65 protein-coding genes are annotated in these 56,931 nt (G+C 40.6%); 41 read left to right on the top strand and 24 right to left on the bottom strand.

Translation table 11 applies throughout. From position 1 onward, the window contains the following. Window positions 1-29: 29 nt before the first annotated feature. Complete coding sequence (locus ACWIUD_RS11015; RefSeq protein WP_454149059.1) at window positions 30-158, bottom strand: hypothetical protein; 129 nt, start codon at window positions 156-158, stop codon at window positions 30-32. Window positions 159-273: 115 nt separating this feature from the next. Beyond that, window positions 274-522 carry a helix-turn-helix domain-containing protein gene (locus ACWIUD_RS11010; protein WP_454149057.1) on the bottom strand — a complete coding sequence of 83 codons (249 nt, stop codon included), beginning with the start codon at window positions 520-522 and terminating at the stop codon, window positions 274-276. 142 nt (window positions 523-664) lie between these two features. Between ACWIUD_RS11010 and ACWIUD_RS11005 the strand changes: the two genes are divergently transcribed. The 8 genes from ACWIUD_RS11005 to ACWIUD_RS10970 all read left to right on the top strand — a co-directional run bounded on the left by ACWIUD_RS11005 (window position 665) and on the right by ACWIUD_RS10970 (window position 8,501). Continuing rightward, complete coding sequence (locus ACWIUD_RS11005) at window positions 665-856, top strand: hypothetical protein (protein WP_454149055.1); 192 nt, start codon at window positions 665-667, stop codon at window positions 854-856. Between the two features lie 139 nt (window positions 857-995). Beyond that, window positions 996-2,879 carry a molecular chaperone HtpG gene (gene htpG, locus ACWIUD_RS11000; protein ID WP_454149053.1) on the top strand — a complete coding sequence of 628 codons (1,884 nt, stop codon included), beginning with the start codon at window positions 996-998 and terminating at the stop codon, window positions 2,877-2,879. 251 nt (window positions 2,880-3,130) lie between these two features. Then, window positions 3,131-3,346 carry a tautomerase family protein gene (locus ACWIUD_RS10995; protein WP_454149051.1) on the top strand — a complete coding sequence of 72 codons (216 nt, stop codon included), beginning with the start codon at window positions 3,131-3,133 and terminating at the stop codon, window positions 3,344-3,346. A gap of 8 nt (window positions 3,347-3,354) precedes the next feature. After that, window positions 3,355-4,392: a hypothetical protein gene (locus ACWIUD_RS10990; protein ID WP_454149049.1), complete on the top strand. Its 1,038-nt coding sequence runs from the start codon at window positions 3,355-3,357 to the stop codon at window positions 4,390-4,392. 74 nt (window positions 4,393-4,466) lie between these two features. Next, entirely contained in the window at window positions 4,467-5,690 is a 1,224-nt protein-coding gene (locus ACWIUD_RS10985; protein ID WP_454149047.1) for a sulfatase-like hydrolase/transferase, read from the top strand. A gap of 67 nt (window positions 5,691-5,757) precedes the next feature. Beyond that, window positions 5,758-7,185 (top strand): type I glutamate--ammonia ligase, encoded by a 1,428-nt coding sequence (gene glnA, locus ACWIUD_RS10980; protein WP_454149065.1) that lies wholly within the window; start codon window positions 5,758-5,760, stop codon window positions 7,183-7,185. Further along, a complete protein-coding gene (locus ACWIUD_RS10975) occupies window positions 7,186-7,314 on the top strand; it encodes a hypothetical protein (protein ID WP_454149045.1) in 129 nt (42 codons plus the stop codon). It begins immediately after the preceding gene. 197 nt (window positions 7,315-7,511) lie between these two features. Continuing rightward, window positions 7,512-8,501, top strand: coding sequence for a glycosyltransferase family 2 protein (locus ACWIUD_RS10970; protein WP_454149063.1), 990 nt, complete (start codon window positions 7,512-7,514; stop codon window positions 8,499-8,501). A gap of 267 nt (window positions 8,502-8,768) precedes the next feature. Here ACWIUD_RS10970 and ACWIUD_RS10965 read toward each other — a convergent pair whose 3' ends face one another. The 3 genes from ACWIUD_RS10965 to ACWIUD_RS10955 all read right to left on the bottom strand — a co-directional run bounded on the left by ACWIUD_RS10965 (window position 8,769) and on the right by ACWIUD_RS10955 (window position 11,489). Further along, window positions 8,769-10,259 carry a DUF2779 domain-containing protein gene (locus ACWIUD_RS10965; RefSeq protein ID WP_454149043.1) on the bottom strand — a complete coding sequence of 497 codons (1,491 nt, stop codon included), beginning with the start codon at window positions 10,257-10,259 and terminating at the stop codon, window positions 8,769-8,771. 77 nt (window positions 10,260-10,336) lie between these two features. Next, window positions 10,337-10,864 (bottom strand): hypothetical protein, encoded by a 528-nt coding sequence (locus ACWIUD_RS10960; RefSeq protein ID WP_454149041.1) that lies wholly within the window; start codon window positions 10,862-10,864, stop codon window positions 10,337-10,339. Between the two features lie 169 nt (window positions 10,865-11,033). Beyond that, a complete protein-coding gene (locus ACWIUD_RS10955; RefSeq protein WP_454136108.1) occupies window positions 11,034-11,489 on the bottom strand; it encodes an acyl-CoA thioesterase in 456 nt (151 codons plus the stop codon). Window positions 11,490-11,633: 144 nt separating this feature from the next. Between ACWIUD_RS10955 and galE the strand changes: the two genes are divergently transcribed. Together galE and ACWIUD_RS10945 are read left to right on the top strand one after the other, a co-directional pair. Further along, entirely contained in the window at window positions 11,634-12,659 is a 1,026-nt protein-coding gene (galE, locus tag ACWIUD_RS10950; protein WP_454149039.1) for a UDP-glucose 4-epimerase GalE, read from the top strand. Window position 12,660: 1 nt separating this feature from the next. Beyond that, window positions 12,661-13,716, top strand: a complete 1,056-nt coding sequence (locus tag ACWIUD_RS10945) for a glycosyltransferase family 4 protein (protein ID WP_454149037.1) — start codon at window positions 12,661-12,663, stop codon at window positions 13,714-13,716. On the opposite strand, the gene ACWIUD_RS10940 is transcribed toward ACWIUD_RS10945, so the two are convergent. After that, window positions 13,700-14,044 (bottom strand): hypothetical protein, encoded by a 345-nt coding sequence (locus tag ACWIUD_RS10940; protein ID WP_454149035.1) that lies wholly within the window; start codon window positions 14,042-14,044, stop codon window positions 13,700-13,702. The genes ACWIUD_RS10945 and ACWIUD_RS10940 overlap by 17 nt on opposite strands. On the opposite strand from ACWIUD_RS10940, the gene ACWIUD_RS10935 reads away from it, so the two are divergent. Continuing rightward, window positions 14,025-14,219, top strand: a complete 195-nt coding sequence (locus ACWIUD_RS10935) for a hypothetical protein (RefSeq protein WP_454149033.1) — start codon at window positions 14,025-14,027, stop codon at window positions 14,217-14,219. The genes ACWIUD_RS10940 and ACWIUD_RS10935 overlap by 20 nt on opposite strands. Window positions 14,220-14,538: 319 nt before the next feature. Here the strand turns inward: ACWIUD_RS10935 and ACWIUD_RS10930 are convergent, their stop codons facing one another. After that, window positions 14,539-14,874 (bottom strand): hypothetical protein, encoded by a 336-nt coding sequence (locus ACWIUD_RS10930; protein ID WP_454149031.1) that lies wholly within the window; start codon window positions 14,872-14,874, stop codon window positions 14,539-14,541. A gap of 89 nt (window positions 14,875-14,963) precedes the next feature. Between ACWIUD_RS10930 and ACWIUD_RS10925 the strand changes: the two genes are divergently transcribed. Next, complete coding sequence (locus ACWIUD_RS10925; protein ID WP_454149029.1) at window positions 14,964-15,086, top strand: hypothetical protein; 123 nt, start codon at window positions 14,964-14,966, stop codon at window positions 15,084-15,086. A 10-nt stretch (window positions 15,087-15,096) separates the two neighbouring features. On the opposite strand, the gene ACWIUD_RS10920 is transcribed toward ACWIUD_RS10925, so the two are convergent. Continuing rightward, window positions 15,097-15,243, bottom strand: coding sequence for a hypothetical protein (locus tag ACWIUD_RS10920; RefSeq protein WP_454149027.1), 147 nt, complete (start codon window positions 15,241-15,243; stop codon window positions 15,097-15,099). A 77-nt stretch (window positions 15,244-15,320) separates the two neighbouring features. Between ACWIUD_RS10920 and ACWIUD_RS10915 the strand changes: the two genes are divergently transcribed. From ACWIUD_RS10915 to ACWIUD_RS10875, 9 genes are all read left to right on the top strand, one after another. Then, a complete protein-coding gene (locus ACWIUD_RS10915; RefSeq protein WP_454149025.1) occupies window positions 15,321-15,629 on the top strand; it encodes a rhodanese-like domain-containing protein in 309 nt (102 codons plus the stop codon). Window positions 15,630-15,656: 27 nt separating this feature from the next. Then, entirely contained in the window at window positions 15,657-16,550 is an 894-nt protein-coding gene (locus ACWIUD_RS10910; protein WP_454149023.1) for an AzlC family ABC transporter permease, read from the top strand. 8 nt (window positions 16,551-16,558) lie between these two features. After that, entirely contained in the window at window positions 16,559-16,879 is a 321-nt protein-coding gene (locus tag ACWIUD_RS10905) for a branched-chain amino acid transporter permease (RefSeq protein WP_454149021.1), read from the top strand. Then, entirely contained in the window at window positions 16,876-17,568 is a 693-nt protein-coding gene (locus ACWIUD_RS10900) for a nicotinate-nicotinamide nucleotide adenylyltransferase (protein ID WP_454149019.1), read from the top strand. Before ACWIUD_RS10905 ends, ACWIUD_RS10900 begins: the two co-directional genes overlap by 4 nt. Window positions 17,569-17,591: 23 nt before the next feature. Continuing rightward, window positions 17,592-17,960, top strand: a complete 369-nt coding sequence (gene rsfS, locus ACWIUD_RS10895; protein WP_454149017.1) for a ribosome silencing factor — start codon at window positions 17,592-17,594, stop codon at window positions 17,958-17,960. Then, window positions 17,957-19,489, top strand: coding sequence for an LTA synthase family protein (locus tag ACWIUD_RS10890; RefSeq protein WP_454149015.1), 1,533 nt, complete (start codon window positions 17,957-17,959; stop codon window positions 19,487-19,489). Before rsfS ends, ACWIUD_RS10890 begins: the two co-directional genes overlap by 4 nt. Before the next feature lie 239 nt (window positions 19,490-19,728). Continuing rightward, on the top strand, window positions 19,729-20,340 hold the full coding sequence (locus tag ACWIUD_RS10885) for a hypothetical protein (RefSeq protein WP_454149013.1): 612 nt from the start codon (window positions 19,729-19,731) through the stop codon (window positions 20,338-20,340). Between the two features lie 11 nt (window positions 20,341-20,351). Further along, complete coding sequence (locus ACWIUD_RS10880; protein ID WP_454149011.1) at window positions 20,352-21,032, top strand: hypothetical protein; 681 nt, start codon at window positions 20,352-20,354, stop codon at window positions 21,030-21,032. Window positions 21,033-21,054: 22 nt separating this feature from the next. After that, window positions 21,055-22,140, top strand: coding sequence for a hypothetical protein (locus ACWIUD_RS10875; RefSeq protein WP_454149009.1), 1,086 nt, complete (start codon window positions 21,055-21,057; stop codon window positions 22,138-22,140). A gap of 384 nt (window positions 22,141-22,524) precedes the next feature. Here ACWIUD_RS10875 and ACWIUD_RS10870 read toward each other — a convergent pair whose 3' ends face one another. The 8 genes from ACWIUD_RS10870 to ACWIUD_RS10835 form a co-directional block, all read right to left on the bottom strand. Further along, window positions 22,525-23,811, bottom strand: coding sequence for a hypothetical protein (locus ACWIUD_RS10870; protein ID WP_454149007.1), 1,287 nt, complete (start codon window positions 23,809-23,811; stop codon window positions 22,525-22,527). Window positions 23,812-24,046: 235 nt separating this feature from the next. Beyond that, window positions 24,047-25,921, bottom strand: coding sequence for an ATP-binding cassette domain-containing protein (locus ACWIUD_RS10865; RefSeq protein WP_454149005.1), 1,875 nt, complete (start codon window positions 25,919-25,921; stop codon window positions 24,047-24,049). A 228-nt stretch (window positions 25,922-26,149) separates the two neighbouring features. Further along, complete coding sequence (locus tag ACWIUD_RS10860) at window positions 26,150-26,338, bottom strand: hypothetical protein (protein WP_454149003.1); 189 nt, start codon at window positions 26,336-26,338, stop codon at window positions 26,150-26,152. A gap of 30 nt (window positions 26,339-26,368) precedes the next feature. Further along, window positions 26,369-27,562: a bifunctional glutamate N-acetyltransferase/amino-acid acetyltransferase ArgJ gene (gene argJ / locus ACWIUD_RS10855; protein ID WP_454149001.1), complete on the bottom strand. Its 1,194-nt coding sequence runs from the start codon at window positions 27,560-27,562 to the stop codon at window positions 26,369-26,371. Next, window positions 27,555-28,679 (bottom strand): potassium channel family protein, encoded by a 1,125-nt coding sequence (locus ACWIUD_RS10850; RefSeq protein ID WP_454148999.1) that lies wholly within the window; start codon window positions 28,677-28,679, stop codon window positions 27,555-27,557. The genes argJ and ACWIUD_RS10850 overlap by 8 nt, the downstream gene beginning before the upstream one ends. Window positions 28,680-28,713: 34 nt before the next feature. Then, window positions 28,714-28,902, bottom strand: coding sequence for a 50S ribosomal protein L28 (gene rpmB / locus ACWIUD_RS10845; protein ID WP_454136133.1), 189 nt, complete (start codon window positions 28,900-28,902; stop codon window positions 28,714-28,716). A gap of 70 nt (window positions 28,903-28,972) precedes the next feature. Continuing rightward, entirely contained in the window at window positions 28,973-29,638 is a 666-nt protein-coding gene (locus tag ACWIUD_RS10840) for a 16S rRNA (uracil(1498)-N(3))-methyltransferase (RefSeq protein WP_454148997.1), read from the bottom strand. Beyond that, window positions 29,639-30,034, bottom strand: a complete 396-nt coding sequence (locus ACWIUD_RS10835; RefSeq protein WP_454148995.1) for a hypothetical protein — start codon at window positions 30,032-30,034, stop codon at window positions 29,639-29,641. A 91-nt stretch (window positions 30,035-30,125) separates the two neighbouring features. Here ACWIUD_RS10835 and hemH point away from each other — a divergent pair, with 91 nt between their 5' ends. The 7 genes from hemH (at window position 30,126) to ACWIUD_RS10800 (ending at window position 41,218) form a co-directional block, all read left to right on the top strand. Then, on the top strand, window positions 30,126-31,151 hold the full coding sequence (gene hemH, locus ACWIUD_RS10830; protein WP_454148993.1) for a ferrochelatase: 1,026 nt from the start codon (window positions 30,126-30,128) through the stop codon (window positions 31,149-31,151). Beyond that, a complete protein-coding gene (locus ACWIUD_RS10825; RefSeq protein WP_454148991.1) occupies window positions 31,135-32,499 on the top strand; it encodes a thioredoxin fold domain-containing protein in 1,365 nt (454 codons plus the stop codon). The genes hemH and ACWIUD_RS10825 overlap by 17 nt, the downstream gene beginning before the upstream one ends. Further along, complete coding sequence (gene ccsA, locus ACWIUD_RS10820) at window positions 32,496-35,441, top strand: cytochrome c biogenesis protein CcsA (RefSeq protein WP_454148989.1); 2,946 nt, start codon at window positions 32,496-32,498, stop codon at window positions 35,439-35,441. The genes ACWIUD_RS10825 and ccsA overlap by 4 nt, the downstream gene beginning before the upstream one ends. Before the next feature lie 21 nt (window positions 35,442-35,462). Next, the gene (locus tag ACWIUD_RS10815) at window positions 35,463-37,628 is read left to right on the top strand and encodes a hypothetical protein (protein WP_454148987.1); all 2,166 of its coding nucleotides are present in this window, start codon (window positions 35,463-35,465) and stop codon (window positions 37,626-37,628) included. Between the two features lie 314 nt (window positions 37,629-37,942). Then, window positions 37,943-38,833: a 16S rRNA (cytosine(1402)-N(4))-methyltransferase RsmH gene (gene rsmH, locus ACWIUD_RS10810; RefSeq protein ID WP_454149061.1), complete on the top strand. Its 891-nt coding sequence runs from the start codon at window positions 37,943-37,945 to the stop codon at window positions 38,831-38,833. Further along, window positions 38,820-39,482: a hypothetical protein gene (locus ACWIUD_RS10805; RefSeq protein ID WP_454148985.1), complete on the top strand. Its 663-nt coding sequence runs from the start codon at window positions 38,820-38,822 to the stop codon at window positions 39,480-39,482. Before rsmH ends, ACWIUD_RS10805 begins: the two co-directional genes overlap by 14 nt. Before the next feature lie 47 nt (window positions 39,483-39,529). Next, window positions 39,530-41,218, top strand: coding sequence for a hypothetical protein (locus ACWIUD_RS10800; protein WP_454148983.1), 1,689 nt, complete (start codon window positions 39,530-39,532; stop codon window positions 41,216-41,218). Here the strand turns inward: ACWIUD_RS10800 and nhaA are convergent, their stop codons facing one another. Continuing rightward, entirely contained in the window at window positions 41,219-42,811 is a 1,593-nt protein-coding gene (nhaA, locus tag ACWIUD_RS10795; RefSeq protein ID WP_454148981.1) for a Na+/H+ antiporter NhaA, read from the bottom strand. Window positions 42,812-42,971: 160 nt separating this feature from the next. On the opposite strand from nhaA, the gene ACWIUD_RS10790 reads away from it, so the two are divergent. Genes ACWIUD_RS10790 through cysK form a run of 3 tightly spaced genes read left to right on the top strand, consistent with a single transcriptional unit; the run spans window position 42,972 to window position 44,634 of the window. Beyond that, window positions 42,972-43,466 carry a flavodoxin gene (locus ACWIUD_RS10790; protein ID WP_454148979.1) on the top strand — a complete coding sequence of 165 codons (495 nt, stop codon included), beginning with the start codon at window positions 42,972-42,974 and terminating at the stop codon, window positions 43,464-43,466. A 9-nt stretch (window positions 43,467-43,475) separates the two neighbouring features. Continuing rightward, window positions 43,476-43,664 carry a hypothetical protein gene (locus tag ACWIUD_RS10785; protein ID WP_454148977.1) on the top strand — a complete coding sequence of 63 codons (189 nt, stop codon included), beginning with the start codon at window positions 43,476-43,478 and terminating at the stop codon, window positions 43,662-43,664. Between the two features lie 49 nt (window positions 43,665-43,713). Then, the gene (cysK, locus tag ACWIUD_RS10780; protein ID WP_454136834.1) at window positions 43,714-44,634 is read left to right on the top strand and encodes a cysteine synthase A; all 921 of its coding nucleotides are present in this window, start codon (window positions 43,714-43,716) and stop codon (window positions 44,632-44,634) included. Window positions 44,635-44,731: 97 nt separating this feature from the next. Here cysK and ACWIUD_RS10775 read toward each other — a convergent pair whose 3' ends face one another. The 3 genes from ACWIUD_RS10775 to ACWIUD_RS10765 are packed head-to-tail and all read right to left on the bottom strand — an operon-like array spanning window position 44,732 to window position 46,187. Continuing rightward, window positions 44,732-44,977 (bottom strand): hypothetical protein, encoded by a 246-nt coding sequence (locus ACWIUD_RS10775; protein WP_454148976.1) that lies wholly within the window; start codon window positions 44,975-44,977, stop codon window positions 44,732-44,734. Between the two features lie 58 nt (window positions 44,978-45,035). Continuing rightward, window positions 45,036-45,602: a type II secretion system protein gene (locus tag ACWIUD_RS10770; protein ID WP_454136836.1), complete on the bottom strand. Its 567-nt coding sequence runs from the start codon at window positions 45,600-45,602 to the stop codon at window positions 45,036-45,038. A gap of 9 nt (window positions 45,603-45,611) precedes the next feature. Further along, window positions 45,612-46,187, bottom strand: a complete 576-nt coding sequence (locus ACWIUD_RS10765) for a type II secretion system protein (RefSeq protein WP_454136837.1) — start codon at window positions 46,185-46,187, stop codon at window positions 45,612-45,614. A gap of 140 nt (window positions 46,188-46,327) precedes the next feature. On the opposite strand from ACWIUD_RS10765, the gene ACWIUD_RS10760 reads away from it, so the two are divergent. The 3 genes from ACWIUD_RS10760 (at window position 46,328) to ACWIUD_RS10750 (ending at window position 47,755) form a co-directional block, all read left to right on the top strand. Further along, a complete protein-coding gene (locus ACWIUD_RS10760) occupies window positions 46,328-47,278 on the top strand; it encodes a radical SAM protein (RefSeq protein ID WP_454148974.1) in 951 nt (316 codons plus the stop codon). A gap of 125 nt (window positions 47,279-47,403) precedes the next feature. Continuing rightward, complete coding sequence (locus tag ACWIUD_RS10755; RefSeq protein ID WP_454148972.1) at window positions 47,404-47,592, top strand: hypothetical protein; 189 nt, start codon at window positions 47,404-47,406, stop codon at window positions 47,590-47,592. Then, window positions 47,582-47,755 (top strand): hypothetical protein, encoded by a 174-nt coding sequence (locus tag ACWIUD_RS10750; protein WP_454148970.1) that lies wholly within the window; start codon window positions 47,582-47,584, stop codon window positions 47,753-47,755. Before ACWIUD_RS10755 ends, ACWIUD_RS10750 begins: the two co-directional genes overlap by 11 nt. A gap of 2 nt (window positions 47,756-47,757) precedes the next feature. Here ACWIUD_RS10750 and ACWIUD_RS10745 read toward each other — a convergent pair whose 3' ends face one another. Together ACWIUD_RS10745 and ACWIUD_RS10740 are read right to left on the bottom strand one after the other, a co-directional pair. Then, complete coding sequence (locus ACWIUD_RS10745) at window positions 47,758-48,354, bottom strand: UPF0323 family lipoprotein (RefSeq protein WP_454148968.1); 597 nt, start codon at window positions 48,352-48,354, stop codon at window positions 47,758-47,760. A 16-nt stretch (window positions 48,355-48,370) separates the two neighbouring features. Further along, entirely contained in the window at window positions 48,371-48,703 is a 333-nt protein-coding gene (locus tag ACWIUD_RS10740) for a histidine triad nucleotide-binding protein (RefSeq protein ID WP_454148966.1), read from the bottom strand. Window positions 48,704-48,835: 132 nt separating this feature from the next. On the opposite strand from ACWIUD_RS10740, the gene ACWIUD_RS10735 reads away from it, so the two are divergent. From ACWIUD_RS10735 to ACWIUD_RS10705, 7 genes are read left to right on the top strand one after another with little or no spacing between them, the layout of a single operon-like run. Next, window positions 48,836-49,978, top strand: a complete 1,143-nt coding sequence (locus ACWIUD_RS10735; protein WP_454148964.1) for a hydrogenase small subunit — start codon at window positions 48,836-48,838, stop codon at window positions 49,976-49,978. Window positions 49,979-49,989: 11 nt separating this feature from the next. Next, window positions 49,990-51,717: a nickel-dependent hydrogenase large subunit gene (locus ACWIUD_RS10730; protein WP_454148963.1), complete on the top strand. Its 1,728-nt coding sequence runs from the start codon at window positions 49,990-49,992 to the stop codon at window positions 51,715-51,717. A gap of 12 nt (window positions 51,718-51,729) precedes the next feature. Further along, window positions 51,730-52,662: a Ni/Fe-hydrogenase, b-type cytochrome subunit gene (cybH, locus tag ACWIUD_RS10725; RefSeq protein WP_454148961.1), complete on the top strand. Its 933-nt coding sequence runs from the start codon at window positions 51,730-51,732 to the stop codon at window positions 52,660-52,662. A gap of 20 nt (window positions 52,663-52,682) precedes the next feature. After that, window positions 52,683-53,222 carry a HyaD/HybD family hydrogenase maturation endopeptidase gene (locus ACWIUD_RS10720; protein WP_454148959.1) on the top strand — a complete coding sequence of 180 codons (540 nt, stop codon included), beginning with the start codon at window positions 52,683-52,685 and terminating at the stop codon, window positions 53,220-53,222. A gap of 1 nt (window position 53,223) precedes the next feature. Continuing rightward, complete coding sequence (locus tag ACWIUD_RS10715; RefSeq protein ID WP_454148957.1) at window positions 53,224-54,906, top strand: hypothetical protein; 1,683 nt, start codon at window positions 53,224-53,226, stop codon at window positions 54,904-54,906. A 12-nt stretch (window positions 54,907-54,918) separates the two neighbouring features. Next, window positions 54,919-55,461: a hypothetical protein gene (locus ACWIUD_RS10710; RefSeq protein ID WP_454148955.1), complete on the top strand. Its 543-nt coding sequence runs from the start codon at window positions 54,919-54,921 to the stop codon at window positions 55,459-55,461. Then, window positions 55,458-56,555, top strand: coding sequence for an EAL domain-containing protein (locus ACWIUD_RS10705; RefSeq protein WP_454148953.1), 1,098 nt, complete (start codon window positions 55,458-55,460; stop codon window positions 56,553-56,555). The genes ACWIUD_RS10710 and ACWIUD_RS10705 overlap by 4 nt, the downstream gene beginning before the upstream one ends. Here the strand turns inward: ACWIUD_RS10705 and ACWIUD_RS10700 are convergent. Together ACWIUD_RS10700 and ACWIUD_RS10695 are read right to left on the bottom strand one after the other, a co-directional pair. Then, window positions 56,527-56,784 (bottom strand): hypothetical protein, encoded by a 258-nt coding sequence (locus ACWIUD_RS10700; protein WP_454148951.1) that lies wholly within the window; start codon window positions 56,782-56,784, stop codon window positions 56,527-56,529. The genes ACWIUD_RS10705 and ACWIUD_RS10700 overlap by 29 nt on opposite strands. Then, a partial coding sequence (locus ACWIUD_RS10695) for a hypothetical protein (RefSeq protein ID WP_454148949.1) occupies window positions 56,696-56,931 on the bottom strand: 236 nt, incomplete at its 5' end. The genes ACWIUD_RS10695 and ACWIUD_RS10700, both read right to left, overlap by 89 nt.

Here is a 56,931-nt window from a genome sequence, read left to right as displayed (position 1 = left end):
CGTGTGAGATTCTGCGCATTTTGCAGAATCTAATTTATGGATTGCCACGATTTGCCTTTGGCAAGTCTCGCAATGACGGGATTTTTTAAGATTCTGCGATTCGCAGAATCTAAATGAAAAATTGCCAAAATCGCAGAATCTAAATTAGAATTACCCACCCCCTTAATCCCCCTCCGCAAGGGAGGGGGAACAAAAAGCAGATTCTGCGAATCGCACGAAAAACGCAGAATCTACCCTAAATCTCGCAGAATCTTCGCACAAATCTAGCGCAAATCATACCCCATCTAAAATCCCAAGTTCTTCGATTTTGGCGCGAATCGCTTCGTATTGGCGCAGTTTTATGTAGTTTTGCAAGTAGCTTTTTACCCAATATGGCACATTTTTGCTTGAACCCCAATTATTCACGCTTTGCTGACTTATGCCAATCATTTCGGCGAACTCTTTTTTGCTCAAATTTGCCCGTGCTAACAATATTTTTAACTCTTTTGCGCCTAGCGTTTCCATTGAAAAGCATATCAGCAAAAAATATTCCTAATTTAACGAAAATTATACTCTTTTGATTATATTTTAAGAAAATAATATAATCTTTTTAGTATATTTTAAGAAAAAATTAAGATTAAAACAATATAATTGCGTTTTTAATTTTATTTCACAAAGGGAAACTATGCAAAGGACAGATTCAAAGGCAAATGCGAAGGCGCAATCCAAATCCACAAACAAAAAAGACGAATTTTCAAAGCTGAAAATTTTGGCGTTGGAGCTAAAAAATATGCAGCTTCAACTGCTAAAAGATTTAAACAAAGGCGATTCATACAAAGCGAATCTTAACGCACGGGCAGCAAATATGGAATGTTAGGGATAAATTAAGGCGATTTGACTTAAATAAATTTATATTGCTAAACGCAAGTAAGTTTATAAGATTGCTATCAACTTTTTGATTTTTTATCAAAACTATGCTATATTTGCTAAATATTTTTTAAAATTAAGGAGCAAATATGAGCAAAAAACATTCATTTCAAACGGAAATCACGCAGTTATTGGACTTAATGATAAACTCTTTGTATTCAAACAAAGAGATTTTTTTACGCGAACTCATCAGCAACGCCTCTGACGCGCTTGATAAGCTAAACTACTTGACGCTTAGCGATGAGAAGTTTAAAAACATTGAGTTTAAACCCCAAATTACGATAAATTTCGATGAAAAAAAGGGCGTTTTGAGCGTTGAGGACAATGGCATAGGAATGAGTGAAAAAGAGCTAGTCGAAAATCTAGGCACGATTGCAAAAAGCGGGACAAAGAGCTTTTTAAACGCATTAAGTGGCGACAAAAAGAAAGATTCGGCACTCATCGGGCAGTTTGGCGTGGGATTTTATTCAAGTTTTATGGTGGCTTCCAAAGTCATCGTAACCTCCAAAAAGGCTTCAAATAAGGCAAAAGACGACAAAGCATTCGCTTGGATTAGCGATGGCAAGGGCGAATACGAAATCGGCGAGTGTTTAAAGGACGCATTTGGCACAAAAATCGAGCTTTATTTAAAAGATGATTGCAAAGAGTTCGCAAATCGATGGCGAATCGAAAACCTAGTCAAAAAATACTCCGACCACATCGCATTTCCTATCATTTTGAATTACGAATCAACCGAAACAATCGCAGAATCTAACACAGATTCTGCGAATGATTCAAACAAAGATTCTGCAAAAAAAGAAAAAATCGTGCAAAAATCTGAGCAAATCAACAAAGCAAAGGCACTTTGGAAAATCCCCAAAGCAGAGCTAAAAGAGGCTGATTATGTGGAGTTTTATCAAAATTTAAGCCACGATAACACCGCACCACTAGCCCACATTCACACCAAAGTTGAGGGCAATTTGGAATATACGACACTCTTTTTTATCCCCGCACGCGCGCCTTTTGACCTATTTCGCGTGGATTATAAAAGTGGCGTGAAACTCTATGTAAAGCGCGTTTTTATCACGGACAACGACAAAGAATTGCTCCCGCAATACTTGCGATTTGTGCGTGGAATCATCGACAGCGAGGACTTGCCACTAAATGTGAGCCGTGAGATTTTGCAACAAAACAAAATTTTGGCAAATATCAAAAGCGCGAGTGTGAAAAAGATTTTGGGCGAAATTGAAAAACTATCAAAAGACACCGAAAAATACAAGATTTTTCACAAAGAGTTTGGAAAACTGCTAAAAGAGGGGCTTTATAGCGATTTTGAAAACAAAGAAAAATTGCTAAATCTCTGCCGATTCACCACCACAAAGGGCGATTTTGTCGCACTAGCGGACTACAAAGCAAATGCCAAAAATGACAACATTTATTATCTAATGGGCGCGGATTTGGAGCTACTAAAAAGTTCTCCATTGCTTGAAAAATACAAAAAAGATGATATTGAAGTTCTGCTTTTAAGCGATGAGATTGATAGCTTTGTGATGCCAAGTGTAGGCGAATTTGAGGGATTGCAGTTTAAAAATATCGCAAATGAAACTAACGATGAGATTGATGAATCCACAAAAGCAGAATGGACGAGTTTTTTGGAGGAAGCCAAAAAGATTTTGGGTGAAAAAGTCGCCGAAGTTAAACTCTCAAATCGCCTTGATAAATCCCCTGTGTGCGTCATTTCAAAGGAATCAAATCCAATGATGGAAAATCTAATGCGCCAAATGGGACAGGAATACAAAGAGGAAGCACCAAACTTTGAGATTAACCCACAGCACGAGATTATCGCTAAATTAAAGGCGTTAGATTCTGAGCAAAAACGCGCGGATTTGATTCACCTGCTCTTTGATAGCGCGAAACTGCTTGAAAAAGGCAGTATAGAGGACGCGAATCTATTTAGCGAACGACTAAATAAGCTAATTATTTCTAGTATTTAGAGATAAATTTTTAAGCGATTCTGCGTGTGTAAGAAGCGTGGAATGTAGATTCTGCGAATTTGTGACATCTAAAAATCGCAGAATCTAAATAAAATCACAAAATCTAATAAAAATCGCAGAATCTGCGCTAGATTCTGCACTTTTGGGTAATTTTCGCGGAATCTAGCGAGAAATTTGGCAAATTTGGCAAGTTAGATTCTGCAAAATTATGCTAAAATTTCGCGTTTAAAATCTCAAACAAAGGACGCAAAATGCCACTTGTAACGATAAAATTAGCAAAGCCAGAATTGCCCAAAGCGCAAAAAGAGCAACTAATCGCCGACATTACCGAGCTACTCTCCACAAAATACGGCAAGGCAAAAGAGCGAATCGTAGTCTGCCTTGAATCAATCGAGCCTAGCGACATAGGATTTGGCGGAGTTAGCGTAGAGCAAATCAAAAAGCAAAGCACAAAAGCGAAAAAGTAGGATTTTAAATGAAAATCACAAGGGCGGATTTTTCTAATTTTTGTATTTTTACCAAAACTATAAAAATTGCGTTTGTCGCGTTAAGTGCGCTTTTTGTCGTGCTTTTAGCGATAAATTTTGCGCTAATAATTTATGCCAAAGATAATGCAAAAACTTCGCAAATTACGCTAGATGATTATGGAAGGGCAAAAATCGAGTTTGGAAAATGGGATTTTTTGCTTCGCTCAGGCAGTCTTTCAAAAGTTGAGTTAATTAGCGTTGCGTGGGAAAATGCAATAAATTCAAATGCCATAAAAATTACTTCCAATGCAAAGCGATTTATAAATTTTGAAAGCGCAAAGATGCCACCAAAAGGGGCGTATTTGGGAGAGGCAACCTATAAAATGAATTTTTCGCCATTGCTAAAAAATATTGTTATTTATTATTTTGCGATTTTGGGTGCGGTGCTTGGGATTTATCTCTTAATGTGCGTTATTTATAAATGCAAAATTAAGAGCGATTTTACGCGCTATCGCCAAATCTCGCATTATGCGATTTTGTCAATCGCCTTTTTGATTTGCGTTTTTGTGCCCTATCAACTTTGTAGCACGGATATTTCGCAGTTTGATTCTGCGTCTTTGAGGGCGGTGTTAAGTGCTCTTTTTGGCGTGTTTGTGCTTTGCAGTTTTGCGGCGATTTATTTAATTAGTTTTATTCCAAAGCAGTTTTTAAACGCTGTGGCGTTTGTTTTAAGTGTAATTTTATTTAGTGGAATTGTGCATAGTTTTATTTTGGTGGGCGATTATGGCGCGATGGATAGATTTTTCTTACAGATTCCACCTGCAAATAATGGAGCGCAAATCTTTGAATTTATCGCTGTTGTGCTGTTTGGAAGCGCAGTAATTGCGTTATTGCTGAAACATTTAAAGCGCCCAATGCAAATAATTTTTGCCACACTTTTGGTGGTAAGTGCGATAAATGCGGTGTGGATTTTAGATTCTGCAAATCACACTAAAATCGCAGAATCTAGCGTAGATTCTGCGATTCCCCCCCCCCCAATTTGCTAATCGCAGAATCTAACTCGCTTACAAAATCTCCTCTTTTTTCCTATTCCAAAACTCAAAAAAATATCGTAATTTTTATGTTAGATATGTTTAGCGGGTCGCATACGCCTTATATTTTGGAGAGATTTCCGCATTTTAAAATCGCGCTAGATGGTTTCACGCTTTTCCCAAACTCCATTTCCGGCGCAAATGCTACGATTTATGCGATGCCTTCAATCATTGGTGGAGAGCATTACACTATCTATAATATGAATGCGCGGGGCGAAAATCACGCATTAGCCGAAGCGCAAGCGTATAAAGATATTGGTTTGGCATTTGCAAATGCTTTGTATGAGCCTAGTTTCCTAATGTATGGAATTGCAAAGAGAGATTTGCTAATCGCAGAATCTAAACTATTTTGGTTTGATAACTATGAGCCTTTTAGGCAATATTTTTTAAGCAAACATCCGCATTTAGAGCGTTTGCTAGATGATGCGAAGCATTATGATTTAGTAAAAATGTTAAGTTTTGGGGTGTTTAAATTCGCCCCAAAGATTTTTCGCAAAAATATTTATAATGATGGCTTGTGGCTACAACAACAAGGCAAGATAGATAAAAATTCGGTCATTACACACATTGCGCCATTTTACGCAAATACTCACATAGTAAATGCAAATGCAAACAAAGCGACTTTTAAATTTATCCACAGCAATATGACACACGCGCCTTTTGGCATTTATTTTAACGGCACGGAATGCGAGTATTTGCAAAATAACACCATTTGGGAAAATACAAATCCACACATCCATTCAATGAAAAAGGGACGCTATTCTTACCAGCATTTTGATACTGAGATTTGTGCGTTGCAATATTTGACATATTATATTGAAATACTAAAAAAACTTAATATTTATGATAACACACAAATTTTTATTGTAAGCGACCACGCTGGGGATGATAGCTTTAATATGCCTAGATTGGTGCCAAGAGCAATTGGTGCTGATACGCTGTTTTTGTTTAAAGATTTTAACGCAAAAGGTGCGCTAAAAATTGATAATCGTTTGGTGGCAAATTATGACATTGCTAGTATTTTTTGCGCGAATTTACCAAATGGATGTCCAAAAGTTAGCAAAAATATTTTGCAACATTATCCTAAAAATCGAAAGATAATTCACGCGCGACCAGGCGATGATTTTAATATCCACAAGCCAAATCTTTGGTTTATACAAAGGGCGTATAAAGTCAGCAAAAGTATTTATGGCGCGGAAAATTGGGCGGATGTTAGCGATTTGGAAAATGGAATTGTCAATGCAAAAAAATAGCATTTAAAGCATTTTTGTGTAAAATACAAAACTTTATTTTAAAAACTAGGAGCGATTTGAAATGGATATGAATAGAGTTAGCGCGATTAGCGAGTTTTTTAAGTTTTGCAAGGACAACGAAGCTGAGTTTGTGGGCTTTCGATTTACCGACATTAAAGGCACTTGGCGACAAATCACTTTTAGCATTAGCGAAGTAAATGATGAGAGTTTCAAGGGAATCCCTTGTGATGCGAGTTCTGTGGCGGCGTGGCAGCCCATCGACAAATCCGATATGCTTCTTATCCCCGACCCCGTGCGATATTTTTTAGACCCATTTAGCGCGGATACCACGGTCATCGTGTTTTGCGATATTTGGGATATTTACAAAAACGAGCCTTATGAAAAATGTCCGCGAAGCATTGTCAAAAAGGCAATGGAGTTTGTGAAAAAGGAAAATATCGGCGATGTGGTGTATTTTGGACCTGAAAATGAATTTTTTATGTTTGATAGCATAAAAATCAAAGATTCAATCAACTGCCAATACTACGAGATTGACACCGAAGAGGGCGAGTGGAATCGCAATAGAGAGTTTGATGGGAGCGTAAATATCGGGCATAGAAGCGGGACAAAGGGCGGATATTTTGCGCTGCCACCGATTGATTCGAGCAACGACATTCGCGCCGAAATGGTAAAAGTGCTAAATCAAGTCGGCATAGAAGCATACTTGCAACACCACGAAGTAGGACAGGCTCAGTGCGAAATCGGCGTGAAATTTGGCGATATGCTGGAAGCCGCCGACAATGTCCAAAAGCTAAAATATGTCGTAAAAATGGTAGCGCACCTAAATGGCAAAACCGCAACTTTTATGCCAAAGCCCCTATTTGGCGACAATGGAAGTGGAATGCATGTGCATATTAGCATTTGGAAAGGCAAGAAAAATCTCTTTGCAGGGGACAAGTATCAAGGTTTAAGCGACTTTTCGCTTTATTTTTTAGGCGGAGTTTTAAAGCACGCACGAAGCATTGCCGCTTTTACAAATGCTAGCACAAACTCATACAAACGCCTAATACCGGGCTTTGAAGCACCCAGCATTTTAGCCTACTCTGCGCAAAATCGTAGCGCAAGTGTTCGAATCCCATACAATAGTGGCGAAAAAAGTAAGCGCGTGGAGTTTCGCTTCCCAGATAGCTCTAGCAATCCGTATTTGGCGTTTGCCGCGCTACTAATGGGCGGAATTGATGGAGTGAAAAATAAGATTCACCCCGGAGAGCCTATGGATGTGAATTTATTTAAGCTAACCCTTGATGAAATCCGCGACAAAGGCATTATCCAGCTGCCACACACTTTGCGAAGTGCGATTGAGGAAATGCTAGCTGATAGGGAGTTTTATAAGCAAGGTGGCGTGTTTAGCGAGGAATTTTTGCAAACTTATAAGGCGTATAAGTTTAAGGCGGAGATTTGGCCGTGGGAGGCGAGACCGCATCCGTTTGAGTTTGTGAGCACATATTCGTGCTAGTTGAGTGCAATTTGTATTTTACAAATTATGCAAAATCTCCCCCTCCCAAATGTGCGCGGGGGATTAAGGGGGCGGGTTAAATTAGATTCTGCGTTTTTTGTGCGGGATTCTGCGAATCGCAGAATCTAATAAATAAAAGACAAAATTCGCAGAATCTAGCGCAAAAATCAAATAAAATTCGCAGAATCTGCGCTAGATTCTGCGATTCGTGCTACAATTACAATTTTATTTTAGATAAAAGGACACATTTTGAATTCTACTTATAATCCCCCCCCCGAAGCAAAAATCAGCGAGAAACCTACGAAAATCCCGCAGGGACGCTATTTATCATTATCCCCATTTATAATGTTGCGCCGTATTTAGGGGAGTGCCTAGACTCGATTGCCGCGCAGACTTATGGCAATTTTAGGGCGATTATGGTGGATGATTGTAGTAGCGATGATTCAGCGAAAATCGCCACGCAATACACGAAAGATGAGCGATTTATCTTGCTTCAAAAGCAATGCAATGAAGGTCTAGGGATGGCGCGAAACACGGGATTAGATTATGTTTTTACTTCGCTAAATCCGCAAGGTAGCGATTATATCGGGTTTGTCGATAGCGATGATGTCGTGGCGTGCGACTATTACGCGAATCTAATCTTTTGTTTAGAAGCGCACAAGGGCATTTCGGTGGCAAAGAGTTTTAATGTGATTCGCTTTAATGATAGCGATTACAAAAAGTCGATTTTTGCCTACCGCGCGAGAAAATCAAAGGGTGGCATCACCGCAAAAGGTAGCAAAATCGCTTCGTGGTTAATGCTCTGTCGTGCGGAGTTTTTAAGGGATTTGCGCTACTCAAATGCCCGCTTGGGCGAGGATATCACCTTTGGCAATATCATCAATGCACTCTCAAATAAAGTCGCTTACACTCGCACAGCACGATATTTCTACCGCCAAAGAGAGGGTTCGCTAATGAAACTTTGGCGGTATTCAAATGATGAGCAGTTGCGTAATTTTGCGTATATGCTAGGCGAGTTTGCGCGACTGAAATTGCTTGAAGCAAATGAGATAAAGACGGATTTGGTGGAGAATGTGGGCGATGAGTATTTTGGTAGGTTGCAAAATATCGTGCGGGGGTATAATTTTAGCGAGGCGATTTATAAGCGCAATCCAAATTTACGGACAATCGCAGAATCTAGCGATTACGCGGAGTTTCGCGCAAAACTAAAAGTGCCTTTTGGGAGGAAAATCCGCCAATATTTTCGCATTGATATACGGATTCGCAGAATCTTCGTGAAATTATTTGGCAAAACGATAATTGATAAGCGGTGGTGAGATTTTTGCGGTGAATTCTACGGAAATTTGCTTTTAGATTCTGCGAATCAGCAAAAATGCCAAATCTTACGCTAGATTCTGTGTTTTTGGCGTGATTTGTAGAATCTAGCAATGACGAATTTTTTTCGTGTGAGATTCTGCGTTTCTCGTAAAAATCGCAGAATCTCGCACAAAATTTGCAGAATCTAATGCAAAAAAGTGCAAAAAAGCACGCATTTCGCAGAATCTGCCAAAGATTTTTGCATTTAGATTCGCATTTGATTTAGCTCACAAACCCACTATTTCTTTTAGCTTCTCTACCACCTTTACCATCGCCAAAGTGTCTAATTCGCAGTATTTTAAAAGTGCGTTGCGATAGGATTCGCGTGTGGATTCGTCCATAAATTTTAGGCGCGGAAACGCCTCATTTGCCTCGCCTCCATTGTGAATCAAATCCAAATCTTTATACGCATTTGCCATCTCTGGCACAAGCGCGGGAAGCACCGCCTTTATCGAATAGCTCCCATTCATCGCGTAGTGATAGTAGGATTTTTGCGCAAATGGCGTCATCAAATCCGCCACATTTGCCACAAAGCCCTCCAAAACCTCCGCATATTGCGGAAAAATCAACCCCAAATTTTTCATCACGCCTTTTTCAAAACTCGCATTATACGCCAAAATAAACGCACCTTGCGGGATATTTTGCACTAGCGACTTTGCCAAAGCACCACGCGGGTCGCCATTTGCGTCCGCCAAAAACTCCCTATGCTCCAAGCGCGAATCGCCATAATCGATATGCAGTGAGTATTGAAACGGCACTTGCATATACGGACGCTCACCATCAAAGCTAGGCACGGCTTCCGTGAAACTCTCAAAATCCAAATGATAGATAGGATAGCGCAGTGTGGCTAAAAATGCGCAAATCGCGTCCTTGTCGATATGAATCTTGCGCTCCAAAGCGCACTCAATCTGCAATCTCTGCTTGTCGTTAAATGCGCCAAAATCCCTAATGTCGCCAAAATCCACAATGCCACTATGATAGAGCGCGAATTTTTTGCGCGAATCTAATCGCGAAATGTCAAAAACGCTATTTTCTTTTGGGATTGCGCCAAAGCACACGCCCTTAAAATCGCACGAATATGGATTATCGCAATGCGAATCGATGGCGATTTGTGGCGGATTTGCGCTTGTTAGGATTTGCTCAAATCGCGTGAGATTTTGCTCCACTTCGCTTTGCTTGGCAATTACGGATTTTAGGCAGTCGATTTTGCAAAAGAGTTTTTCTAACTCCAAATCCCCGCTCCGCTCGTAATCCCTATTTATATGCACCAAATTCGCGCCTACGACTTCAAACTCACGCACCGCATTTGACAACACAAAGTATTGAATCGCCAAATCATCGATATGCACGGGCTTTACGCCTGTGCTACTTTTGACTTCGTTGATGATTAGTCCGCGCTCTGTGATTTGCAAAATGTCTATCATCACCAAAATGCCATTGTGCGCGAAAGTCGCCTCTGCGATTGATTTTGCGCCATTTTTGATGAGCGAATCTGTCTGCGCGATTTTTTGTGCGAAATCACTTGAATCAAAGTCGATTTTATCCTTGCAGTCAAATAGTTTTAGCGCAAGTGCGCCCACTTCAACGCCACTGCCAAACCTTGCTAATTGCGAATCGCTCAGGCTATCTTGCAATTCGCGCTTATATTTATAAAGCCACAGCGACTTTTCACACTGAACGCCGCGCAAATATTGCGATTTGGAGAGATTTAGATTCATAACAAACTCCCATTTAAAAAAATGGAATTATAATGAGATTTTTTTGAAATTAAGTCTTTTAAAATCGCACAAAATGCCTAAATTTTATCGCCATAAAAATACGCACCAAACCAAAAATTGCGACATTCGGTAACTTTACAACTTTTAGCCGTATTTGGTTTATCTAAATGCGCGTATTTTTCTCGCACCTCATTGCCAATCTCGCTATTTTCGCTAAAATCAAAATTTAAATTTTTAGCATTTTTTATGATGATAGTCTGCCCCATAAATTCGCCCCTAACTTCGCTACCTTGCTCATAAATAAACCCTATGTGTAAGTAGTCTTTGCCACTTGAATCTATGCAAAGATAATGCAAAACTTCGCCATTATGTCCTTTGATTTTGGGATTTATTGGGATTTTGGTGCTATCGGCGTTAAATGCAAAATCCTCGCCCGTCTTTACTTTTTTGTGAATTGCTTTTAAAATCGGTTTGCCATTAAAACAGGCTTGGCATTTTTGATTTTCGTAAAATCCACTTACGCTATGTATCCACGCCCATTTTGCGTTTTGCAAATATTCGCCCTGTCCTTCGATTCGCAATAAAAATTTTGGTGAATCTTGCATTTTTTAATCCTTGATTTTTAAAATAAAGCGAAATTATAATTTTTCGCCACTTAAATAATCTTTAATAAATATTCGCAGAATCTACTTTATTTATTTCATAGATTCTGCGTTTTTAAATGCGAGATTCTGCGTTTCAAACAAATCGCAGAATCTCCCACTTTTATTTCCTTTATTTCCCCATTCTTGCCTTTTTGCGCTTTTCTGCTGCCTCCCATCGCCTTTTTTGCTCATCTGTCTCTGGCACAAGTTTCTCAATCTCAAAAGGCGCGCCATCGGGGTCAAGTGCTACCATCGTAAAATAGCTCGTGTTTGTGTGCGTGGCGGTGCGATTTTTAATATCCTCTGCGACGACTTTTATGCCGACTTCCATCGAACTTTTGCCCGTGTAATTGACATTTGCAAGAAATGTAACCAAATTGCCGATTGGGATTGGGTGCTTGAAGCTGATATTATCCACATACACGGTTACCACATCCACGCCACAATAGCGCGTGGCACACGCATACGCCACTTGGTCAAGCATCCTCATAAGATGTCCGCCGTGCACCACACCGCTAAAATTTGAGAGCTCAGGCGTCATCAAAATCGTCATACTAAGCGACTTTCTATCAAATACATTTTCCATTTTTATCCTTTGTGATTTAAAAATCTAAAAATATATCTTTTGTGCCTTTAAGATTTGCTAAAATCGCATTTTTTAATGCGGAAATTTGCAAATTTGTAAAGATTTTTTACTATAATTGCACTTTTATTTTGGCAAAGGGAGTTTATGAAACACATTTTATTCACGGGAGCGGCGGGTTATATCGGCTCTCACACGGCGTTGGCGTTTTTGCAAAATAGCGATTGTAAGATTACAATTATTGATAATTTACAAAGCGGATTTATGGAGAATGTGGCGTTTTTGGAGCGCGACTTTAGGGAGCGAATCGAATTTATCCAAATGGATTTGGGCGATTTAGGCGCGGTGGCAAATCTCTTTAAAATGCACAAATTTGATGCGGTAGTGCATTTTGCAGCGTCCTTAATCGTCCCTGAATCTGTCGCAAAACCGCTTTTATATTACAGCAACAACACCAAAAATACGCTAAATCTAATCGCACATTGCGTTAAATGTGGCGTCAATCGCTTTATTTTTAGCTCAACGGCTGCCGTTTATGGAGAGCCAAAAATCGTGCCGGTAAGCGAAGATTCGCCACTTCTCCCCATAAATCCCTATGGTGCGTCAAAAATGATGAGTGAAATGATTTTGCGCGACACAGCGATTGCAAATGCGGATTTTAGATTCGTAGCGTTGCGATATTTTAATGTGGCGGGGGCTTATCGTAACAATGACTACGCAAAAAAGCAAGGCATAGGGCAACGAAGCGCAAACGCCACGCATTTAATCAAAGTCGCGTGTGAATGCGCGGTAGGCAAACGCGAATCGATGAGCATTTTTGGCGATGAATACGCGACAAAGGACGGCTCGTGCATTAGGGACTACATTCACATTGATGACTTGGCAAATGCGCATTTAGGCGCATTCGAGTTTTTAGAAAATGGCGGGGCGAGTAGCATTTTTAATGTCGGCTACGGCAAAGGTTACAGCGTGAAAGAGATTGTAGAAAAAGTCAAAGAGATTAGTGGCGTGGATTTTAAAGTCATAATTGCCCCGCGCCGTGCGGGAGACCCTGCGGAGCTAATCTCAAATAATGCAAAAATTTTGGCGCAAACTTCGTGGCGTCCAAAGTTTGATGATATTGATTTTATCATCAAAAGTGCTTATTTGTGGGAGAAATGCTTAAAGGCATAGCGTGATTTTTGTTTTTTGTATTTTTATTTCATTTGTCATTTCGATTTTAATCATCAAATACGCCACGCACACGGGCAAAATGATGGATTTAGATTCAGCAAAAAAGCCCCAAAAAATGCACTTTGGCGACACTCCACGAGCGGGAGGCGTGGGGATATTTGTGGCATTTTGCGCCGGTGTGGTGCTTTGCGCCGTGCTTGGCGTGATAAATCAAAAATATATTTTGCTTTTAATCCCAAGTGCCCTTATTTTTTTAAGCGGATTTTGGGAGGATTTGAATCGCCCTTTAAGCCCAAAGATTCGCCTTTTGGTGCAATCGCTTGGCGTTTGTGTAGCGATGTTTATTTTCCCAAATTGCGTTTTGGTGGATATTGGATTTTCCCTGCCTTACGCCTTTGGCGTGGTTTGGACGCTGTTTTGTATCGTGGGCGTGGTAAATGCGATAAATATCATCGATGGATTCAACGGACTTGCAAGCGGATGTGCGATTTTGATATTTGGTAGCATTGCGGTTGTCGCATTTCTTGCGGGGCGAGGCGAGATTTGCACTATTTCGCTACTTATAATTGCGTGTATTGCGGGATTTTTCGTCCTTAATTTTCCAAAGGCAAAAATCTTTTTAGGCGATGGCGGGGCGTATTTAGTGGGATTTTTACTTGCATTTTTGCTAGTGATTTTGACGCAAGATTCAGCGCAGAATCTAGTGGCAGAGAGTTTGAAAAATGAAGTTTTCAATAGCAAAATCAGTGCGTTTTATGGACTTTGCATTGCGATTTATCCCGTGTTTGAGGTGATATTTTCGATTTGGCGGCGCAGGGTGCGTAAATCTAGCGCGATGCAACCTGACTCCATTCATCTTCACACGCTCATTTACCGCCGTATCACGCGCTCAAACGCCAAAACTTCGATGATGATTTGGGCGTTTAATGTGCCTTTTATTTTTCTGCCTATTTTTTGCTATAATAAAACGGCGATTTTACTCGCGCTCATCGCACTTTTTGCAATCTCATACATTGCGATTTATAGAAAAATTACGCATTTTAAGACGCGCATTTAAAGCGGATAATTTTAAAATACAAATACAAATACGCCAAAATAAATGCGCAAATTAGGGCGATTAGCACGATAACATTATCGTAAAACACGCTCCCTAGCGCAACAAAAGGCAGATTGAATACCCAAATAAAAAGAGAAGTTTTGTGATTTATCTTTGTGATTCGCCTAAAAATCAGCATATGAAAATGGATTGAATCAGGTTTCATCGCCGAGCGATTGCGCCAAAACTTTTTTCGCCAAATCGAAAATATCACTTCAAACACGGGATAAATCGCAATGCAAAGTCCATAAAACGCACTAATTTTGCTATTGAAAACTTCATTTTTCAAACTTTATCCACACCGCGCACTTAAATTCGCAGAATCTGCCTTTTGTCCCCCTCCATTGCGGAGGGGGATTAAGGGGGGTGGGTGGATATTGAACGCAGATTCTGCGTTTTTCGCACGAATCGTAGAAACTGTTTTAGATTGTCATATTGAGCGAAGCGAAATATCTCAAAAATAATCCGTCATTGCGAGTCCTTGCGATAGCAAGGCGAAGCAATCCGCAGGATTTGCGAACGCAGTGAAGCAACCATCCAAATCACGCGAATCCAAAAGGCGAATAAAATCAATATCCCAAAATTAAATCAATAAATCATTACATTTAGATTCGCCAAAAGTCAGCGATTCACGCTTGATTCACAAGTCCCCTAAATAGATTGCTTCGTTGTTTTCGCTTCGCTCAAACTGCTTCGCAATGACGATTCGGCGTAAATTCACAATAAATTGAAATAAATAAAAGCAATATTGCGATTATGGCTAGGGGTGTCATAATAAAATCGCTACTTTTTTCTACGACAATTATTTAATTGTTGCTTTGCTTGTTCTATGCGCTGATTTAAACGATTAAAACGAACATTATATCTGTCAGTCAAAACATTTATTTCTTGTGTTTCTCTAATTAATGTTTCATAAGGGTTTTTTCTTGGGTTGAACATCTGATTAGCTAATATTTCATTCACATATTTAGAATTTATAGCTTGTCTATTTGCATTATAATCATCTTTCAAATCTTCATATTGTCGAATCAGACTATTTAGCTCTTGCTCTTCATATCTACAATCCCTAGCCACAGCACAGCTTATCGCCACCAACGCTATCAAAATCAACTTTTTCATTTTTATCCTTTGAAAATTTTTAAGAGAAAATTCTATCTGCCCCCCCCCCCTTAAAGTTTTCTTAAAAACTAATTATTTTTTGATTTTTTATGCGAGATTCTGCGAAAAAGTGTAGAATTGTAACGATTTTAGCAAAAGATTCTGCGAAATACACAAATTCGCAGAATCTTATTTGGATTGCCACGAATGGACTTTATCCATTCTCGCAATGACGAGAAAAACTCACAAATTCGCAAGATTCACCCCCACCAAATTCGCAAGATTTAGCGTAAAATCTACCCGCCCCCTAGCCCCCTCCGCAAGGGAGGGGGAATTACTCGATTCAATCTCCGCAAGGGCGGGTGAATCTTTACGCTCAAATCCCACCAAATCAAACTTTTATCAAACTTTAATTTTTTATTGCCTACAATCACATTTTAATCACAAATTTATTTTTAAGGATTATTATGAAAAAAGCACTCAATTTAGGCGAATTCAAGCAAAAAATGGATAGCGCAATCATCATCGATGTCCGCGCACGGGGATATTTTCTAATCGACCACATAAAAGACGCCATAAATGTCGAATCACCCACGCGAATCGCCTTTATCGCGCAAGAAAACGCCGATAAAGACATCATTTTATACTGCCATCACGGCGTGACGGCGCGGGGCATCGCAGAGGCGTTAAACGCGCAAAATGTGTATTTTTTGGACGCAAATTTCAGCGACATCGTAAAATCTGGCATTGAAATTGTATTTTACAGCAAAAATTAGCGCAGATTCTGCGATTTGGTGGATGTGATGAGTGAAGCTTCAATCGCCCTGCGGGAGGCGTTTAAAAAGGATATTGAGATTCTCTTTGGCTATGTTTCTATGGGATTTTGCTGTGGTGTGTTGCTAAAAACTAGCGGATTTAGCGCGATTTACGCGCTTATTATGAGCGTATTTGTGTATTCTGGCGTAATGCAGTTTTTGGCAGTCAGCTTTTTTAGCGCACCTGCCACGCTTACAGCGTTACTAAATATTTTTTTAATCACACTTATTTTAAATTCTAGGCAGAGTTTTTACACGCTTATAATGCTTGAAAAGTTCCGTGCGATGGACTTTCGGCGGTTTTTAAATATCTTTTGGCTAACCGATGAAACCTTTGCGATTTTGAAAACCAAAAAGCCCAAATCAAACGCAAATCACTTTATATTTTTCGTGTCGTTTTTGAATTATATTTATTGGGGATTTGGTTGCGTTTTGGGCGCGGTGGTGGGCGGATTCATCACATTTGATACGCGTGGATTAGAGTTCATAATGACGGCAATTTTTGTGGTGATTTTTATCGACAATCTAAAAGCGATTCGCACAAAAAAGGGCTATACTCCCGCAATCATCGGCATTGCAACCGCGCTTTTTTGGCTTGTGGCAATCGGGGAGCAGTATTTTTTGCTAGTGGCACTAATAAGTAGCATTGCGATTTTGGGGCTTTGCTATCGCAAAAAGTGGGATTTGGGGATTGAATCGCATTTAGATTCAGGCGAATCTAGCTCAGATTCACACAAATCAAACACCGAATCGTCAGTGCAAAGCGAAACCGCTCCCATTTCGTCATTGCGAGAGAGCGAAGCGACCGAAGCAATCCAAAAATTCAGTAAAGATTCGGCACACGATTCGCACGAATCAAAGCGCGAATCCACCGCAAAATAGGGCGCAAAATGGACTTTAATATTTTGCTAATCATCGCAGTAATCGCCATAGCAAATCTCATCACGCGCTTTTTGCCTTACTTTCTAATGCCACGCACAATCCCGCCCTTTATCGCCTATATTTCACGCGCCTTGCCTAGCATAATCATCGCAATGCTAGTGATTTACTGCCTAAAAGGTACAAATCTATCCGCCCCAAACTACGGGCTAAAAGAGCTAATTAGCATCGCAGTAATCGCGCTTTTGCATTTAAGCCTAAAAATCCCAATCATCAGCATTTTAGGCGGTGTGGCGTCTTATATGATTTTAACGCAAGGCTTTGGGCTATGAGCGCGAATCGTGGCGCGAATCAAAATGCGGATTTTGGCACGAAAAAGAGCGCGAATCACAGCGCAAAAATGGGCGCGAATCTAATGTGCGATTTAAATGTGGCGATTTTTGGCGGTAGTTTTAATCCCCCACACAAGGGACATTGCGCGATTATCAAATCCGCGATTGAATGTGAATTTATTGATTTTTTAGTCATTTTGCCAAATTTTAAAAATCCTTTAAAACACGAATCTACGCCGTTTTTAAGCGATGATTTGCGCTTTGAGATATTAGAAACTATGGCGCAAAAAATCGCAAAATCAACCAACGCGACTTTTTACAAAAATCCGCCAAATCCGCAGAATCTAGCGAAAAATCTAACCCAAAATCACAAAAAAATCATTTTGTTATCAAACTTCGAGTCCGCGCGAAAAAAGCCAAACTTTGCAATCAAATCCATTTTGCATTTTAAAGAGCTTTATACGCCAAAAAACTTGTATTTTATCATCGGCGCGGATATTTTGAGCGAGTTATACAAATGGCACAAAATCGATGAAATCCGCCAAAATGCGCGATTCATAGTCGCCACGCGGGATAATATCCCAATCCCTAGCGAATTTTTGCAACTTCAAATCGATGAAAATATCTCATCGACAGAGATTCGCAATGCCAAAATTCAAAGCAAAAATGGCACGAATCTTGCAAAATAAATCTTAAAAAATGGAGCGAAAATTTGGAAATTTTAAAAGACATTGATGACAGAGTGGCGCGAAATAGGCTTGAAGCGATTGTCAATCTACTTGATAGCAAAAAGGCGGAAAATATCGCGCTTTTTGACTTGCGCCAAACGCCATATATTACGAGCTTTGTGGTGATTGCCACTAGTCTTGCGGACAAACATAGCTTTGCTTTGATGGATACGCTAAAAACGGAGCTAAAAGCGCGTGGCGAGACATTTTATAGCATTGATGAAGAGAGTGGCGATTGGCTGATTGCGGATTTGGGCGACATAATGATACATATTTTCACCGAAAATCACCGCAAAAAGTTCAATTTGGAGGAATTTTTGGGGAATTATCAAAAGCAAGAGGGGCAAAAATGAAGCGCAGAATCTACGCAATCTCAATCTTTGCAATCGCCATTGTAGCGGGGATAATGTTCTTTGGGGCGAAGTATTATAAGTTTGGATTAAGCATTGATAATCTTATCTTTTTGTTCGCAAAGCCACTCGATGGCACCGACCCAAAAGTCGTCAAAATGCTCGTTTTGGATAGTGTGACTTATATTTTATTGCCAAGTATTTTGGTGGCGATTTTTATAAGTTTTTTGCCAAAGATATTGCTTTGCAAATGGGCGAAAAAATGCTATGAAGTTTTTGTAAAATTTGCCAATGCGCTACTTTTGCGGAGTGCTTCATTTAGCCTTTGCGTAAGTGTGTGCTTTTTTATAATCGCCTTTGAGATGGCAGACTCCAAGCTCCAAATCGCAGAATCTATCAAAGAAAAGCTTTCTAGAAAAGTGTATTATTCAAACTTTTATGAAGAGCATTATATCACGCCAAAAATTAGCGATTTTAAAGCACCAAAAAATAAAAGAAATTTGATTGTGATTTTCGCAGAATCTATGGAGAGCACTTACAGCTCCAAAAATATCCCATCTGGGGGGGGGCGCAATGAGATTCTGCGATATTCGCCACACGGAGAGCTTATCCCAAATCTCACGAAATTCGCGCAAGATGGGGTAAATTTCAGCGCAAATTCTGTCATCGGCGGACATTTTGAGAGTGCGGGTGCAAAGCCGACTTTTCCATCCATCACTTCGTATATGTGCGGTTTCCCGCCCCGCGCGCTATTTGGCGTCAAAAATCCAAAGCAAACCACCTGCATTAGCGATATTTTGAATGCAAATGGCTATTTTAATGCCATTTTTACGGGCGCACGAGGCACTTTTGGCGGGTATGATGACTTTGCAAAAGAGCATAATTTAGATGCTTTTGATGTGCGCTATTTCAAAGAAAATGGCTTGGTGGCGAGCGATTATGATGGGCATTGGGGATTGGAGGATGCTAAACTTTTCGCGCTGACAAAGGACTTTTTGCGTGATTATGATAAAGATAAGCCCTTCGCGCTTTTCATTAGCACCGTGGATACGCACTTTCCGGGATTTGTCGATGGGGAGTTTTGCGCGGAGCTGCCATTTGCGGGGCTTGATAGTGGCAGTGGCGGCGCGCTGTATGAAAATGCCATCCGCTGTGGGGATAAAATCATCGGCGATTTTGTGGAGTTTGTGAAAAAGTCGCGCTTTGGGGATAGGACTACGATTGTGATTTTGGGCGACCATCTCACAATGCAGCCGGACTTTATCCCGCAGGATGCGCATCGATTCGTGTATAATGTATTTATAAATCCACATTTTAGCAAGACTCCCACGCGCAACTATGTGAAAAACCGCTCCCTTACGAACTACGACTTCACTGCGCTGATGATGGATGCGCTAGGATTTCGCGTGGAGGCATTTGGGTTAGGGCGCAATCCGCTGTATTCGCAAACGCTAGTTGAAAAATATGGATTAGATACGCTAAATAGGGAGCTAAAATACCGCACGAAGTTTTTTGATAAAAACGCAGAGTGAGAATTGTAGAATCTGCGAAATGTGGCGAGATTCTGCGATTTTCGTGCTTTTTTTATTAGATTCTGCGAATTTTATGTGAATCGCAGAATCTCACACGAAAAAATCCCATCATTGCAGGGCGAATCGTAGATTTGCCCAAATCACTACAAAAAACTTTTTTCACTTTTTTATTGACTTGCGTTTTTTTTTTTTTTTTTTTTTTGTATTATTCGCAGAAATTCAACAAAAAGGAAGTAAAGATGACAAATCTACTCAAAATGTGTGCGCTAGGGCTTCTAGCGTTTGGTTTAGTGGCGTGTGATGAAGTTAGCCAAAAGGTAAATGAAGTGGCAGATAGCGCGGGTAAGGCGATAGATTCGGCTACAACAGAGGGCAAGAAAATCGCCAAAGCATTAAGCATAGAAGCCCCGTTGCTTACGATAGATTTTGATAAAGATTACGACCCATATTTCGTCATTCAATCCCAAGATAACAATACTATTATCGAGGATATTATCCTAAATCGCGGTAATTGTGGCGTGGTAAAGTATAAAGAAGACTACGATATGGCAAAAGCATATAGAGAGCTAAATGGCAATAAGTTAAAGACTAAAAACGGACAATTAGTTGAAATGTCAGGCGGTATTTTGTCTAGCGATTTTTACAATTCGCTTGATGAGGATTCAAAGGCTGTTTATAAAAAGACATTTCCCATAAAGTTGCCTTATGCCAAAAAACTTGCAATGAAAGATTTTCGTTTAGATGATAGGGGAATAATTGCTTGCAGAACAAACGACATTATCGAAATAGAAGTCATCGTAAATGGCGGTGGTAGCTATATCTTTAAGCCCAAAGAAATGATGCTATTTTAGGGAGGATTTGTATGCAAACAAATAAAAAAGATTATACAGAAATCTTTGCGCCTAGCGAATCAAAGAGCGCATTAGAGTTTGCAAATGCGCTTTGGAGAGAGATTACCAAAAATCAGCTTTTATCCAAGCAAAAGAATGACATTTGCGATTATTTACTATATCTTTTCAATAAGCACGATTCGGCGCATTTTTTAGATTCGCGGACAAATGCGGAAAATGAACGATTGCTCCAAACCACAGCGACTAAAATCAAATCCACAAAGAAAAATATTTCGGTTAAGTTTATGAGCGAAACCGAATACAAGCAAGTTTTTAGGGATTTTCTTAATTCGCTAAATGACAAAAATAAGCGCATTGTCAAAGAGATTCGCCCAAAGGATAAGGAATCAGAGCCTTATTTGGAATTTATCATCGAAAACAATGTGCTAAAAGATATGTTAGAAGCGAAGTTGAAGCGGTGCGTAGGCGACACTTTTAGCTATACGCTAAATAGCGAGAAGTTGGAATTATCTTATGAATCGTTTATCAAAATGATAGAAATGGAGGTGCGAATCTTAAAGAAAACAAATGAATACGAATCGGCGATAAAATCGCTCAAAAGCGAATATGGGATTGCTAAATTTAGCGATTGGGCAAAAGCGGGACTTAAAGCGATAAAAGAATATGTCCCGCTTATAGTGGCGTTAGTATAAAATCAAAATGAAAGGACAAAAAATGACAAGGACATTTAACAAAATAGGCAAAATAGTGGCGGTAGCAAGTGGAATCGTGCTAATGGGCGCGATTTTTAGTGGGTGTGGTGCTTATATCAATGTCAATGAAATTAGCACAGAATCTTGCAAAGGTAGTGGCATAATCACACAGCAAAGCCGTGTAAAAATAGAAAATAAACGGGCTTACAAAGAAGTGGGCGAATGTAAAAATGGGTTAAAAGAAGGCACTTGGAAAGCTTATGATTCTAACGATAAAATTATGCAAGAGACTAACTATACAGGCGGCATACTAAATGGCACTACCAAAATAAATACAGACAACAGACAAATACTTACATTTTATGACAATGGCAAAATAGTAAGCGAACTATATGGTGGTAATTTTTATCAATATGAGGAAAATGGTGATTTCATATTTCCCTATTACAAAATAAAAAGATACCGCAAATATGATATTGCGCAATTTCTTTCACAAGAAAGGGCTGTATATAATAAAAAAGTGCGTGATATAAACGATAAAAATGCGCAAATAGAACAAGAAAATTATCAAATACAACGAGATACAGAACAAAAAATAGCAGAGGCAAAGCAAAAAGCGATAGAAATCGCCAAGCAACGCGCCCAATCCAAAGTCAAAAAGCCCACTATGCAAGAAGTAGCAAAATCAAAGGGTGCTATGGAGGCGTATAGAGAAAAACTTAAAGCCCAAGAGGAAAAAGAATTGCAAATCGAACTAGCCAAAATTCAAATGCCACAAACCACAACAAAGCAAACTCTATCAATATCGCCATATCAAGCACCAAAACTTGACACCATAGAGGAAGTTTTGGCATATATAAAAGATAAAAAATACACTTTTGTGGAGTATTTAGAAGATTCGTCAACAAAAATAGAAAGTAGTCAAGATTCTGATAGCAAAAATTTTAGAAGCGTCTTTAAACACAGAGATAGTGGTGGAATAAGATGCGAAATTCAAAATGATACATTTAGCGGAAGTGGTTGTTGGGAAGCAAAATCAAAATTTTCTTTTAATATCAAAAAAAGCATATTTAAAGATAAAATAAACGCTATATTGCCAAATAAATAGCTTTAACGCGGTAGATTCGGTGCATTTTTCGACACATTTTAAGGCGAATTAAGGTGAATCTAATGCCATTTTGCACGAATCTAGCGTGAATCTATATTTTAGATTCGCGTGATTTGGATTGCTTCGCCTTGCTATCGCAAGGACTCGCAATGACGGAAAAACGCGCTAGATTCTGCTAAAATCGCATAAAATCGCAGAATCTAGTGTGGAAATCGCAGAATCTCCCACAGCGCACGATTTGCAAGACAAACAATCGAAGTAATGGCGGTAGTGCTTTACGCCGTTTTTACACGAAACAAGCGAGATAGGGCTTGGGCGTCCATCGAGCGAAGTTTTGTGTGAAAATAATCCAAATGATTACCAAAGACACAAATTGCAAAACCCCTACTTTCGCCACAATTTATCCATATCAAAACCCACACTTAGCACCTGTTGCGTGGATAATCTCCCATTTGCGATATAAAAGATAAAGTTCAAACTCGCCTTTAAAAAGTCGTTTTGATACGCATAGTAGGCGTTTAGGCGATTGAAGTTCGTTTGATAAAAGGGCAGTCCATTATAAATCTCCGTGCCAAACTCCCTAAAATGGCGCATTTGTGGCGCACCAAAATAGTAGCTCCACTCCGCGCCAAAGCCCTTGTATTGCAGGTTTGCGCTGAATTCATAGCCGATATTATTTGCTAGCTCGCTTTGCTTGCTATGTAGTCTTTTTCGCTCCGCATCGCCAAGTAGGGCAAAACCGACATTTGCCACTTCAAAAATCTCGCGCACACGCGACATCCCGCGCAAGTCCCACGCAATATTTGCGCTGTATGCGATTCTATCAAAGAGATATAAGTCATCATCTGCGCTAACACGCAAGAGTTTCGTATCCATAATGTGATACATTATCGCATCTGCGCCAAATATCACGCTTTCATACAGCGTAAATCGCCCACCAAGCGAGGCATAAAACGCATCGACATTTTTTGACAAATCCCCGCCAAAGTGATTTAGCACTAGCTCTGCTTCGCCCTTGAATGCGTGGTTTTGCGGGGATTGATACTGCAAAATCGCGCCATTTATGTTTGGATTTTCAAACTCAAAGTCAGGGCGAAAAAATGTCCGCCCATAGCGCAGAATCTGCTTTTTGCGTGGCGAAATGCCGAGTATCGCGCTAAATCCGCTATGTGAAAATGCGTAATACGCGTAAAATCCGCCCTTTGCCCCGCTAATGATTGGCTTTGCGCTCATATTTTGAACGCCGTATAATCCCGCCCAAAGTTCGTGGTGTGCGCCAATGCCAAGCCCGACTTCTGGCGCAAGTGAGACTGCGCTGATGGTGCGAGGCTGCCATAGCGCGTGTGAATCCTCTAAATTATCTAACAAAAAATCAAAGCGAATGTTGTGGAGAAATTTTAGATTAGATTCTGCGATTTGCGTGCTGGGGTGGGGGGGCAGAATCGCAGAATCTGCATTTGGGTTTGCATTAGATTCTACGATTTGCGCTTGATTCGCTGAATCTAATTGCGATTTTGTCGTTAAATCTAGCGCATTTTGCGTGGATTCTACGCTTGATTCAGCTGTCTCATTCGCTGAATCTACATTCAATTTATTTGCCGAATCTATCGTAGATTCAGCGCACAAATGCCAAAAGCCGCCCAAAATCGCCAAAAATATAAGTTTTTTCATAAACGCTCCATAAAATTATTTTATAAACTTTGCACCCAAAAATCCCGTAGATTCTGCGATTCGCACGAAATTCGCAGAATCTAAATAGATTGCCACGAAGTCGCCCTTAAAAGCGCGACTTCTCGCAATGACGGAAAAACGCGCTAGATTCTGCGATTCGCACGAAATTCGCAGAATCTACAATAGATTCTGCAAAATCGCAGAATCTTTCCAAATTCAAGCACCACTCATCTAACTATTCGCAATCCCCCCCCCCCGAGTTTGTTTTATTGAGCTCTACCACCCTTTGGCATTTTTCAATCGTGCTTAGTCGGTGGGCGATGACAAGTAGCGTTTTGCCCCGTGCCACGCTGTAAATTTCATCCATTATCTTGCCCTCCGTCTCATTATCTAGCGCACTTGTCGCTTCATCTAGCACCAAAATTTCGGGGTCATCATACAGCGCCCTAGCAATGGCAATGCGCTGTTTTTGCCCGCCTGATAGCTTTATCCCGCCATCGCCTACGCGCGTATTTATGCCTTCATTTTCGCTTAAAAAATCCCAAATATTTGCCTTTTTACAGCACTCAATGACGCGCGATTCATCGATATTCTCGCTTAATGCGATGTTTTCCGCTACGCTCCCATCAAATAAAAATATGCTTTGCGGGATGTAGCCGATTTTCTTGCGCCACGAGCGGAGATTTTCGTTGCATAACTTTACGCCATCAATCAAAATTTCCCCACCCTTTGGTTTGTAAATGCCGATGATTAGGTCAATTAGCGTGCTTTTACCCGCGCCACTTTTGCCGATGAATGCGATTTTATCGCCCTTTTTTATGGTGAGATTGAAGTCTTTTATGATTTGCTGATTTGCCTTATACTCAAAACTAATATTTTTTAGCGCAATCTCCCGCTCAAACGCGATGGGTTTGCTATCCTCATATTCCGTGTGGTATATCAAATCTTCATACACAATCTCTAATCCCTTTTTGCACCACTGCATAAAATTATACGCCGCCAAAATGCGATTTACCGCAGGGAGAATGCGATAGAGCGCAAGTGCATACATTGAAATGATTGGGATTACCGCCTCTGCGCTGTTGTATTTTAGCAAGATATACGCCACCGCCGCTACCAAAATGCAAAATCCAAGCGATTCTAAAATAAATCGTGGCAGTGGCAGCAAAACCTGATACTTTATCTCCGCATCTACGCGCTCTTTACTTGCTAAATCAAAATTATTTAAGACTTGCTCTTGAATGCCCTTTAACTTTATAATCTTAAAGTTGCCTAACGCCTTTGTGATGATGGATAGGACATTTTGATTGGTTTTGACATTGATTTCGCCTTGCTTTTGGATATTTTTTGAGATTGTTTTGATGATAAGTGCGACATTTGCGAGTAAAAATAGCGTTAGCACAAGCGTCATTTTCCAGCTGATAAATAAAAGCAAAGCATACATTAGTGCGATGGTAATCGCCTCTGATGCGATGTATAAAATCTGCTGAATGAATTGCGAGACTTTTAGCGATTCATTTAAAATATTTCGGCGCAAAATATCGGTGTTGCGGTTTGTAAAGTCGATGTAGCTTAGCTCCACCGCCTTGCAAAATAGGCGATAGGCAAAAAAGTGATATTTGCGAAAGGCAAAGCGATTTAGCGAGTAAGAATAGATGAGATTATACCCCGCACGAAAGATGTAAAATCCCACAAGCACCGCGCTAAACGCCACCATAAAATCAGTCGTATCTTCAAATCGCAGAATCTTATAGGCGTAATTTGCATATTTGTTCTCAAAAATCAACTGCGGATTACTAGCAAGCGAGATAAATGGCATAATGACGCTAATTGCGATGGTTTCGATGAGTGAGAGCAAAAATGTCGCGGGGAGTAGTGCCAAAAGTATGAATTTGTCCCTGCGGGTGGTTAAGTGGCGGATTTTGGCAAAATCGCTGATTTTTTTGGTGCTTTTGTGTGTGGTGCTTGTGTGTTTTGTGTTTTGTTGTGCTGTGCTTTGTGCTGTGTTTGTGTTTTTTGTGTTTTGTGCCGTGCTTTGTTGTGTGTTTGTGTGTTTTTGTGTGCTTGTGTTTTGTTGTGTGGTGTTTTGCTGTGTGCTTGTGTGTGCCAAATGCGCCCTTTGTGATGAAATATTTTATGAAATCTTTTACGAAACTTTTACGAAATTTTCACGAAATTTTGCGAACTTTCACAAAACAAAGGCGAAATTATAATATATTTTTGGTGGATTTTGATGTGAAATGTTAAATCTTGGATTTTGTGAAGTTGCTTTGATTTGTTGCACTAGATTCTGTGAATTTTGTGTGAATCACAGAATCTCGCACGAAAATCGCAGAATCTAGCTTGTGGATTGCCACGAAGTCGCCCAAAGTGCGACTTCTCGCAATGACGAAATATTAAAGCTGATTCGCGTTAGCGCAATCACAATCGAAGTAATGGCGGTAGTGCTTTGCGTTGTTTTTATGCGAAACAAGCGAGATAGGACTTGGGCGTCCATCGAGCGCAGTTTTGCATAAAAACAACGCAAATGATTACCCCAGAACAAATTGCCCCGCTTTTAATTTCGATAGTCCGAGTTGATTTTCACATATTCGTGTCCCAAATCACACCCATACGCGGTGAATCGCCCCTCACCTAGCCCCAAATCGCAGGTGATTTTAAAGCTATCCCCTTTCATAATCTCTGCGCATTTTGCTTCGTTTTCAAAGTAAATTTTTTCGCACTCAAAAATCGCCACTTCGCCGATTTTGATAGCCAATTTGCTAGATTCGGCGCAGATTCCGCACGAACCGATTGTGGAGGCGATTCGCCCCCAATTTGGGTCGCAACCAAAAAGCGCGGTTTTTACTAATAGCGAATTTGCAAGTGCTTTGGCGCAAGTCTCTGCCTCGCGCAAATCCACCGCACCGCACACTTCAAACGCCACGACTTTGGTGCTTCCTTCGCCGTCCTGCACAATATCAAGGGCTAATTTTTTCATAATCATTTCAAGTGCGACATTGAAAGCGTCCTTGTCATAGGCATTTGTAGCGTTAGTGCTCATCAAAAACACGCTATCATTTGTGCTAGTGTCGCCATCTACGCTAATAGCGTTAAATGTCGTTTGGGCGCAGGATTGTAGCAGTTCGCGCATATCATTTTGCGGGATTTTGGCATCTGTGATGATATAGCAAAGCATTGTCGCCATATTTGGCTCTATCATTCCCGCACCTTTGGCAAATCCAGCGATTTTGAAACTTTTGCCATCCGCCAAATCCACCTGCAATGCGATTTCTTTGGCAAATCTATCCGTAGTGCGAATCGCATTTGCCGCATTTGTAGGATTTTTCGCACTTAAATCAAATTTCTCAAAACTATCAACAATCTTTTCTTTTGGCAAATACTGCCCGATTACGCCCGTGCTAGACATTATGGGATTTTTGATTTGCGAAAATCGCGCTTTTAGCGCACCTAAAATCTCATCAATGTCGCGCAATCCGCGCTCCCCTGTCATCGCATTTGCATTTTTGGTATTTATCAAAACAAAATTGCTCCCGTTTTGGCGAATCGCTCCCGATTCACGCTCATAGTGTTTCAGCGGCGCGGCTTTGAATTTATTTTGCGTGAAAATTGCCTCCACGCTCATCATTTTTTCGCTATAAATAAACGCCACATCAAGCGCACCATTTGCTTTTAGCCCCGCACTCACGCCATCGCAGTAAATGCCATCAACGGCGCAGATTCCGCCTTTTATTGGGATAATGTCAAACATATTTTAGCTCCTCAGGCTTTTGTCGCTTCATTATGAGCCGTTTTGCGGCGCGGATATTGTTTGTCGTGCCGATGATTAGCATTTTGCACTCACTTGAAATCACCGCATCGCCCATAGGCATTGAAATATATTTGCCATCCTTTTGGCGAATCCCTACCACTGACACCTGCGTAATGTCGCGCAAATGCCCCTCACGCAGTTTTTTTAGCACCATCCAGCTGTATTTTGGCACGATGACTTCCTCCAAACTTAAAGCCGTCTCATTTGTGCTCATAAAATGCTCTATGATATTTTCGCTACCCGGCTTCAAAATGATAGAGCTAATGCGCTGTGCAGCGAGATTCGTAGGTGAGATGATATAATTTGAGCCGATTTTTTTAAGTTTGCTAATCTCATCATCATTGTTTGCCATCGCTATGATATTGTATTCACTGCGTTTTAGCTCATTTTGATAAAGGCGAATCGACACAATCAGCGCGATATTATCCGTAGTATTTTTGGAGAAAATCACCGCGCCTTTCGCGCTTGATAAATGTGTTTTTAAAATCGTCTTTATGTCGTGCGGGTCGCCGTTAATGTAGTATGGATATTTGTGTTTTTGCGCCTGTGCTTCAAAATTTGCGTCATTATCCACCACCACAAAAGGCACTTGCGCCTCCAAAAAGTGCTTTGAGAGCTGGTGTGAGAACTCATTGTAGTAAAAAATCACATAATGATTTTTCAGCCTTGCGATTTTGTTTATCATTTTGATTTCCTTAATGATTGAAATTAGCCTCCCGCCCATAATGACATTTACCACCACAGCCACGCAAAATGCGATAGTTGCCGCGCCAAGCAGCATTAAAATCGTAGTGAAAATAATGGTAATTGGGGAGAATTGATGCTCTTTTAACGCACCAAAGCCCGTGTTTGTGAATGTGTAGGACGCTTGGAAAAACGCCTCAATTAGCGTGTAATCCTCCAGCATCAAATAGCCCAAAGTGCCGATGATTAGGAAAAACTGAATGATTACAAGCGGGAATCTAAAGCGCGATAATTCGTCTAAAAGCTCGTTTGTTAGGTCAATGTCGGGCTTTTTGCTTTTATCGATGCTAAAAAGATTTTTAAAAGCACTCATTTAGGGCTATTTTGGTGCAAAATCTATTGCGAATCTACTTACTTTTTTTCATCGTGCGTAGCGTGGAAGCGGCGACTTTGATTCGCACTCTTGTGCCGTCATCAAGCGTGATTCGCAACGAACGCAAGTTTGGATAAAGTCTGCGCTTTGTTTTGTTGTTTGCGTGGCTGACATTGTTTGCCACCATTGGAGATTTGCCACTAAAAAAACATTTTCTTGCCATTTTTTTGCCTTTCAAAATAAAATTAAAAAGTCGAAATTCTATCGCTTTTTCCTAAAAATTTTGCTTAAATTTAAATCTTTTTTGAGGCTACAAAAATACTTGCGCTTTGTGCGCGTAAGATTAGCGGGTGATTTATGCCACTAACGCAGATTCTGCGATTTTTAAAAAGTTCTCGCTCCCTTTCGCTAAATCCGCCCTCACAGCCGATTATAAATCGCTCAAAATCACGCAGATTTTGCGTTTTATTGCAAAAGTCAAGCACAAGGGCATTGCTATATTTCTCCAAAACTTCATCAAGCGAAGTTAAAATCTCAATCTCCATCTTTTGCAACCGCCCGCACTGCATTGATGAGTTTATCAAAATGGCATTTAATCGCTCCAAATTTAGGCGAATATTTTTCTGCGAAAAGTCCGCGTAAAAAAGCGTGATTTTCTCCACAAACAGCTCATTTAGTGTCGGCAAAACTTTATCAAAATCAGCGATTATTGCTTGGATAATGTGCGTTTTGGGCGACTTTTGCGCTACATTCGCAGAATCTAGCAGATTAAAAACGGCATTTTTCCCATTAGATTCTGCGAACTCATAGCGATATAGCGCAGAATCTACCAAATTCGCAAAGTGGAAAATCTCCCCGCGCTTCGCCTTTAATCTCCGCACGATAAAAATATGATGACTTTGCTTTGAATCTAAAATAATTTGCTTCTCCCCTGCGTTTTTCGCGTAAATAAAGCGCATTCAAACCACCAAAAACGCCACAAAAATTAGCGCATAAAACACATAAAAAATCCGCGCGATTTTCAAATATCTCTCACGAAATCGCAGAATCTGCCGTGCCTTGCGTAAGATTTTAATCCGCGCAATCTCCAAAATAAACATAAAATTTGCCAAAATCATCAAAGCGATTTTCCCACTCCAAGCAAATCCCATCATCGCCCACACGCTAACTCCGCTTAGAAAATCAACAAATAAAAATCCGCAAAATAGTGGCGTTGCGTAAAATGAAATTTTATTTATCTTAACAAAATCTTTGACGCAAAATAATAAAATGCCACAAATTGCGACAATGCAAAGAGTTGCATAATTGATAAACGCGTGAAAAAAAATCGCTTGATTTAGTGCGAATTCCTGCATTTTTGTGCCTTGTGTTTGCAAAATAAAGGGGCAAATTGTAGCGAAAAATTATAAATTTTATTATATGATTGCGTTTTTTAAAGGAAATTTTGTGAAAAAAGTTAAGAAAACCAAAACGCCAAACACGCCACACGAAGCAAAAGAAGCAGTTGTCTTGCTGAATATGGGCGGACCGAATAATCTATTTGAAGTGGAAGTATTTTTGCAAAATATGTTCGCAGACCCGCTTATTTTGCGTATTAAAAGTAAGTTTTTACGAAAAATGGTGGCAAATATGATTATAAATGCCCGCCTCCAAAAAGTCAAAGAAAACTTCAACACAATCGGCGGAAAGTCCCCACTCGCCGAGATAACTTATACTTTGACGCAGAAACTTTGCGAGTTAGATAATGCTCGCTTTTACACCTACGCAATGCGCTATGTGCCACCTTATGCTAAAAATGTCGTCGCGGATTTGAAAGAAAAAAACTTTGAAAAAATCACACTTTTTACAATGTATCCGCAGTATTCGACAACTACGACTTTATCCTCTGTGCGGGACTTTTTAGCGGCATTAGATGAGTTAGACTATCATCCAAATGTGGAGATTGTGGAAGATTATGGGGCAGATTCTGCGTTTATCGCCTCGTGCGTGGAGCAAATAAAAGAGGCGCAAAAAGACTTTGCGATAAATGAAAAGTTTAGCGATTTTATTTTGCTTCTCTCAGCGCACTCAATCCCGCAAAGCGTGGTGGATGATGGCGATATTTATGAAGGCGAGATAAAAAAAAGTGCCGATGCGCTAAAAGTCGCCCTAAAAGAGCAAAAAATCATCTTTAAAGACATAATAATCTGCTATCAATCAAAAGTCGGACCGATGAAGTGGTTGCAACCAAGCACGAGGGACATTATCAAAAAATATCATAATGAAAAGTTGATAATTTATCCGCTTGCATTTACCATTGATAATTATGAGACAAACTTCGAGTTAGATATCGATAATCGCGCGCTTGCAGGGGAAGTCGGCGTGAAAAAATATATCGTTTGCAAATGTCCAAATTTCTCGCCAATCTTCGTGGAGGCGGTTACAAAACTAGTGCGAAGCAAAAGAAAGGATATAAATGAAGCGAATTTATGAGATTTTGATAGTTTTTTGTGTGCTTTTTTTGAGTGCGTGTGAGAATAAAATCGATGAAAATATCATCTCCAAAGGAAGCGATTTTAGCGCGGAGGCACGGGAAAAATCGCAGAATTTGGATAAGGAAAGTTACAAAGATTTGGCGCATTTATTTTTGGATACTAATGAGATTGACTTTTCGCGTGGGGTGCTAATAATTTTTGGCAAAAATCAATGCAAATATTGCGATATGCTAAAAGATGATATTAAGAAAAATCCCGCAGTGCAGGGGAAAATAGGGGAAAATTTTAATGCGTATTATATTAACATTTCATACGACAAAACACATAAAATTGTGGGCAATTCGTCTCTCACGCAATCTTCGCGGGAGTTTGAAAAATTCTCGCTCGATGAACCGCTAGTTCTATCTCGCTCGAATTTCTCGGCACAACCCACGAATCTCGCGCAAGATACTAGAATTGCGGAGGATTTAAAAGTAGATTCTGCGAATCAAGCAAAAATCGCAGAATCTGCCCCCACTTCGTCATTGCGAGCGAGCGAAGCGAGCGTGGCGTCTGTGCGAAGCACCGACCCACACTTGCAAATCCAAGATTCTGCGAACGCAGAATCTAATAAGAATCAATCGTGCGAAGCACCCAAAACTCGCCCGCTTCGTGGTGCAAAAAATCGGAAGCAAACGAGCAGTAGTGCGAGTGCCGATTTTTTGCTAGAAGCGAAAGCTGGGCACTCCCCTAAAAGCGAAAAGCGGCAGCTTTTGGCGCGTAGGGGGAGCGGGGTGGGGGGTGCAGCCCTTTTGCGAGAAAAATCGAGCGAATCAAATGCTGAAAATGGCGAAAATATCGTAGAATCGCAGAATCTAAAAAGAGATTCTTCGCCTACGGCTCAGAATGACAAAAAAAATGTGGATTGCCACGATTCTGCTACGCAGAATCTCGCAATGACGGGAAAAAACGCAGAATCTGCCCCCACTTCGTCATTGCGAGCGAGCGAAGCGAGCGTGGCGTCTGTGCGAAGCACCGACCCACACTTGCAAATCCAAGATTCTGCGAACGCAGAATCTAATAAATCTAACACAGATTCTGCGAATCACGCAAAAAACGCAGAATCTAATAAAAATCTTGCAAATTCTGCGATTTCCATTGAGACGCAAGAATTAGCGCAACTTTTTGGCGTCAATCTCACGCCACAAGTTGTTTTTATAAAAGAAGGCAAAGTCAAATATCTTTTCGCAGGTTACATTTTAAATTTTGAAAAAGTCGTGGATGAAGTCATCGCAAATAGCGCAGAATCTAGCGATTTTTCCGCGATAAATGAGAGATTAGACAAACTACTAAAAGGCATAAAATGAAAACGCTAAATCTACTTTTTGCTTCTCTGTATTCGGCAATTCCGCTAATGGCAATTTATGCACTCGCCATCGCTGTGGCGACTTTTATTGAGAATGATTATGGCACAAATGCCGCGCGGGTGCTTGTTTATAACACTTGGTTTTTTAACTTTTTGCATTTGTGGTTGCTAATTTCGCTGTGTGGGATTTTGGTGCGCTATAAACTTTGGCAACGCAGAAAATATGCGAGTTTTTTACTGCATTTGAGTTTTGTCATCATCATTTTGGGTGCTGGGATTACGCGATTTTTTGGCGTGGAGGGCATTATGCACATTAGAGAAGGGGAGAGTGCGAGCAGTTTTACAAGCAGTGAGATTTACCTAAATATGCTTGTGATAAGCGATGGGCGGAAGTTTGAGATATCGCTACCTACGAATATCAGTTATGCTTCCAAAAAAATGCTAAATGAAAAAATCGCCTTTGGAGATTTGGCATTTGTGATAAAATCAACTGCCATTACGAAGCTAAATAGCGAGAAAAACGACCCTACTTCAAAGATGGATGGGGCGATTTTTTATCAAAATAAAGAGTATCCATTTACGCTAATTGGCGGTGGGATGAGTGGCAAAGATGCGGTGATTTCCCTTGATGATGGGACAAATATCATTGTAAATTGGGGAAGCAAGGATGTGGATTTGGGATTTGAGATTGCGCTAGAAAAGTTTATTTTAGAGCGATATCCGGGGTCAAACTCGCCTTCGAGTTATAAATCAATCGTGTTTTTACGCGATAACGGAGCGGAAAAAAAGTATGAAATTTTTATGAATAATGTGATGGATTATCGCGGATATCGCTTTTTCCAAAGTTCCTATGATGCGGATGAAAAGGGGACGATTTTGAGTGTGAATAATGACCCGGGCAAAATTCCTACTTATGTGGGATATTTTTTGCTATTTTTGAGTTCCTTTTGGTTGCTATTTGCCAAAAATGGGCGGTTTATGCAGTTAAATAATTTCCTAAAAAATCAAAAGATTTATAGCATTTTATTTTTGTGTGCGATGATTTTCTCGCAGAATCTTGTGGCAGATTCTGCGAATTTGGGGCGAGATTCTGCGACAGATTCTGCGAATTTGGGGCGAGATTCTGCGGTAGATTCTGCGAAAAAATTAGATTCTGCGGTAGATTCTGCGAATCAAACAAAAATCGCAGAATCTACGCAAAACTCCGCACTTTTAAAGCGAATCGAGGCATTCCGCGCCACCTCCAAACTCCACGCCAAAAAATTCGGCACTTTGCAGGTGCAAAGCAATGATGGGAAGATTAAGACGATGGATACGCTCGCAGGCGATTTGGTGCATAAACTCACAAAGCGAAATAATTTTTTGGGATTTAGCAACACGCAAATTGCGCTAGGGATGCTTCTTTACCCAAATGATTGGAAAAATATCAAAATGCTTCGCATTTCAACGCCACAACTGCGAGAACTTTTAGGACTGCCAAAAAATGAAAATTATGCGTCTTTTATGGACTTTTTCGCAGAATCTAAATCAGCAGAATCCGCTAAAAACGCAGAATCCGCCAAAACCGCAGAATCTAATGCGCCAAAATCCGCAGAATCCGCCAAAATCGCAGAATCTAGCGAATATAAACTCAAAAATTACATCGAGGAAGCGACTCGCAAAAATCCCGCGAACCGAAGCAAATTTGACAATGACATAATTGACGCCGATGAGCGCGTGAATATCGCCTATGGCATTTATTCATCGCAGTTTTTTAGATTTTTGCCTGTGCCGCAAATGGGGGAAATGTGGATTTCGCCCATCGAAATGCTGACTTTTGCTGGGGAAGATTTGGGCGGGAAAATTCAACTTTTACTAGCAAATTATTTTAGCGCGGTGGAGTTTGGCGTGGAGAGTGGCGATTGGAGTAGGGCAGATTCTGCGTTAGGTGCGATAGAAGCGTATCAAATGCAATTTAGCGCGCCAAATTTGCGTTTGAGTGAGGCGAAACTAAAAGCGGAACTTTTTTTAAATAAAAGCAATATTTTTAAGGCGTTGATTTTGCCGTATTTGTGCGCTGGGGTGCTGATTTTCATCGCAATTTTTGTGTATATTTTTAGGCAAAATGAGAGATTGAGGGTTGCCCTAAAAGTGCTTTATTATTTTTCGTGTGTGTTAATTTTGGCGCATTTTGCGGCGTTAATGTTGCGCTGGTATGTCTCAAATCACGCGCCGTGGAGCAATGCCTATGAGTCAATGCTGTATATTGCCTTTATTTCGGGTGTTGCGGGGGTTGTATTTTTCAAAAAGTCGTATTTGGCGATTGCTGCGGCGAACTTCTTTGCAGGAATGTCGCTCTTTGTGGCGAATTTAGGATTTATGAATCCGCAGATTACAAACCTTATGCCCGTGCTAAAATCTTATTGGTTAAATATTCACGTAAGCGTGATTACGGCGAGTTACGGATTTTTGGGATTGTGCTTTTTGCTTGGGATTATTACGCTTTGTTTGATTATTACAAACGCATATTTGCGCCAAAAACTAGATTCTACGATAAATTCTATCTCCGCGATTAACGAAATGGCGATGATTTTAGGCATTTTTTTGCTTAGTGCGGGGACATTTTTGGGCGGAATTTGGGCGAATGAAAGTTGGGGGCGATATTGGGGGTGGGATGCAAAAGAGACTTGGTCGCTTGTCTCAATCGGCGTGTATGCGATTATTTTGCACCTGCGACTAATTTTTAGAAAAAATATGCAGTTTATTTTTGCAAGTGCGAGTGTGGTGGGATTTTTTAGTCTTTTGATGACATATTTTGGGGTGAATTATTATTTAAGCGGATTGCATTCCTATGCTGCTGGCGACCCACTGCCGATTCCAAAATTTTTATATTTTATGGTGGCATTTGTTTTTATTTTGATTATAATTGCATTTAATAAACGCAAAATGGATTCTTGTATTTAAGACTTATTTAAGGAAGGTTTTATGAAAAAGTTTGGATTGTGGATTTTAGGGATTTTGGCGGTAATTTTGGCGGTGGCATTTGTGATGCTTTTCACGCCATTTGGCAATGGGATTTTGAAACCATACATTCAATCACAAATCGATGCAAACTCCCCTGTTAGCGCGAAATTAGAAGTATTTGAGTTGCGCTTTTCATCGTTTAATGTGCAAATAAAGGCACTTGATAATATTGACATTCACGCACACGGCAACTACTCGCTTTTTGGGCGAAGTATCGATGGCGTGCTAAATATTTTGATTAAAAATCCAAGCAATATTAAGGAACTAAGCAGTGTGAATTTAGATGAGAACTTCGCTATTGAAAATCTCATTCGCGGGAAATTTGGCGATTTTGATGTTTTCACAAAGTCAAATATCGCTAATGGAAATATTGACATAAATACCCGCGTGGTGGATTTTATCCCTGTAAAGATTGTGGCAAGTATCATCGGCGTTAAAGTGGAGTCGCTTCTAAAAATCGCAGGGCAAAAACCTTATGCAAGTGGCATTTTCAATCTCAAAGCAGACATTTATGGCGATACAAAGTTTCAATTTAGTGGCGAGGCAAACGCCGAAATAAGCAAGGCAAATCTAAACAACGCACTTGTTAAAAAAGAGTTTAACTTAAAACTGCCAAATAAAACAGATTTTATAACCACCCTAAAAGTCGCATTTGATGGCAAAGAGGCAAAGCATAGTTTTAATTTCCTTTCACAAATTGGCAATATCACTTCAAGCGGAAGCACACTCATTGATGAACTAAAAACAATGTCCTCTTATAATGTAAATATCGCGGATTTATCGCCATTTAGCGCGATTGCTGGGATGCCTTTGCGCGGGAGTTTTAGAACAAAAGGCAATATTCAAGGCAATACAAAGTGGTTAAACATCGATGGAAAAAGCGACTTTGCAAGTGGCAACACCGCCTACACTCTCTCACTAGAAAATCTCACAAAACCAAAGGACGCACTTGTAACCATCAGCAATTTAAAGGTCGATGAGGTGCTTTGGACGCTGATGATGCCGCTTTACACAAAGGCAAATATGAATGCCAAAATCGATGTAAAGCACATCTCAAAGGGCATTTCTGGCACTTATGAGCACACAATCAAAGGTGTGGTGCAAAAAAGTGTGATAAAAAAGGAATTTGACTTCAATCCGCCAAATGACATTGCCTTCACGCACAGCGCAAATATCGAGTTAAATAACGCCAAAGGCAACTTAAATGCCAAAATAAATAGCGCAGTCGCGGATTTCAGCATAGATTCTGCGAATATTGACGCAAAAGAGTTTGCAATAAATGCGCCCTATAAAATCATCATTAGCGATTTGAAAAAACTCGCATTTGTCACTTCAAAAGAGTTAAAAGGCAATATCATCGCAGGGGGCAATGCGAAATTTGCGGGTGGAAAAGTCTCCGGCGACTTGCAGAGCGAGATTTTTGGCGGAAAACTAACGGCGGTTTTTGATAATAATGTCGCGGATATTAAGTTGATGGATGTTAAGGCATTATCCGTCCTTGATATGCTTCAATATCCGCAGATGTTTGATAGCAGTGTGAATGGCAAGATAAACTATAACATTCTCACACAAAGCGGAACGATGGAGTTTATGGCGACAAATGGGCGATTTACCGAGACAAAGTTAGGCGCGTTGCTAAAAAATACGCTAAATTTCAATTTGGCACAAGAAGTCTATGATGGCATAAAAATCGATGGTAAGATAAATAAAAAGGCGGTAAATGCAAATTTGGAGGCGAGCTCAAAAAGCACGGCGATAACCTCTAAAAACGCCATTATCGACTTTGAAAAGGACAATATAAATGCCTATTTGAATTTGAGGATTAAAAATGACGAGTTAGGGGCAAATATCAGCGGAAAGGTTGGTTCGCCAAGCATTAGTTTGGATATGAAAAAACTCACAAAAACGATTTTAAACAAAGTGCTTGGCGAGAAAAAAGTGGATGAGATTAAAGAAAAGGTAGATTCTGCGAAGCAAAAGGCACAAGAAAAGGTTGATGAGGCAAAGCAAAAGGCGCAAGAAAAAGTCGATGAGGCAAAGCAAAAGGCGCAAGAGCAAATCAAAAAAGAGGCAGATAAAGTCGGAGAGCAAATCGAAAATCAACTCAAAAACTTTTTTAGGCGATGAGTTTGAGGCATAAGTCCGTTTTAATCGATGAGGTGGCGGAGTTTTTTGCAGAATCTTGCGTGAAATGCGTAGATTCTGCGAATCCCACAAAAAACGCAGAATCTAAATGCGAATCGTCATTGCGAGGCAGTTTGAGCGAAGCGAAAACAACGAAGCAATCCACACCAAATTGTCATTCTGAGCGAAGCGATAGCGAAGCGAAGAATCTAAAAAAACCAAAAAGAGATTTTTCTCTCGCTTCACTCACTCAAAATGACAAAGCAAAAGCAGATTCTGCAAATCCCCTAAAAAACGCAGAATCTAATCAAAAAATTATGCTAGATTCTGCGATTTCCCCAAGCACAAAAGGCATTTTCATTGACGCGACTTTGGGACTTGGCGGGCATAGTGAGCGACTTTTGGAGGAAAATCCCGCGCTAGAAATCATCGGCATTGACAAGGATAAGATTTCGCTTGATTTCGCAAGGCAGAGATTAGCGCGATTTGGGAGGCGATTTAGCGCGGTGCAGGGGAGTTTTTCGCAAAAATTAGGCGAGATTCTGCGAAGCGGGAGAAAGATTGTCGGCGTTTTGGCGGATTTAGGCATTTCATCCCCGCAGGTGGATAATTTGGAGCGCGGATTTAGCGTAAAATCGCCCATCCTTGATATGCGGATGGATTTGGATGCGAGTTTGGATGCAAAATATATATTAAATAATTATCCAAAGGATGAGTTAGAGCGCGTTTTTAGGGACTTTGGCGAGATTAAGGGGGCGACAAAATTAGCAAATCTAATCGCAGAATCTCGCAAAAAAAAGCAAATAATTTCAAGCGAGGATTTATGTCAAATCGCAGAATCTTTTATGCGATTTAAGGGCAAAATCCACCCCGCCACGCTGATTTTTCAAGCACTTCGCATTGAGGTGAATGACGAATTAGGCGAGTTGCGCGACTTTTTAGCGCAACTTCAATCATTAAGCGGCGCAAAAATCGCTATAATTTCATTTCACTCGCTTGAAGATAGAATGGTAAAAACGGCGTTTAAGTCGTGGAGCGCGGATTGTATCTGTGATGAGAGTGCGCTAAAATGCGAGTGCGGGGGCAAAAACGCAAAGGGCGAAATCATCACTAAAAAACCAATCACGCCAAGTGCGGACGAAATCACGCGCAATCCACGCGCTAGAAGTGCAAAAATGAGGTGTTTTAGATTTTATGAAAAAAGATGAATTACGCAGCGGATATAGTTTGGATGACTTTGGAGTGCCCTTTAAAGAGCGACAGGGGCAAAGTTTGCATTTGAAAAAACCGCACTTTGCGGGGGATTCTGCGAAAGATTCTGCGAATGTGCGAGATTTTGCGAAAGATTCTGCGAAAAACGCAGAATCTGCAAATAATTTTAAGAAAAACGCAGAATCTGCTTCAAATTACGCTCCGCAATTTGAGGGATTTAACGCCATTTTTGAGCAAAACGCAGAATCTAATAAATTCGCAGAATCTAGTAAAATCCAAACAAAAGATTCTGCAAATCCCCCAAAAAACGCAGAATCCACAAGAGATTCTGCGCCAAATGCGCCAAAAAATCCATTAGATTCTGCGCCCATTTCACACGCCGAAAAACGCGCCCTACTTCATCCGCTCCCGCAAAAGCAAAGCGATATCAACGCGCTGTTTGTGGCACTTGCGATGCTATTTTTAATCTTGCTAATTTTCATACCGCAGGTTTATTTGGCGAACAACATTTACAGCGCGAGTAAAAATATCAATTATTTAAAGACGCAAAAAGAAGCACTGCGCGATGAAAACAGCGATTTGCAAAAGCAGTTAGAAAGTCTAAAATTTAACTTTTTGACGCTAGAAATCGAGGAAATAAAATAATGTTTGACGCCAAATCCACGCCAAACCTCCGCAAATAAAGGCAGAGTGTGCAGTTTTTCACTGCCCTAAAATCCCATAAATTTTTGTATTTTTTCATCGCATTTTATTGCGTATTTTTGGTTGCATTCTCGCGCTATGCGCCGAATTTGGATGATTTGTGGTTGTGGATAGAAATTATCGCAAAAAATCAAAATGAAATTTATATGAGTTTTCGTCCGCAAATCGCCCGTTTCGCGCCATTTGCCTTGCTTGAATTGCTATTTTTAATGCAAATCTCAACTTCGCCATATTTGTTTTTTGCCTTTAACGCGCTTTTATTTGTGATTTTTTGCGTGATTTATTTAAAAATTTTAGGGATTTTAAGTCTCCCATTTCGCACCGCTATAATCGCGCTTTTATCGCTAAGCACGGCATTTGTCATCGTCTTTTTTGGCATTTGCTATTTTGAAAAAGTGCAGATTGTGTGGATTGCGCTGTTTATGCTTTTTACCCTCCGTGCCCTGCAAAATCCCACGCCAAAAAATCAGCTTTTTGCCATCATTACGCTAAATATCGCGCTTTATTACAAAGAGCCGACTTTCCTTGCGGCACTTGCCTTTGGGGCGGTTATGTTGCTTTATGCGTGGCAAAATCGAGGGCAAAATCAAAGCAAAGATTTGGCAAAGTTCGCATTTTATGTGATTTTTAGCGCGTGTAATTTTGCGATTTTGTATTATTTTTTGGTGGTGGATTATGTGAATGTGCCCTATTCTACGCTTGTTGCAAAGGGTGTGGTTGAAGTGATTTTCGATTATATTTTAAATGATGGCATAATATTTTTTGGCATTTGCGGACTTTTTGCGTGGCGTGCTTTTTTAGTGGCGTTTAAAAATGCGAAAATTGAGGCATTTTATGATGGGTGCTTGGCGGCGTCTCTTGCGTATTTTTTGGCATTTATGGTGCTAAAAATGTCCGCGCCATACTATCTTTTGCCCTGCTATGTGCTTGGAGTCCCGCCACTGCTTTATTTTGGGCGCAAATATTGGAAAAATCTTTTTGTGAAAATTGTCCTAATTTTTGGGATTTTTCTCTTTTTTTCGCAGAATCTGCCAAATGGAATTTACAAAATGGTGGATTTAAAGGCGCAGGGTGTGCAGTTTCAGCGCACTTTGGATTTTGTCGCTTCGCATTTGCGGGATAATCCGCAGGGCGCGGATATTTATTTTGATGGGATAGGGCGGGGGAGGGATATTTATGCCTTTGAGGTGGGGATGCGTCCATTTTGGTTTGCCCTGCATTTGGAAAAAATGCGTGGCATTGCTAACTTTGACTTGCGGACGAATGCGCCAAATGGGGCGGATTTCAGCGTTGATAAAAAGAGCAGATTTACCCTTTCAAATAGCGATATTGTGAGTGCGCCAAAAAGTGGAGATTTGATTATTGTAAGCAATATGCGGGTTTTCGCAGAATCTAATATGGTGGATTTTGCGAAATTTGGGGCAGATTCTGTGAATTCTTTGTCGGATTCTGCGGATTTTGGGCGAGATTCTGCGAAAAATTCGGCGGATTCTGCGATGATTTTGTCGGATTCTGTGAAATTTGGGGCGGATTCTGCGCCAAAGGGCGAGTTGATTTTCAAAAGCGGATTCCCCACAATCCCGCACATTACGCTAATTTCGCTGATGAAATATTTTTGTAGCGCAGAATCTAATCCATTCGCCACTCCACTGCAAACGCAAGTATTTTTGGTGGAGTGATTATTTCGCAGAATCTGCGGTGGATTCTGCGAAATTGTCGCCATTCGCAGAATCTGCGATAGATTCTGCATTTTTTGCACTAGATTCTGTATTAAAAGTTTCTTCGATTGTTTCTAAACTTTCGCTGATAGATTCTGCGTTTTTATGCCCTGTGGTGGCGAAAAATAATGCCATTATGCCGATAATCACGGCAATTGATGAGGCGACTAAAATTGACAACTTCGCTAAAATCACCTGCTCATCGCTATCAAATGCAAGTCCCGCCACAAAGATTGACATTGTGAAACCTATGCCAGAGAGCATCCCCACCGCCAAAATATGCCCATAAGTAAGTCCATTTGGGCGGTCTGCGATATTTAGCTTTTCGCCTAAAAATGAAAATATAAAAATGCCTAGCGGTTTTCCCACCACAAGTCCTAAAATCGTCCCCCACAAAATGCCATCTACATTAAGATTCACGCCATTTTCTAAGCTCACACCCGCATTTAAAAACGCAAAAATCGGCACGATAAAATACGCACAAATCGGCTGCAAGATAATCTCCATCTTAACAAGCGGATTTTGCGCGTAGCGCGAATATGTGGCAATCGTATCTAGCAAATGCACTTGTTTGCTAGTCTCTTCAATATCGATTTTTTTCCCGCTGTCGTGGCGAAAGAAATTTATAATCCCGCCAAAAAACGCATACAAAAATCCCTGTTTCGCGCCATCTTTTGGCAGGGGCGAAGCACCATCTTTTAGCAACATTTTATTCCACTCTTCTAACATATCCAAAATGCTGACAAAATATTTTTTTCGAATCTGCGAGCGTCCGGGGATGGCAAATGCCAAAATCACACCCGCGATTGTCGCGTGCACACCGCTTTTATAAACCGCAATCCAAAGAAAAATCCCAACCAAAATATAACTCATCAAATACTTCGTATCTTTGTAATTTAGGTAAATCAGCGCACACACCAAAAGCCCGGCAACAGCTAACCAATGCGTATTTAAATCCGCCGTGTAAAGAAATGCGATTACCAAAATCGCGCCCAAATCATCAAAAACCGCCAAAGTTACCAAAAAGATTTTTACAACATTTGGGATTCGCTTCCCTAAAAGTAAAATCGCACCCAGCGCAAACGCCGTATCCGTGCTCATCGCCACGCCAAATCCGTGCGCAGAATTTGTGTCGTGATTGAACCACAGATAAAAGGCAATGGGGATTGCCATCCCGCCAAATGCCGATAATATCGAAAAGCTAACGCGCTTAAATCCCGCAAGCTCACCATACAGCACTTCGCGCTTCATCTCTAATCCCACCATCATAAAAAATAACGCCATCAAAACATCATTCACAAAATGCCCGATGCTGATTTGGACGAATTTATTCCCCACAAACATTCCAAACTCTTCGTGCAATAGGGCAAAATAAATATCTTTATACTGACTATTTGCCACCCACACGGCAAGCACCACGCAGAAAAATAGCAAAATCCCGCCAAAAGATTCGTGGTTTATGAAGTTTGACAAGCCACGCTGTAATTTTTCTTTGACATAAAGTGTCGTTTGGATGGGAGTTTTGTTTATCAAATTGTCGATTGTTTGCTTCATTTTGTGATGCCTTTGAAAAAATTTAAAATATTTGGTAAAAAATGCGGATTTTATCAAAAAAATTAGGATTTTTAAACTAAATTTTAGACTTTTTGCATAGTATTTCATTTCTTTTTTTCACAAAAAAAGAAATTTAATTTTAAAATCAAAGGATAAAAAAATGGAAAAAATTGGAATTTTTTATGGAAGCACCACAGGTAGAACGCAAGAAATCGCCGAAGCAATCGCTGAAAAGCTCGGCAACTGCGACTTAGTCGATGTCGCAAACGCTTCAAAAGATGACATTGCAAAATATAGCAATCTCATTTTGGCAAGCTCAACTTACGGCGATGGCGACTTGCAGAGCGATTGGGAAGATTTTGCAGGGGCGTTAAGCGAAGATGATTTTAGCGGAAAAGTCGTAGCAATCGTAGGTTTAGGCGACCAAGATGGGTATAGCGACACATTTTGCGACTGCATAGGACTACTAGCAAATCTCGCCAAAAAAGCCACGATAATCGGCAAAACCGCAAACGAAGGCTATGATTTTAGCGAATCAAAGGGCATTAGTGGCGGAGAATTTTTAGGACTTGCCATCGATGATGACAACCAAAGCGATTTGACTGCCGGACGCGTGGAAAAGTGGGTAGAGCAAATCAAAGGGGAATTTAAATAAAACTTTGCTTTGACAAAGATTTTGCTTTTATTGCGAGATTCTGCGATTTTCACGCAGAATCGCAGAATCTCATCGCAAAAATCGCAGAATCTAATTTTTCGCAGAATCTTTTTTAGATTCTGCGCTTGGATTCTGCGATTTGCCCCAAAAATACTCAAACTTACTAATAAAATTTATCATTTTGCCTATAATTTTTAGAAATCTGCTATAATCGCAACTTTTAAATTTTAAAATTGAAAGGATTAAAATGAAAATCTATCAAAGCATAACCGAAATCATCGGGCACACGCCACTTTTGAAACTTAACAACATACAAACAGACGCAAATATCTTTGTCAAATGCGAGTTTATGAACCCCGTGCATTCAATAAAGGACAGAATCGCCTTTGCAATGATAAATGACGCACTTCAAAGTGGCAAAATCACGAAGGACACGACAATCATCGAGCCTACAAGTGGCAACACAGGCGTGGGACTCGCAAGTGTGTGCGCGGCACTTGGCATAAAGCTAATCATCGCAATGCCTGAATCAATGAGCATCGAGCGGCGAAAAGTAATGCAAATCTTTGGCGCGAAATTAGAGCTGACACCAAAAGAAAAGGGTATGAAAGGCGCGGTAGAGCGGGCAAATGAGCTACATAAAGAAATCCCAAATAGCGTGATTTTAGACCAATTTGGCAATCCTAGCAATCCTGCAATCCACAAAAGCACGACTGCAAAAGAGATTTTAGAAGCGTTAGGCGGGACAAAAATCGACATTTTTGCCGCAGGGGTAGGCACAGGCGGGAGTTTGAGCGGGATTGGCGAAGTGCTAAAAGCGCAAAACAACCCAAATATCGAGATTATCGCAATCGAGCCAAAAGATAGTCCCGTGCTAAGCGGTGGTGCGCCGGGTGCGCATAAGATTCAAGGCATAGGCGCGGGATTTGTCCCTGCAAACCTAAATGGCGAGATTTACAAAGAAGTGATTTGCGTGGATTCTAGCGACGCGATTGCGAGTGCGCGGGAGTTAGCGCAAAAAGAAGGATTGCTCGTAGGCATTTCAAGTGGGGCGAATTTCTTTGTGGCAAAAGAGTTAGCAAAACGCCACAAGGGCAAAAATATCCTAACGATTTTAAATGACACGGGCGAGCGATATTTAAGCACGGACTTATTCGCGGGGATTTAAAGTTTTAGATTTTTTAAATGCGAAGATTCTGCGACTCATACGAAAATCGCAGAATCTAACTCCAAAATCCGCACGAGATTCTGCGATTTCGCAGAATCTAAATCAAAAAATTACCCGAGATTCTGTGTTTTTTTGTCATTGCGAGACTTGCTTGCAAGTCGTGGCAATCTATTTTTTGATTTATGGATGGTTGCTTCGCTTCGCTCGCAAAACAAGGCGAAGCCGAAGTTTCTTTATTCAATTCTGCGAATTGCTTTGTTGTTTTCGCTTCGCTCAAACTGCCTCGCAATGACTTCGTCATTGCAGAATCTACCGCCGATTCTGCGATTTGCAAGAAATTCACAGATTCTTCGTTTAGATTCTACGAAAGGCAACGCAAAATCGCAATTTCGCAGAATCCCCTAAAAACTTATCGTATTTGTGGATGTTAGCGGTATTATTTTGTTACCATAACCTGCGCTGCTTTGATATGAGTCGCGCAACTTTTGGCATACCAAGTATTCATTGCCGATGCCTAACCCTTCGCCCGTTTTGCCCTTTGCTGCTCCGCGCGGGTTAAAGTATAAGTCGCCATCATCGGTGATTTGGATGTATGGCTCTTCGCCGCAAGGGATGTTTTGCTTGCCGACTTTGTATGCGGGGGAAATGCCGCGATTTTTGGCGTCATTTTTTGCTGGTAACCACTTGAAATTGCTTAATCCAGAGACTTCGATTATCCAGCGATTCCAATAAATCGATGGCGTTTTCGTGCGGTCGGTTGGGTGTGGGGCGAGTTCGTTTGTGGTGTTTAGATTATCAGCGAAAACCTTTGCTACGATTGTTTTTAGCGTGTTTGCCGTGTCGCTCCGCAAAGTCGCCACTCGTTTATCAGTCCTTGTCGCGACAAATTTAGGCACGGCAACCGCCGCCAAAACCCCCAAAATCACCACGACAAACACCATCTCAATCATTGTGAATCCTCTTCTCATTTCCATTCCTTAAAATTCTATCGTTTGCGTGGAACTAAGCGGAATAATCTTATTGCCGTATCCAGCACTACTTGCATAACTTTTTTGTAAAACCTTGCATAACTCAAAGTTGCTATTTTGCATACCAGAATATGCACCCTCGCTGTAAAGTCCTACGGGATTGAAATACAAATCGCCGTCTTTTGTGATTGATATGAGTGCTTTATGCAGTCCGCAGGGCATTCTATAAGTGCCGACTTTGTAAATTGGCGAAACGCCGTATTTATCGGCATCGCCAATCGCACTTGCCTTCATCCAGCGATTTCCATCAAGTCCTGCTACCTCTAATATCCACTCGCTCCACTGAATTTTTGGCGTTTTTGTTTTGTCGTTTGGATGTGGGGCGATGGACTGCGTGGTGTCGATATTATCTGCGAAAACTTTTGCGACAATGACTTTCAAAGTCGCCGCCGCGTCACTTCGCAAAGTCGCAACTTGCGCATCGGTTCTAGTTGCCATAAATCTAGGCACGGCAACCGCCGCAAGCACGCCTAAAATCACAATGACAAAGACTAACTCAATCATACTAAATCCACTTCTTTTCATAGATTCTGCGTCCTTATAAAAAAATAAAACGAAATATAACAGGATTTACTTAAATAAACATTAAATATCGGTAATTTTGATAATTTTTATTAGATTATTTTGTATATAATGCGGATTTTAAAAATTGGGGAGCAAATTGAATGAGAAATGTTTTTAATGCGCGATATAAAAAGCAAAATGTGGAGCGAATGAAGCAGAACTTTTTTAGTAAAAATTACAAAAAAATATTATCGCAGAATCTACTTTTAGCACCGATTTTAGTGCCGATTATGGCGATTCGTAAGATTTATTGGCATTTGGAAAATAGCAAACTTCACACATTACATTTTCATAATTTAACGCAAAAACCGCTTTTTATGCCCTATTTTGCATTGCTTTATGTATGTAAAAAAATATTGAAAATTTTAAATGCCATATTTGACATCATCCCAAAAATGATTGTAAATATCCGCCTTTTGCGTGGTAAAGTGGATATTCCGTATTTTGAGTTAGTGCTAACCACAAAATGCTCTCTGCGATGTGAGTCGTGTAATAATTTAATGCAATATTTTGATTCCAAAAATGCTTACACTTGCTCGTTGCAGGGCATTATCGATGCTGTTAGTGCGATTTTAGATAAGATTGATTGCGTGAGAAATGTTAGGATTATTGGTGGCGAACCGCTACTTTTTAAGGATATCGCGAAGGTTGTGGAGTTTTTGGATAGCAAAAAGAAGGTGCGAAGTTTTGATATCGTCACAAATGGAAGCATTGTGCCTAAAAATGATTTGCTTTTGGCGCTTGCCAAGTCTAATAAATCCAGCATTACAATTAGCGATTACTCCGCTTCGCCAAATATCAAAATTCCCCTGCATTACGATAAAATCATAGATTTGCTAAAATCGCATAATATCCCGCACTCAATACTTTGGCAAGATAAAACAGAGTGGATAAATCCGCAGAAAATCTACAAACGAGGGCGAAGCAAGGGGGAGATTATCCGCAATTTTAAGGCGTGTTTGATGCCTTGCGTAAGCGTGATGAGTAATGAAATGGGAGTGGCGTTTTCAAAAAATCAAATTGTAAAAAATCAAATTGGGGGGGGCAGATAGATATTGGCGCAGAAAAATCGCAGAATCTAGCGCATTTTAAGGCAGATTCTGCGAAATGCGATGAAAATTGCATAGATAGCAAAGGGCAAATTTTTATATGTCCTATTGCGAGTTCGCTGTCTAGATTGAAGGGATTGGATGAATTTAGTGGCGATTTTTTATCGCTAGATTCTACGCTAAATGGGGATAAAATCATAGATTTTTATAAGCAAGATTTTTTTAGTGTGTGTGATTATTGCCGTGATATGTGGGAAAAAGGCGAGAAAATAGCACCTGCCATCCAAACGACAAAAACGCTAAAAGTTGAGAAATAAACGCAATGCCAAAGATTCTGCGAATGGATTCTGCAAAAAGCGTGATTTTTGCGTAAAAATCGCAGAATCTAGTGCAATTTTTTCACAGAATTTATCGCAATTTTTCGCAGAATCTAGCGAGTTTTTGCATAATTTTTCGCAGAATCTAGCAGAATTTTCATAATCTCACCCGCCTACTGCGCTATTTCGCCTATCACTATCCCCACCGCCAAAAAATCCGCTTTTACCACTTGTAGCCCTTGCTCCCGCACCTGTGCCACTTTTTGCGCTATTAAAGCTATTTTTACTGCGCTCATAAGCCTGTGGCGATTTGTAGCTTGTGCGTTGCTGTGCTTGGTAGTTTTGATTGCCAAAAAGTTTGTTTCCTATCCAGCTACCGATAATCGCACCCGCTGCACTTGCTAAAATCGCCCCGCCAAGCGACAATCCAGCCCCGCTAGGATTTGTAAGCTCCGAAGTCCCCGCGTCAATCGCGCTATTTTCCTCTTTTAGCAATTTATCGATTTCCTCTTGTGATAACATTCGCTCCGTGCCGTCCTTTGCTTTGAGAAGCACACGCGTAGTCTCACTTGGATATTCCTCCAAAATCTTGTAAGTGCCATCTGTCTGCTCTTCGATGATGACAAACGCGCCTTTTTTTACCGCCTCATTTTGCGCCCCTTGCGCGTTTTCTTTCGTATCGCAACCATTCAACGCCAAAAGCACACTAATCCCAAGTCCGCCCATAAGCCCAAATTCGCTGATTTTTCGTATTTTTTTCATTTGATTTGCCTCCAAATTATGATAAATTTTCCCATTTTAGTTTCGCGCCACCAAGTATATGAAAATGCAAATGTGGCACTTCTTGTCCGCCGTCCGCACCGATATTTGTGATGATTCGATAGCCATTTTTATCTAATCCCACTTTTTTTGCCACTTCTTTGATAAAGTCGCTAATCTCTCCCAAAGTCGCAGAATCTGCGCTCTCAAAGTCCTTTGTGCAGATTTTTGGGATTGCCAAAATATGAATGGGAGCTTTTGGATTTATGTCATAAAACGCCAAAAATTTTTCGCTCTCTAATACCTTGTTGCAGGGGATTTCGCCATTTACGATTTTTTCAAAAATAGTCATTTTGCGTCCTTTTAAATTATTAAGATTTTGCGAAATTGTTACAAAAAATCTTTTAAAATTAAATTAAGTATTGTTTTTTGCTTAAAATTTGTGCTAGAATTTGCCACATTTTTTAAAAAGGGAGATTACAAAATGGAGAAAGGTGAGTTTGAACGCATTTCAAAGCGATTAGATGAGTTAGAGAAAATGCCTGATTTAGGCGGTGGCGTAAAGGCAACGCTAGATAAAAATGGCGTCTCACGCCGTGATTTTATGAAATGGGCTGCAGCGATGAGCGCGTCTATGGCACTTCCAGCGTCATTTGTCCCGCTAACTGCTAGGGCAGCGGAGTTAGCAGGGCGAATCCCTGTTGTGTGGCTACATATGGCTGAATGCACGGGTTGCAGTGAGAGTTTGCTAAGAAGCGATTCGCCTAGCATTGATTCGCTGATATTTGACTACATTAGCTTAGAATATCACGAGACCGTTATGGCTGCAGCAGGTTGGCAAGCCGAGCAAAATGCCGAAAATGCGATGAAAGAATACAAAGGCAACTATATTTTAATGGTAGAGGGCGGAATCCCAAGTGGCAGTAGCGAATTTTATCTCACAATCGGCGCACACGGACACACAGGCGCACACAGCGCAAGAGAAGCGGCGAAAAACGCAAAGGCGATTTTTGCAATCGGCACTTGTTCTAGCTATGGTGGCGTCCAAGCGGCAAATCCAAATCCCACAAACGCCGTCCCTTTAAGCAAAATCACAAATAGAAAAGTCATAAATGTGCCCGGCTGTCCGCCTAGCGAGAAAAATATCGTAGGCAGTTTGCTTCATTTTATTTTATTTGACGAATTGCCTTCGCTTGATGCTTACAATCGCCCCACTTGGGCTTATGGAATGCGAATCCACGATTTGTGCGAGAGACGCGGACATTTTGACGCAGGCGAATTTGTGCAACAATTTGGCGATGAGGGCGCGAAAAATGGCTACTGTCTTTACAAAGTCGGTTGCAAAGGACCATATACATTTAACAACTGCTCACGGCTTGGATTCAACGACCATACAAGTTGGCCTGTGAAAGCTGGACACGGCTGTATTGGTTGCAGTGAGCCAAACTTTTGGGATACTATGAGTCCATTTGAAGAGCCACTAGCAAATAAACTTTATGCGACTTCATTTAATGGGATGGGTGCGGATAAAACGGCGGATAGAGTGGGGACGATTTTATTAAGTGCCGCAGCGATTGGAATCGCAGCACACGCCGTGCTTTCGATGGTAAGCAAAAGCGATAATTAAAGGGGGAGAAAATGACAAAACGAATCGTAGTAGACCCTATCACACGGATTGAGGGACATTTGAGAGTTGAAGTGGTGGTTGATGAAAACAATGTGATAACAGACGCATTTTCTAGCTCTACGCTGTGGCGTGGATTAGAAAAAATCGTGCGTAACCGCGACCCACGCGATGCAGGGTTTTTGATGCAACGAATCTGTGGCGTTTGCACTTATTCGCATTACAAAGCGGGAATCACAGCGGTAGAAAACGCGCTAGGCATTACGCCACCGCCAAATGCCGAGCTGGTGCGCTCACTAATGAATATCGCGCTTGTTTTGCACGACCACACTGTGCATTTTTACACGCTTCACGGGCTTGATTGGTGTGATATAACCTCCGCGCTTAAAGCAAACCCCGCAAAGGCGTCCAAAATCGCATTTAACTACGCTGATTTTCCGCTAAATACGGGTGAAAATGAGCTAAAAGCTATTCAAGCAAAAGTGGCAGATTTTGTAAAAAAAGGCGCGTTAGGACCATTTGCAAACGCGTATTGGGGACATAAAACTTATAGATTTTCCCCAGAGCAAAATCTAATCGTGCTATCACATTATCTAAAATTGCTTGAAGTCCAAAGGGTTGCCGCGCAAATGATGGCGATTTTTGGCTCAAAACAGCCACACCCACAAAGTTTGACCGTGGGCGGAATTACTTCGGTTATGGATATGCTAGACCCTAGCCGTTTGGGCGATTGGCTAACCAAATACAAGCAAGTCGCGGATTTTGTCAATCGCGCATATTACCCAGATGTGCTTATGGCAGCGGAGGTTTATAAAAATGAGCCTAGCGTCCTAAAAGGCTCAGGCGTGAAAAACTTTATGAGTTTTCAAGAGATTCCGCTAGGCAATGGCGAATATTTGTATAGTAGCGGATATATCAAGGATTACGATATTTCAAAGGTTTATGAGATTGACGAAAAACTCATCACAGAAGAAGCAACGCATTCGTGGTATAAAAATGACAAGCCACTGCACCCATATCAAGGCGAAACCGAGCCAAATTACACAGGATTTAAAGACGGCAAAAGCATTGGCGCAAATCTTAAAGAAGTCGATAGCAAATTGCTTGATGTGGATGGCAAATACAGCTGGATAAAATCGCCTCGCTATGACGGAATGCCTATGGAAGTGGGACCTTTGGCGGCGGTTGCGGTGGGATTAGCAGCGAAAAATCCGCGAATCTCAACTATCGCTACGAAGTTTTTAAAAGATACAGGACTCCCCGCAACCGCACTATTTAGCACTTTGGGGCGAACGGCAGCTAGACTAATAGAATGCAAATTAAGCGCGGATTATGGAATCGAAGTATTTAACGCGCTCATTGCAAATATCAAATCTGGCGACACACGCACTTGTGCGCCATATAAGATTGACAAAAATAAAACCTACGAGGGACGCTATATCGGCAATGTGCCACGCGGAATGTTAAGCCATTGGGTGCGAATCGAAAATGGCGTAGTGGCGAATTATCAAGCAGTCGTGCCATCGACTTGGAATGCAGGACCGCGTGATGCAAAAGAGCAAAAAGGACCTTATGAAGCGAGTTTGATAGGCATAAAGATTGCAAATTTAGCCCAGCCGCTTGAAATCATAAGGACGATTCATTCATTTGACCCTTGTATTGCGTGTGCGGTGCATTTAATCGATACAAAAGGCAATGATTTAGGCGAGTATAAAATCGCACCTACCACGCTTCGTGCGTAAAAGGGGGCGATTATGAAAACAAAATCTATAAACGCAGAATCTCCGCAAGATTTTGCGAAAAAGGCAAGTGTGGCAAAAGTGGCAAAAGTCACAAAAATCACAGATTCTGCGAAAAGCACAGATTCTGCAAAAAGCACAAGAAAAAGGCGAGATTCTGCGAAAATCGCAGAATCTCGCACGAAAAACGCAGAATCTACGCTAGATTCTGCGAATGTTAGAAGGCGCGAGATGATGGCAGATTCTGCGAAGTTGAGAGATTCTGCGCTTTCGCAAAAATCTTATAGGCGAATGCTGACTTTTCATCCTGTGGTGCGATTATTTCATTGGATTCGCGCGGTGTGCGTGGTGTTTTTGATTTTTAGTGGATTTTATATCGCATATCCGTTTTTCGCGCCTGAGCCAAATTCCGAGCCTACGAACTTCCTTTACGCGCTATTTCGCAGCTGGCACATAATGGCGGGATTTTTGCTAGTTGCGGTGACGATGTTTCGCCTGTATTATTTTATCTCGACAAGTCGGCACGGCGCGGAAAAAATCCATTTGGATGAGGTATTTGATATCAAAATTTGGATTGGGCAGATTAAAAATTATCTATTTTTAGGCAAGCACCCGCCCATTAAAGGGCTTTATAATCCACTTCAAATCCTTGCGTATTTTTCCTTTGGGATGATGCTTTTATTTATCTCAATTACGGGATTTGTGCTTTATTATAATGTGTATCACGATGGACTTGGGGCGTTTCTAAATGCGACATTCAAGTGGTTTGAGGTGCTTTGCGGGGGACTAGCAAATGTGCGGAAAATCCATCACATTCTTACTTGGGGGATTTGCATTTTTATTTTGACGCATCTTTATATGGCGATTTGGAATGCGATAAAGCACCCTGATGGCGGGATTGACTCGATGGTGGGCGGATATCGATATTTGCCAAAAGATAAGGATTAGCAGATTCTGCGATTTGCAAAATGAAGGTTTTGATACTTGGCATCGGCAATATTTTATTTGGCGATGAGGGAATCGGCGTCCATTTATCAAACTATCTCAAAGTAAATTACGCTTTCAAATCGCCCACGCACACTTTGCAAATCATCGATGGCGGGACTTTGGCGCAAGGACTTATCCCGCTAATCACCGAGCAAGACTTTGTGATTTTGATAGATTGCATAAATGCGGATAACGCGCAAGTGGGCGATGTTTTCGCATTTGATTTTGATTCTGTCCCGCTAAATGTGAATTGGCAAGGCACAGCGCACGAAGTAGAAATGCTACAAACGCTAAAAATGATTGAAATGATGGGCGATTTGCCCACAATAAAGATTGTGGCGACAATCCCGCATATATTGGAGAGCGACACAACTTTTAAGATGAGTGAGACGATACAAAAATCCGCAATCACAATGCAAAATGAGGTTTTTAAGATTTTAGAAAATTTGGGCTTTGAGATTAGCAAAGTTGATTCGCGCCCATTGCAAGAAGTCGCAAATCTCTCATACAAGGGCTTTTAGATTGACTTTAAAATTCACATTTTTTTACAGCGATTTAAACAAAGATTATTTTTTGGGACTTTTGCAAAAAATCGCGCAAAATTTTGGACTTGAAGTTTGCGCAGAATTTAGTGATAAAACGCTAGATTTTTATGCAAGTGGCGAAAATTTGAGCGATTTTGCAAGTGCATTAGAAAAGGAAATCCCGCTGTCGCTTTATTTTCGCTTTAAAAGCGTAGAAGTTTGCGAAAAATCAGCGCATTTAAAGCCCCTGCAAATCGCAGAATCTGCCGAAAATATTTTAAGTGTTAGCCAAATAAATGCGCGTAAATTTTTGCAAGATTTGGCGATGGAAAGTGCGCTTAAAAATCTTTGCGATTTATTGAAGCAAGGGGATGAAATTACGCTAAACACAAGCAAAGGTGCGATTTTGCTATCCACAAAAAAAGGCGATTTGCACGATTTGCGCGATGATTTGCAAGGCGATTCGCAAAAGCACGATTCGCACGATTTGCGACAAAATTTTGATTTTATTTTGGCAAATGATATTTCTACCATTTCGCTCTACACTCGCGCCACGCAGGATGAAATAAACGCCATCGCCACGCTAGAAAAACCGCTTATAAATTTGAGTGTAAAAGAAGTTTTTTGCGATGAAGTGGGCGCGAAAAACGCGCTTTTTATGTTGCCTTTTGAGGCAAATTTATGCTTTATTTTTTCAGCGTTGGAAGTGCCGTTTTTATTCGCAAAACGCGCAGATTCTGCGGATAAATTTTTTGAAATTATTGTGGGGAAAAATGGCGCATTTGTGGAAAATAATATTGCAAAATCAAAAAATTTTGATGAGTTTTTGGCGATGAATTTTGCGCCACTGCGAAATGCGAAAAACGCAGAATCTGACATTTTTATCGCTTATATTAGCGCGAAAAATCCCACGCTTTTGGGAAATCCAAGCGATAAAAATTCGCACATAAAAATCGCATTTGACAAAAATCCCAAAAATATTTTGGCAAAAATCTCGCATTTGGAAAATGGCGATAAACTCATCGCAAACTTCGCCCGTGAGTTTGGGGCGCGATATGAGGCGATTTTGGCACTAGATTCTGCGCCGCAAATTAGCGAAAATATCATTGATATTTTTGAGTGCGCGGCGATGATTTTAGGCGCAGAATCTAATAAAAACGCAGAATCTAATAATTTCGCAGAATCTCGCAAATCCGCAGAATCTCACGCGCAATTTATTTTAGATTTGGCAAAAAATTGCTTGCGCGATATTAGTCCAAAAATCGACTTTAAAAATATTGGAGATTCTGCAAATTTCGCAGAATCTCCGCTAGATTCTGCGCCAAAAACGCAAGATTCTGCGAATTTAGATTCTGCGAAAAAAACGCAAGATTCTGCGAAAAACGCAGAATCTCCGCTAGATTCTGCGACAAAAATCTATGATGAGTTAAAGACAATTCGCTCCATTATTAGCTTCACTCTCGCAGGGACGGAGCGTGAAATTATCGCGTATGGGATTTTGGAGTCGCTTGTGGATTATGTGCTATTAAATTTTGGAGACATAAAAAGGAAATTTGGCGTTAAAAAAATGGGAATTATTGGCGATTTATTCGCAAATAAAATATTTTTTGATAAAATCACCAAAAAAATTCCCGCAGATTTAGATTTGATTTTACCGACATATTTGGATTTTACACGCTGATGGAGGGCGCATTTGCAAGATATAAATAATAAATTTAGGTTGTTTTTGTTTATTCCGCTGATTTTTATTTTGGCAATCAATGTGCTGTATATTTTCCTTGGGATGGGCGTTTTCTCCATTTTCAAAGATAATGCGCTGTATTATAATGATGTGTTTGTGAGCGCGTATATTATGGTGATTGTGGTGCTTGATTTGGCGTTTTTCGCGGGGATTGCGATTATTTCTAATAAATATATCAAAAATGATATTTTGCTCTCAATCAATGACTTTTATGTGGATATGCGAAATTTTTATGAAAACAATAAATTTGGCTTCCAAAGCTGGGCACAGCGAATCATAAAATCCCCCAAAGAAATCGCCGAGCTATCAAAATATTTTCACAACAATATCGCAAACCAAATCTACACGCTAAATTCCAAAATCACCACCGACCAGCTCACAGGGCTTCGCACAAGTATCATTTTGCGACAAGATTTAGAGCAGTATCCAAATCACGTAATCGCCGTGCTAAATCTAAGTAATTTCAAAGAGATAAATAGCTTTTATATGGCGTGAAACTCGCCGATGATATTTTATACTCTGTCGCGCAAGTGCTAAAAAGCTATTTTAAAAATGAAAACTATCTACTTTATAGGATTCACGGCGATGATTTTGCGATTTTATGGACGAATTGCACTGATAGGGCGGTTTTTATCCAAAAGTTAGAGGGATTTTTGGATTATTTGGGCAAAAAAGAGATTTTGATTGATAATTACACATATCTAAACATTTCTGCGACTATCGGCGTGGCATTTTCCTATGAGAGCGCGAAATATAGTATGGTAAATGCGATTATGGCACTCCACCACGCAAAAGAATATCGTAATCCAATTGTGATTTACAATCGCAATTTGCCGATTTTAAATGTCTTTAAAAACAATATCCAATACACCGAAATCGTCTATCAAGCATTGAAAAACAAAGATGTCATTCCATATTTTCAAAGAATTAAGGGCATTCAGCCACATAATGCCAATGAAAATCACATAAAATACGAAGCGTTAATGCGGATTAAGGATAGGGATGGGCGCATTGTGTTGCCGGGATTATTTTTGGAAGTCTCAAAGCGTTCATCATCATATTCTAAACTCTCGCGCCTTATGATTGAAAGCACATTTCAACGCCTTGCCGAGCGGAAAGACTGCGTTTTTTCGATAAATTTGGCGTTAGAGGATATGAACTCTACGGACTTTTTGATGTGGTTTATGGAGCGCATCGTGCATTATAAAATCGAGGGGCGCGTGGTTGCCGAAATCACCGAGCAAGAGAGCGTGGAGGAATTTGAAAGTGTGAATAATTTCATCACAAACATTCGCGATATCGGCGTCAAAATCGCGTTAGATGACTTTGGCAGCGGGTATTCTAACTTTTCGATTTTGATGAAGTTGCAGATTGATTATTTGAAGTTAGATGGCTCGCTGATTAGCAACATTGACAAGGATAAAAACGCCCAAATCATCGTGCAAACAATCGTGCAGTTTGCAAAATCGCTTGATATCAAAACCGTTGCGGAGTTTGTGAGCTCGGAGGCGATTTACAATACAATCAAAGATATGGGGATTGACTACGCGCAAGGGTATTTCACAGGCAAACCTGTGGAGCTGAATTAGATTTTTTTGTCATTGTGAGATTCTGCGTAGCAGAATCGTGGCAATTCGCAGAATTGGATAAAGAAACTTCGGCTTTGCCTTGTTTTGTGAGCGAAGCGAAACAACCATCCATATTTAGATTCTGCGATTTTGTGGCAAAATCAAGGCAGATTCTGCGATTTACAGAATCTAGTGCGTTTGTTTTTTTCGTCATTGCGAGATTCTGCGTAGCAGAATCGTGGCAATCCAAAATTTGATTCGTGGATTTGCAAGTGTGGGTCGGTGCTTTGCACAGACGCTTCGTTGTTTTCGCTTCGCTCAAACTGCCTCGCAATGACGGATTTGGGGTAGATTCTGCGTTTTTCGTGAAATTTCGCAGAATCTGGCATTGTTTTCA

The organism is Helicobacter sp. 23-1044, from assembly GCF_053654695.1.
The sequence above is the reverse complement of the archived record's forward strand: the minus strand, read 5'-3'. Positions and strand labels throughout refer to the sequence as shown.

Bases quoted from the DNA above. Each gene is read 5' to 3' on its own strand.
- rsmH (WP_454149061.1), top strand. From the start codon at position 37,943: ATGCTAGATTCTGCGATTTCCCCAAGCACAAAAGGCATTTTCATTGAC.
- ACWIUD_RS10770 (WP_454136836.1), bottom strand. From the start codon at position 45,602: ATGAGAAGAGGATTCACAATGATTGAGATGGTGTTTGTCGTGGTGATT.
- ACWIUD_RS10960 (WP_454149041.1), bottom strand. From the start codon at position 10,864: ATGCAAGATTCACCAAAATTTTTATTGCGAATCGAAGGACAGGGCGAA.
- ACWIUD_RS10835 (WP_454148995.1), bottom strand. From the start codon at position 30,034: ATGCAGGAATTCGCACTAAATCAAGCGATTTTTTTTCACGCGTTTATC.
- ACWIUD_RS10880 (WP_454149011.1), top strand. From the start codon at position 20,352: ATGCAAACAAATAAAAAAGATTATACAGAAATCTTTGCGCCTAGCGAA.
- ACWIUD_RS10900 (WP_454149019.1), top strand. From the start codon at position 16,876: ATGAGCGCGAATCGTGGCGCGAATCAAAATGCGGATTTTGGCACGAAA.
- ACWIUD_RS10765 (WP_454136837.1), bottom strand. From the start codon at position 46,187: ATGAAAAGAAGTGGATTTAGTATGATTGAGTTAGTCTTTGTCATTGTG.
- ACWIUD_RS11005 (WP_454149055.1), top strand. From the start codon at position 665: ATGCAAAGGACAGATTCAAAGGCAAATGCGAAGGCGCAATCCAAATCC.
- nhaA (WP_454148981.1), bottom strand. From the start codon at position 42,811: ATGAAGCAAACAATCGACAATTTGATAAACAAAACTCCCATCCAAACG.
- ACWIUD_RS10740 (WP_454148966.1), bottom strand. From the start codon at position 48,703: ATGACTATTTTTGAAAAAATCGTAAATGGCGAAATCCCCTGCAACAAG.
- ACWIUD_RS10990 (WP_454149049.1), top strand. From the start codon at position 3,355: ATGAAAATCACAAGGGCGGATTTTTCTAATTTTTGTATTTTTACCAAA.
- htpG (WP_454149053.1), top strand. From the start codon at position 996: ATGAGCAAAAAACATTCATTTCAAACGGAAATCACGCAGTTATTGGAC.
- ACWIUD_RS10890 (WP_454149015.1), top strand. From the start codon at position 17,957: ATGAAGCGCAGAATCTACGCAATCTCAATCTTTGCAATCGCCATTGTA.
- ACWIUD_RS10995 (WP_454149051.1), top strand. From the start codon at position 3,131: ATGCCACTTGTAACGATAAAATTAGCAAAGCCAGAATTGCCCAAAGCG.
- argJ (WP_454149001.1), bottom strand. From the start codon at position 27,562: ATGTTTGACATTATCCCAATAAAAGGCGGAATCTGCGCCGTTGATGGC.
- ACWIUD_RS10815 (WP_454148987.1), top strand. From the start codon at position 35,463: ATGAAAAAGTTTGGATTGTGGATTTTAGGGATTTTGGCGGTAATTTTG.
- ACWIUD_RS10735 (WP_454148964.1), top strand. From the start codon at position 48,836: ATGGAGAAAGGTGAGTTTGAACGCATTTCAAAGCGATTAGATGAGTTA.
- ACWIUD_RS10760 (WP_454148974.1), top strand. From the start codon at position 46,328: ATGAGAAATGTTTTTAATGCGCGATATAAAAAGCAAAATGTGGAGCGA.
- cybH (WP_454148961.1), top strand. From the start codon at position 51,730: ATGAAAACAAAATCTATAAACGCAGAATCTCCGCAAGATTTTGCGAAA.
- ACWIUD_RS10840 (WP_454148997.1), bottom strand. From the start codon at position 29,638: ATGCGCTTTATTTACGCGAAAAACGCAGGGGAGAAGCAAATTATTTTA.
- ACWIUD_RS10805 (WP_454148985.1), top strand. From the start codon at position 38,820: ATGAAAAAAGATGAATTACGCAGCGGATATAGTTTGGATGACTTTGGA.
- rpmB (WP_454136133.1), bottom strand. From the start codon at position 28,902: ATGGCAAGAAAATGTTTTTTTAGTGGCAAATCTCCAATGGTGGCAAAC.
- ACWIUD_RS10745 (WP_454148968.1), bottom strand. From the start codon at position 48,354: ATGAAAAAAATACGAAAAATCAGCGAATTTGGGCTTATGGGCGGACTT.
- ACWIUD_RS10925 (WP_454149029.1), top strand. From the start codon at position 14,964: ATGCGAGATTCTGCGAAAAAGTGTAGAATTGTAACGATTTTAGCAAAA.
- ACWIUD_RS10730 (WP_454148963.1), top strand. From the start codon at position 49,990: ATGACAAAACGAATCGTAGTAGACCCTATCACACGGATTGAGGGACAT.
- ACWIUD_RS10790 (WP_454148979.1), top strand. From the start codon at position 42,972: ATGGAAAAAATTGGAATTTTTTATGGAAGCACCACAGGTAGAACGCAA.
- ACWIUD_RS10850 (WP_454148999.1), bottom strand. From the start codon at position 28,679: ATGAGTGCTTTTAAAAATCTTTTTAGCATCGATAAAAGCAAAAAGCCC.
- cysK (WP_454136834.1), top strand. From the start codon at position 43,714: ATGAAAATCTATCAAAGCATAACCGAAATCATCGGGCACACGCCACTT.
- ACWIUD_RS10885 (WP_454149013.1), top strand. From the start codon at position 19,729: ATGACAAATCTACTCAAAATGTGTGCGCTAGGGCTTCTAGCGTTTGGT.
- ACWIUD_RS10825 (WP_454148991.1), top strand. From the start codon at position 31,135: ATGAAGCGAATTTATGAGATTTTGATAGTTTTTTGTGTGCTTTTTTTG.
- ACWIUD_RS10905 (WP_454149021.1), top strand. From the start codon at position 16,559: ATGGACTTTAATATTTTGCTAATCATCGCAGTAATCGCCATAGCAAAT.
- ACWIUD_RS10930 (WP_454149031.1), bottom strand. From the start codon at position 14,874: ATGAAAAAGTTGATTTTGATAGCGTTGGTGGCGATAAGCTGTGCTGTG.
- ccsA (WP_454148989.1), top strand. From the start codon at position 32,496: ATGAAAACGCTAAATCTACTTTTTGCTTCTCTGTATTCGGCAATTCCG.
- ACWIUD_RS10875 (WP_454149009.1), top strand. From the start codon at position 21,055: ATGACAAGGACATTTAACAAAATAGGCAAAATAGTGGCGGTAGCAAGT.
- ACWIUD_RS10915 (WP_454149025.1), top strand. From the start codon at position 15,321: ATGAAAAAAGCACTCAATTTAGGCGAATTCAAGCAAAAAATGGATAGC.
- ACWIUD_RS10955 (WP_454136108.1), bottom strand. From the start codon at position 11,489: ATGGAAAATGTATTTGATAGAAAGTCGCTTAGTATGACGATTTTGATG.
- ACWIUD_RS10910 (WP_454149023.1), top strand. From the start codon at position 15,657: ATGAGTGAAGCTTCAATCGCCCTGCGGGAGGCGTTTAAAAAGGATATT.
- ACWIUD_RS10870 (WP_454149007.1), bottom strand. From the start codon at position 23,811: ATGAAAAAACTTATATTTTTGGCGATTTTGGGCGGCTTTTGGCATTTG.
- ACWIUD_RS10985 (WP_454149047.1), top strand. From the start codon at position 4,467: ATGTTAGATATGTTTAGCGGGTCGCATACGCCTTATATTTTGGAGAGA.
- galE (WP_454149039.1), top strand. From the start codon at position 11,634: ATGAAACACATTTTATTCACGGGAGCGGCGGGTTATATCGGCTCTCAC.
- ACWIUD_RS10965 (WP_454149043.1), bottom strand. From the start codon at position 10,259: ATGAATCTAAATCTCTCCAAATCGCAATATTTGCGCGGCGTTCAGTGT.
- ACWIUD_RS10720 (WP_454148959.1), top strand. From the start codon at position 52,683: ATGAAGGTTTTGATACTTGGCATCGGCAATATTTTATTTGGCGATGAG.
- glnA (WP_454149065.1), top strand. From the start codon at position 5,758: ATGAATAGAGTTAGCGCGATTAGCGAGTTTTTTAAGTTTTGCAAGGAC.